Consider the following 57,671-nt stretch of genomic DNA (forward strand, 5'->3'; position numbering starts at 1 on the left):
AGATAGTGGTTCGGGTTCATCAGACCTGCCGGCGTGACGATGCCGTGACGGTCATAATCCGGATCGTTAGCGAACGCCAGATCGAACTTATCGCGCAGCGCCAGCAGGCCTGCCATCGCGCACTCCGAAGAGCAGTCCATGCGAATGGCGCCGTCTTTATCGAGATGCATAAAGCGGAAAGTTTGATCGACGTGATCGTTGACGATAGTCAGATCGAGTTTGTAGTATTCGGCGATGCGTTTCCAGTATTCGATACCGGAACCCCCTAACGGATCGACCCCGAGCCTGAGGCCGGCTTTCTGAATCGCCGCCATGTCGACGATATCCGCCAGCCCTTCGATAAACGGCTGCACCAGATCCTGCTCTTTGACATGACCGGATGCCAGTGCCGCATCGAGGGAGAGGCGCCTGACGCCCTGCAGACCCGAGGCCAGCAGTTCGTTAGCGCGATTCTCGACCACTTTGGTGACGTTGGTATCCGCCGGGCCGCCGTTCGGCGGGTTGTACTTGATACCGCCATCTTCCGGCGGGTTATGCGACGGCGTAATCACGATGCCGTCCGCCAGCGGACCGCCTTTTTTGTTGTGCACCAGGATGGCATTGGAAATGGCCGGCGTCGGGGTGAAACCGTTGTTTTCCTGCACGATAACATCAACGCCGTTGGCTGCCAGCACTTCAAGAACCGAAATAAAGGCCGGTTCGGAGAGCGCGTGGGTATCTTTACCTACGTAGCAGGGACCGGTAATCCCGTTCTTCGCGCGGTCTTCCGCAATCGCCTGAGCGATCGCCAGAATATGCTGCTCATTGAAGTTATGGCGCCCTGCGCTGCCACGATGGCCAGAGGTGCCAAACTTCACCGCATGCTCCGCGTTGCCCGCTTCCGGCTTCAGTACGTAGTACTGCGCGGTCAGCTGAGCGACGTTAATCAAATCACTCTGTTGCGCAGGCTCCCCTGCGCGTTTACTGTCCGTCATTTTTCTCTCCTGTCATATCCGTCAGGCTTATTAATGTGTTCCTGCTGGGTCGCTCACCGATGGTGCCCCCCTTTCCCCCGGCGCTCCCGGGGGCGTGAATGTGGCCTAGAGCTGCGTTTTGTCGATATACCAGATCTTTTGCGCATACTCCCGCACCGTACGGTCCGATGAGAAATAGCCCATGTTGGTAATGTTGTGCATTGTTTTGGCGGTCCACTCTTCCGGGGTTCGGTAGAGCGCATCCACCCTGTCCTGACAGTCAACATAGCTGCGGTAATCGGCCAGAACCTGATAGTGGTCGCCAAAGTTAATCAGCGAATCCAGCAGACCGCGATAGCGGTCCGGCTCCTGTGGGCTGAACACCCCGGTCCCCATCTGGGTCAGCGCCTGGCGCAACTCTTCATCATGGTCGTAGTAATCATGCGGCTGGTAGCCGTTGCTGCGCAGCGCCTCAACCTGTTCGGCGGTATTACCGAAGATAAAGATATTCTCCTCCCCCACGTGCTCCAGCATTTCAACGTTGGCGCCGTCCAGCGTGCCAATGGTCAGCGCGCCGTTGAGGGCGAATTTCATGTTACTGGTCCCGGAGGCTTCGGTCCCTGCCAGCGAAATCTGCTCAGAAAGATCCGCGGCCGGAATGATGGTCTGCGCCAGACTGACGCTGTAGTTGGGAATGAACACCACTTTTAACTTGTCGCCGATCTGCGGATCGCTGTTGATGACTTTGGCTACATCGTTAATCAGATGGATTATCTGTTTTGCCGTGTGGTAAGCGGATGCGGCTTTGCCGGCGAAAATCACCACTCGCGGCACCCAGTCGGCCTGCGGGTCAGCCTTGATACGGTTATAGCGGGTGATCACGTGCAGCACATTCATCAGCTGGCGTTTGTATTCGTGAATGCGCTTAATTTGCACATCAAACAGCGCCTTCGGATTAACCACCACCCCCAGCTGGCGGGCAATATAATCGGCCAGCCGCTGTTTATTCGCCAGTTTGGCTTCGCTGACGGCCTGGTTAACCAGCGGATAATCCTGATATTCCCCCAGTTCACTCAGCTGGCTTAAATCTGTGCGCCAGGTCTGGCCAATATAACGGTCCAGAACCCCGGAAAGGGACGGATTAGCGGCCGCCAGCCAGCGGCGGGGCGTGACACCGTTGGTGACGTTGGTGAAGCGTCGCGGAAAGATTTTGGCGAAATCGGCAAATAGCGACTCCACCATCAGCCGGGAGTGCAGTTCCGACACGCCGTTAACCTTGTGACTGACCACTACCGCCAGCCAGGCCATCCGCACGCGGCGACCGTTGGACTCATCGATAATCGAGGTCCGGCTCAGCAACGCCATATCATCGGGATAGTGCTCCTGCATCGTTTTCAGAAAATAGTCATTAATCTCGAAGATAATCTGCAAATGGCGCGGCAGGATTTTCCCCAGCATATCGACAGGCCAGGTCTCCAGCGCTTCGCTCATCAGGGTATGGTTGGTGTAGGAGAAGACCCGACAGGTCACCTCAAACGCGTCATCCCAACTGAAGCGGTGTTCGTCAATCAGCAGACGCATCAGCTCCGGGATCGACAGCACCGGATGGGTGTCGTTGAGGTGGATAGCAATTTTATCCGCCAGGTTGTCATAGGTTTGATACAGCTGGTAATGACGGGTGAGGATGTCCTGTACCGTCGCCGAAACAAGGAAATACTCCTGACGCAGGCGCAATTCACGCCCGGAATAGGTCGAGTCGTCCGGGTAAAGCACGCGGGAAACGTTCTCAGAGTGGTTCTTATCCTCCACGGCGGCGAAATAGTCCCCCTGGTTAAATTTACCGAGATTAATTTCACTGCTGGCCTGGGCACTCCACAAACGCAGGGTGTTGGTGGCATCGGTGTCATAACCCGGGATAATCTGATCGTAGGCCACGGCAATAATTTCTTCGGTTTCCAGCCAGCGTGAGTTTTTGCCCTCATGTTGAACACGTCCGCCAAAGCGCACGGTATAGCGGGTTTTATGGCGCTCGAATTCCCACGGGTTACCGTACTCCAGCCAGTAGTCCGGTGACTCCATCTGCCGGCCGTCGATGATGTTTTGCTTGAACATACCGTAGTCGTAGCGGATACCATAGCCGCGGCCTGGCAGCCCCAGTGTGGCCAGGGAATCGAGAAAACAGGCCGCCAGACGACCGAGACCGCCGTTGCCCAGCCCCGGATCGTTCTCCTCATCAATCAGCTCTTCCAGATCCAGCCCCATCCCTGCCAGAGCCGTTTTCACATCCTCATAGATGCCCAGCGACAGTAAGGCATTAGAGAGGGTACGGCCGATGAGAAACTCCATCGACAGATAATAAACCTGCCTGGCCTGCTGCGAGATCCGCGCCCGATGCGCCCGCAGCCAACGTTCTACCAGCCGATCGCGCACGGCGAACAGCGTGGCGTTGAGCCATTCATGCTTATTGGCAAGTGAGGGATCTTTACCAAGAATAAACATGAGCTTATAAGCGATAGCATGCTGTAGCGCTTCTTCATTCAGACTGGGTGAAATATAACTTAAGCGTGGTTCCATTTTTCTTATCCGTAGCAATTAAATAATACGCTGATACAACTGGTGGAAAGACTTAGCGGCAATTTGCCAGCTAAAATCCATGCTCATTGCCTGACGTTGCACGTACCGCCACAACGATGGACGGGACCACAGGACAAAGGCCCGGTGGATGGCATGTAATAGTGATTCAGTCTCGCTGTCGGTAAACACAAATCCGCTCGCGATCCCGTCAGCAAGGTTTTCGAGCGAACAGTCGGCGACGGTATCCGCCAGTCCGCCGGTGCGACGAACCAGCGGCAATGTGCCGTAGCGAAGGCCATAGAGCTGGGTCAGACCGCAGGGTTCAAAACGGCTGGGCACCAGGATGACGTCGGCGCCGCCAATCATCTGATGCGACAGCGCCTCGTCGTAACCGATCCGGATACTCACCTGCCCGGAGTATTGCGCCGCAGCGGCAAGAAAACGGGCCTGCAAATCCGGGTCGCCGGATCCCAGTAGCGCCAGCTGCCCTCCCTGCGCAATGATTCCCGGCAGTGCGCCAAGGAGCAGATCCAGCCCCTTCTGGCTGGTGAGCCGGCTCACGACGGTGAACAACAGCGCCCGGCCGTCCTCCTTCAGCCCCAGCGTCGTCTGCAGCTGCTGCTTGTTCTTCGCTTTCTCAGCCAGCGAGTTCCGGTCGTAAGGCGCAGCCAGCAGCGGATCGCGGCGCGGATCCCAGATGCTTTCGTCGACGCCGTTAAGGATCCCCGACAGTCGCCCTTCCCGCTGACGTTGCCGCAGCAACTCTTCCAGACCGAACGCGTACTGCGGTTCGGTAATTTCACGGGCATACGTCGGGCTGACGGTGGTGATATGGTCAGCGAAATAGAGGCCCGCCTTAAGGAAGGAGATCTGTCCTTTAAACTCCACCCCATGCATCTGGAAGAATGACCACGGTAAAGCGATCTCCGCCATATGCCGGGCGAGGAACAAGCCCTGATAGGCAATGTTGTGCACCGTAAACACTGACCTGGCGGGGTTGCCGCGGGCGGCCAGATAAGCCGGCGTGAGGCCCGCATGCCAGTCATGGGCGTGGACGATTTCAGGCCGCCAGAACGGATCCAGACCGCCAGCAAGCTCGGCCGCGACCCAACTCAACAACGCGAAACGCAGGACGTTATCGGGATAATCCTGCATCTGCGGGTCATGATAAGGATTACCCGGTCGGTCATAGAGATGCGGGGCATCAATCAGATAGATGCCCACGCCGTTAAAGTCGCCAAACAACAGCGTCATCGGCCCGGCGAAGGTCTCCCTGCTGGCCACCACCTGCGGTTCCCCGACTCCGTCGCGGATCGCGGGAAACCCCGGCAGCAGCACGCGGGTATCCACGCCCTCGGCTATTTGCGCCGCCGGGAGAGCACCGGTCACATCAGCCAGCCCCCCCGTTTTCAACAGAGGGAACATCTCCGCTCCTACATGTAAAACTCGCATGGATGCTCCTTAATTATTCAGGCATGAAGGCGACGCGATGCCAATGACGGCAATCACAGCTGCGGCAGCTTTTATTTCCGCCAACGGCTTCATAGTTCAAGTCGGTTCAGCATTTCCTGGGTAACGAGGATGATCCCCTCTTCCGAACGATAAAAACGCTGCGCATCCTCAACGGCATTTTCGCCAATCACCATTCCCTCCGGAATAACACATCCCCTGTCGATCACGCAGCGTCTTATCCGGCAGGAGCGACCGACCCAGACGCCCGGTAATAAAACCGACGAATCAATATTACAAAACGAGTTAATGCGAACTTTGGAGAATAAAACCGACTGCACCACCACCGAGCCAGAAATAATACAGCCGCCGGATACCAGAGAATTCATGGTCATGCCATGACTGCCGGAACGGTCCTGAACAAATTTAGCGCTGGGTAGCGACTCGACATAAGTCCGGATAGGCCAGTTACGATCATAAACATCCAGTTCAGGTACCACAGAGGCTAAATCCAGATTCGCTTTCCAGTACGCCTCCAGTGTCCCGACATCGCGCCAGTATGGCTCGGCATTATTATCGGACTGTACGCAGGAGCGCGGGAACGGATGCGCATAAGCTTCACCTGCCGCCGTTATTTTGGGAATAATATCTTTGCCAAAATCATGGCTGGAGCCTTCATCCCGATCGTCTTCTGCCAGCAGCTGGTAGAGATATTCCGCATCAAACACATAAATGCCCATACTGGCAAGCGAGCGGGTTTCATCGCCAGGCATGGTGGGGGGGTTAGCCGGTTTTTCAACAAATTCAATGATTTTGTCATTCTCATCCACGCCCATGACGCCAAAAGCGCTTGCCTCTTCAACCGGGACCGGCATGCAGGCCACGGTGCAGCGCGCCCCTTTTTCAACGTGATCAAGCAGCATCCGCGAATAATCTTGTTTATAGATATGGTCCCCGGCCAGAATAACGACATATTCCGCATCATAGCGGCGGATAATATCCAGGTTCTGGGTCACAGCATCCGCCGTCCCCCGATACCAGTTCTCCCCATGCACCCGCTGCTGTGCCGGTAATAAATCCACGAACTCATTCATTTCTTCGTTAAAGAATGCCCAACCGCGTTGAATATGCTGCACCAGTGAATGCGACTGATATTGTGTAATAACCCCAATACGTCTTATTCCTGAGTTAATACAATTTGATAAGGCAAAATCAATAATTCTGAATTTACCGCCAAAATGCACCGCAGGTTTTGCGCGAATAGTGGTCAGGTCTTTTAATCGGGTTCCGCGCCCGCCGGCGAGGATCAGGGCCACGGATTTAAGCGGTAACTGGCGCGACAGCATTACGTTGTCAGTATATTCAATTTTACTCATAATTATGTCCTGCTATTTAATAAAAGCCATAAAAGAAAATAATGAAGAAAAAGCCTCACTCTTCTGCAAATAAATTCAGAAGTGATCACCTCCGGTAATAAGTAAACTGCAATAGATCGACTGCGTGTTTTATTGACCAGCAGACTCCCGCACCAGCCAGATTGTCGCCAGCGGCGGCAGCGTCACCGACAGCGAATGCTCCCGACCGTGGCTGGCGATCGCCTCGCTTGCCACGCCGCCGCCGTTGCCGGTATTGCTCCCGTGGTAGTGCATCGAGTCGGTGTTCAGCTCTTCACGCCAGCGCCCCGGCTGATTAACCCCGAAGCGATAGCCGTGACGCGGCACCGGCGTGAAGTTGCTGGCAACGATTATCTCGTTCCCGGCTTTATCGCGACGGACAAAGATAAATACCGACCGTTCGTGATCATCGACAACCAGCCACTCAAAGCCGTACGGGTCAAAATCCAGTTCGTGCAGCGCCTTATGATGACGATAGGTATGGTTCAGATCGCGCACCAGACGCTGCACCCCGTGATGCCAGTTGTCGTCCCCTTCCAGCAGATGCCAGTCGAGGCTAGCGTCGTGGTTCCACTCCCGTCCCTGGGCGAATTCATTGCCCATAAACAGCAGTTTTTTCCCCGGGAAGGCGAACATCCAGCCGTAGTAGGCGCGCAGGTTGGCGAACTTCTGCCAGGCATCGCCGGGCATGCGGTCAAGAAGCGATTTTTTACCGTGGACCACTTCATCATGCGACAGCGGCAGGACGAAGTTTTCGGTGTAGTTGTAGAGTATCCCGAAGGTCATCTTGTCGTGATGATGCCGACGATGGACCGGGTCGAGTTGCATATAGTCGAGGGTGTCATGCATCCAGCCAAGGTTCCATTTGAACCAGAAGCCGAGGCCGCCCGTCGACGCAGGGCGCGAAACACCGGCAAAATCGGTGGACTCCTCCGCCATCGTCACTGCCCCCGGCGTCTGCTCGCCCAGCACCCGGTTGGTATTGCGCAGGAACTCGATCGCTTCGAGATTTTCCCGGCCGCCGTACTCGTTGGGCACCCACTCACCCTGCTTGCGGCTGTAGTCGCGGTAGATCATCGACGCCACCGCATCCACCCGCAGCGCATCGATGCCGAAGCGCTCGATCCAGTACAGCGCGTTCCCTACCAGGAAGTTGCTGACTTCACGGCGGCCGTAGTTATAGATCAGCGTGTTCCAGTCCTGGTGATAGCCTTCGCGCGGGTCGCTGTGTTCATACAGCGCGGTGCCGTCAAACAACGCCAGGGCGAAGTCATCGGCCGGGAAGTGGCCCGGCACCCAGTCGAGGATCACGTTCAGGCCCGCGGCGTGCGCGGCATGGAGGAAGTAGCGGAAATCTTCCCGGGTACCAAAGCGGCGGGTCGGCGCGTACAGCCCGGTGGGCTGATAGCCCCAGCTGCCGTCGAACGGATGTTCGTTAATCGGCAGCAGCTCGAGATGGGTGAAGCCCATCCACTTCGCGTAGGGCACCAGCCGATCGGCCAGTTCGCGGTAGCTCAGCCAGAAATGGTTATCGGTATGACGACGCCAGGAGCCGAGGTGGACTTCATAAATCGAAATCGGTGCATCAAACTGGTTGGCCTGCTTACGGGCCAGCGGTTGCTCCACTTTCTCCGGCAGGCCGCAGATCAGCGAGGCGGTTTCCGGGCGCATCTGCGCTTCAAAAGCATAAGGGTCGGATTTCACCCGCAGGTGCCCGTGGGCGTCAATCAGCTCGAACTTATACAGCTGGCCGTTGTGCGCGCCGGGAACAAACAGCTCCCAGATGCCAGACTCTTTGCGCAGGCGCATCGGGTGGCGACGGCCATCCCAGTAGTTGAACTGACCGACCACCGACACCCGACGGGCGTTCGGCGCCCAGACGGAAAAGCGCGTCCCGGTCACCCCGTCCATGGTGTCGGCATGGGCGCCCAGGGTTTCGTAGGGCCGTAGATGGGTTCCTTCGGCGAGCAGCCAGGCATCAAGCTCCTGCAGCAGCGGGCCAAAGCGATAAGGGTCGTCAATCAGGTTTTGCTGGCCGTGCCAGGTGACCGCCAGCTGGTAACGAAAAGCATTTTTTCGCCGCGGCAGAACGCCGCTAAAGAATCCGCGTGAATCGAGGCATTCGAGCTTGCCAGCTTTACGCCCGGTTTTCGGCTCAATCACCCATACCTCGGTGGCATCGGGTAATAATGCGCGCACTTCCAGACCAGCAGCGGTTGAGTGCATGCCAAGCACAGAGAATGGATCGGAACAATGACCTGCGAGCAGTGCTGAAATCGCACTTTTTTCATTATAATCAGACATGTCAGTCACCCTACTATCATCCTGCGGAAAGAATTAAAACGCCTCTTTCTGCTTTATTGATCCGGTAATATTCCGCTGCAATGCTGCGCATCGAAATATCAACACGTTATTCCAGAGCCTTAAGACATGTCGGTCGTCCACAAATATAGAGTGATTAACCTCCTGAAAAGTGAATTAAATGGGCCGTACGCTTTTTGTATTATCTGACTCCAGAATAATTACTCCTGATTTTCTTTCTGTGAGTAAGTACTCATTTCTTTATGAATTGAAAAACTTATTTTTAAGTTATTATCAGAGGGGCAGCACCCTTAATGGCAACACCACTCGAATCTCATACAAAAAAATGAAAACAGGCCGCCTGAGTAGAATAAAAAACCTTTTAACCGCGCACTCAATAGCATTTATAACTGGTTGATGGGGCGTGCGGATACTCTGGAAACGGCAAGAACTCTATGCTAGAATTTTTTCGGATTTTTTTGACGGCCTCTCAGTATACTCAGTACTCAGGCAGTTCGCGGAAAGCCCCTTCCTTTTAAGCACGGGATGCAAAGCGGAGCCTCCGACAGGACGCCAGTGAAGGCGATTTGGCTCTTCAATTTATTATTTGCTCATCACTTCCAACGCAGTAAGGCGGTGGCCAGAGCGCGTCTGATTTCCACACGGGTTTATGCCATTCGGGTCGTGTCATTTGATCTTGCGACGGCTAACCCCCTTTCAAGCTGTTAGCTTGCTGATAGCCGCTTTTGGGGAGGAGTTAATCAGCAGATGCGCGTGATCTCGCTCGCCATCCATTTCAACCAGCTCAACATCAAAATCAGCGCCCACACTGGCAAAGTATTTGCGTAGCTTTTCGATGGCATCCAGATTAAATATATTCCGTCGATATTGGGTAACAAACCGCGCGGTTGGGAATGTAAAGAATCAGGGAGCAGTATGGCGTTTTTTTTGCACTGGGATTATGCGCTTTGTTTTTTTATGCATTTGGCCTGTTGGTTTTATTAATAGCTGAAACCGTCAACCGAAAGAAAGTAAAAAAGGAGCGGACATGAATATAGTCCGCGAATTGATCGCAATTTAAATCTTTATATTGAATGTCGCAGTGGTGATTTTAGTAAAAACGACGACATGTGAGTCAGGACTGCTGTGGTGGTGCAAATTTTGCAGCAATCATTTGAGATGTGGGTTGCATTCCCCCCAGACTCCACTGCTCAGGCTCATGCTCATCAATCCGGATCCATACCGAACGCCGAAACTCCGGATCACCTTTCCCCTCAATTTCAACAATGAGGTCAGTCATACGACGTAACAGCTCATTTTTTTGTTCCGAACTCATAATTCCTTTAATGGTTTGCACATTTACGAAAGGCATATTATTCTCCTTAAATATCTGGGTCTAAAAATCATACTTATGGTAGAAGGCAAAAGAACACATGTCAAAAGATAATTCATTACCCTACTTGTCACCTGAGCTTTGCGGGCTAGCAGCGGCGGCGGAACTACTTGGAGATCAATGGGTGTTGTTGATCCTAAGGGAGGTTTTTTACGGGGTTACTCGCTTTGAAGCGATGCGTTCTCATACAAAAATGACGAAGCAGACATTGGCAAACCGATTAAAAAAAATGACTGAGCTCGATTTACTTTGCAAAATCCCCTATCAAGAAGAAGGCTCACGTGAGCGCTATGAGTATGTACTCACGCCAAAAAGCCGCAGTTTGGCGCCGATCCTTTTTTCCATAATGGAATGGGGGCATAAAAACCTATTGCACGATGAGCCGCATATTTCTTTAGTTGATAAGGAGAAAGGTGAATTAGTATACAGCGCTTTTATCTCAGCAACGGGGGCAGTTGTTGATGCTAAAAATATCCAGATAGTTCCTTTTAGACGTTAATTGCCACTAAGAACCTTTTTTAATGAGTTCTATCGCCAACACGCTAAACCCTCCTGATGTCCGCTCCTGGCACGGAGCGAACTTTCCCCTTTGCAGACGTTAAACGGTATTCAGCAGCTACCTACCCTACTGAGACGCTTCAGCCAGTAATGCGGCCTGTACAGCAGGACGGGCGTTAATTATATCCCGATATGCCGATAGCGCTGGCCAGCGTTCCAGTTGGATTGAGAACAATTTACACCAGCCCAGCACAGTGAAAAGGTAGGCGTCAGCCACGCTAAAGGATGGACCAGTCAGATAGGTTTTTTCATTAAGGGTTGTCTGCAGGAAATCGAACCGTCGGAATAGCTTGTCACGAAAAATCGCTCTGATCTCTTCGGGCAGCGCAGGGTTGAACAACGGTGCCGAGCCGGCGTGTATTTCACTGGTGATAAAGTTAAGCCATTCCTGCAGCCGCAACCGCTCCCAGCTGCCCGCACGCGGCGCCAGGCCATGTTGTGGTTTAAGATCGGCGAGATACTGCACAATCGCCGGCCCCTCAGTGAGTATCTGCCCATCATCCAGCTCAAGTGCAGCAACATAACCTTTAGGGTTAATAGTGCGGAAGTCGCGACCATCAGCGGTGATCTTGCTGCTGTTGTTGACTTTAACCAGTTCAAACTCAAGTTCCAGTTCGCGCAGCACGATGTGCGGCGATAAGGAACAGGTATCCGGGGCGTAATAGAGTTTCATTTTGTCTCCGTTAATGTATAGAGGCGTCGGGCAACGTCCTGACAATCATCAACTCACTGTATTTGACGCGGATAACGCTGTAAAATTAATAGTACAGAAACAAACTATTAGCTGAGCTACTGATAATCATGATGAATCTTTTACACTGGCGCCTGGTGGTGGCCGTGGCCGATGCGGGCAACATCTCGCGCGCCGCAGAGGAGATAGGAATGACCCAGTCCGGTGCCAGCCAGGCCATCGCCCAGCTAGAGGCTTCCCTAGGATTTCCGGTATTTACCCGTGAGCGACGATATATTGGTATGACCGCGCTGGGTGCTCAGGTTGTTGAACATGCGAGAAACATGCTTTCGCAGCTGAGTGCCATCCGCGAACTGGCTGATAAGGGCCGCAATATAAATCGCGGGCACATTCGCCTCGCCAGTTTTCCATCCGTGACGTCTACATTGTTGCCCGGCCTGCTGCGCGACGTTAAGCGCCTGCATCCGGGTATTGAGGTCATCCTCCTGGAAGGTTCGGACGAGGAAGTCGAGGAGTGGCTTGCCGCAGACACCGTTGAACTTGGGGTGGTCATGAATCCCGGCCCCGGGCGTGCAGAGCTTGTAATAGGACAGGATGCATGGGTCGCGGTCATACCCGCCAGTCATCGGCTGGCACAGCATGCCAGGACTGATGGCATAACGCTGGCGGCGCTGGCAGACCAGCCCTTTATTCTGGCGACAGGCGGATGTGTCGTTAATGGAAAAAGCCTGATGGAAAAGACAGGGTTCCCCCTCTCTGATATACGGGTGACAGTACGCGACTGGATTAGCGCCTGTAAGCTGGTCGGGGAAGAGATGGGCGTCGCCCTTGTACCTGAATCTGCCCTGCCGGAAACGTTGCGCAACCTCTGCGTAGTGCCTGTGACACCCGCTATACACCGTGAATTTGGGCTGGTTTGTTCGTCATCCGGAACCTCTTCTGATGCAACGCAGGCGCTACTTAATGCACTACGTAAACGAGGATGAACCATCAAGAGTTAATCATTTCGCCTTGCTAAACGACCGCTCCTGGCACTCAGGTATCTACACAACAGCGACCAGCGAGGCTCAGCCAGTCAGCCTGGTCAGTCATATATTTCCGTGCAGTCGTACCTGCCTGTGGCCTCTATCTCAGTACAAACTGCATCAAATGAACAAAGATATACACTGTCGCAGCCACCTGGATTGTCAGGAAACCCCATCTGAGATAGCGCCATTCATAGCGTTCTCTGGCATCAGCGGCTTCAATAGCGGGGTCAGAACGTTTTCTTTTCCTGCTCCTGAATTCATTGATTACCCATAGAATGAGAATAAAGATAATGATGGTTTTCTGAAGAATGGGATTATCCACAAAGAGAGACTCCGGCCCGCTCGCTGATACAGGCAGAATAGATGAGCCACCTTCACGCTGCCACCACTAAATGTAAGGATAAAATTAATTTTCGTCCTGATGTGACCTGCTCCCCGTTGATTAATACATCGTGATATCAGCAATGTCCGCTCCTGGCACGGAGCCGACCATCAGATTCGGCCCCGTTCAGTTCATCAACTTTATCAGTCAGTCTGCCTGGCTCCCGGGCAGCATGGTCCTTCCTGAGCCGTCATTTTATAACACGCCCAGTTGTTTCATCAGAGTCAGGTTATCTTCAAGATGCCAGTTGGCGATGATTTTATTATTTCTGACCTGATAGATATCCGTTGCGATAAAATCAACCTGCTGGCCCTTACCTTTCAGTTTGCCAAAGGTTCCCGTGAAATGTCCGCGGAAATGCAGATGTGATACGACTCGATCGCCTGCAACAATCATCTGCTCAACCTCGCAACTCAGATCCGGGACAGCGGTACGGAAGGCGCGAGAGGCCAGAAGTGCGCCTTCCGGTCCCTGTTTGCGGCCCTCAGGCGGCGTCTTATCGACAAAATTATCGGCCAACGCCTCACGGGCCAGGGCTTCATCACCCGTATTCCAGAATGTCGCGTAACGTCTCGCGACGGTTTCAAGCGCAGCCTCGCGGGCTGATAACAGGTTGTTTTCCGCAATCAATTCATGGGGTTTCACCAGCTCAAGCGGTGCAGAAAACGCAGCGCTGGCCACGGATAGCAGCATAAGCGCCGCCAGCCGGGAAAGATAAATCGTCAACTTTTTCATAAAAAGTCCTGTGTGTTGCCTCAAAGAAACAGGTGACCCGGGCACATTCAACCGCTTGCGGGTAAAACGTGAGGATTAGTGAATCAGCGCGCCGCCTTCGATATCCAGCAGGGTTCCGGTGACAAAGGGATTGTCCATCACGAACAGATAGCCTTTTGCGATGTCCTCTGCCCGCCCGAAGGCTTTTGCCGGCAAATTTTCAGCGGCAGACGCAAGCAATTTTTCGCGGGCAGCAGGATCCATGCCTGCGTAAGCCTCGGTATCCGTCAGCCCCGGACTCACCGCGTTGACCCGCAGCGGAGAAAGCTCCTTCGCCAGCACCTTAACGGCTGACTCCAGGGCCGCGTTCATGGTGGTCTTGACGATAGCGCCCGCGACAGTGCGGCGGGAAACAAAGCCGCTGGTCAGCGTCAGGGTACCCCGGGCCTTAATATTTTTACTCAGATGCCTCGCGACATGGATACTGCCCCAGAATTTGGTATCGAAAGCCAGTCGGGCCTCGTTAAGATTCAGTGAAGCGAGCGCCCCGCCGGGTGCCTGCGATCCCGCCGTCACAATAATGTTATCTACCTCTCCGAGCGTCTGGCTAAGCTGGATCACCTCCTCCTCTTTGCTGATATCAAGGACGACAGTATCCACAGATGCGCTTTTCTGGCTCAGTAACTGTCTGGCCCGCGCCAGCTTTTCACTGTCCCGTCCGGCAAGGATCAGGCTTTCTCCCTGTTCAGCCAGAGCACTAGCCACAGCAAAGCCAATGCCGGAAGTCCCGCCAATAATTAATGTTTTTTTCACCATCACTTTATGCCTCGTCGGTTTTGTAGCACGGATAATCGGTATAGCCTGCGCTGCTTCCGCCAAAAAGCGTGGCGGGATTGCTTACCGTCGTTAATGGAAGGTTATTCCTGAGCCGGTACGGCAGGTCAGGGTTGGCGATGAACGGGCGGCCAAAGGCAAACAGGTCGGCCAGCCCCGCCTTCAGTAGTTTGTCCACTTTGTCCTGGGTATAATTTCCGGCGACAATGAGAGTGCCGCTAAAGGTGGCGCGTAATGCTTCACGAAAATCAGCAGGAACCTGAGGCGCATCGTCCCAGTCAGCCTCTGCCAGATGGATATAAGCGATACCTTTCTTTTCGCACCATGCAGCCAGCGCGAGGATCGCGTCAATCACCTGCGGGTCGTTCATTCCGCGCTGGGTGATGAACGGGGAAAGGCGTATGCCCGTGCGCGTCGCGCCGATGGCGTCGCTGATGGCTTCCAGCACCTCCTGCGCAAAACGGATCCGGTTAGCCAGGCTGCCGCCATACTCATCGGTACGTTGGTTCGATGTCCGGCGAAGAAACTGATCGATCAGATAACCGTTACCGCCGTGCACCTCAATACCATCAAAACCGGCGCTAATGGCGTTTAACGCGGCCTGCCGGTAATCAGCAATTATCTGCTGAATATCGGCATGCTCAAGTGCCCGCGGCTCCGGACAGTCGACCATATGTCCTTCCCCCTGCTCATCAACAACCCATACCTGAGCATCCGGCGCGAGCGCTGAGGGCGCGACAGGTTTGCCATCTGCATGGAAACCCGCATATGACATGCGCCCAACATGCCAGAGCTGGGAAAAGATAATGCCTCCTGCGTGGTGAACGGCTTCTGTGCTTAGCCGCCATCCTGCAACCTGTTCAGCGGAGTGCAGACCGGGTGTCCAGGAGTACCCCTGCCCCTGAGGTGAAATCTGCGTAGCTTCCGTAATGATCAAACCCGCGCTGGCGCGCTGCTGGTAGTACGCCGCCATAAGTGCTGAAGGCACGTTTCCCGGCTGTAACGCCCGCGCCCGGGTCATTGGCGCCATCACGATCCGGTTTTTCAGGCTGAGAGTCTTCAGCTGGTAGCTATCAAAAAGTGTACGATTTTCCATTTTCTATCCCCCGTAATGAATTGTTGAAAATACTTTACGTGGTGAGAGATATTTTGATAATGGCATTAAAATATGATTGTCTTTTCAGGATTACTGAATAATGGGAAAGCTTGAAGATATGGCTCTGCTGGTTGCAGTGGTGGAGGCAGGCGGGCTTTCAGCCGCTGGTCGCCATATGGGACTCTCGCCGGCCACCATGACCGCCAGGCTGAAGGCGATTGAAGAGCGTTATCAGACCCGTCTATTCCACCGCTCCACTCGCGCCATTACCATGACTCGTGCCGGTGAGGAGTTCTATCACGCTGCACTGCGCGTACTGGATGAAATGAACCATGCTGAGTCGCTACTTACGCAAAAAGAAGGGGTGCTCAGCGGTAATATCCGCATTTCGGCCCCCTCCGATTTTGGCCGACAGTATCTCAGCCCGGCCCTGCTCGATTTTTCCCGGCTGCATCCGGCAGTGAAAAGCTCGGTATACCTGGGCGAAAGCGTCAAAGATCTGGTAGCCAATCGTCTGGACATGAGCATTCGTTTCGGAAACCTGCCCGACAGCAGCCTGGTCGTCAGAAATATCCGCCCGAATCATAGGGTTCTGGTCGCCTCAGCCCACTATCTCCGGGCGGCAGGCACACCAGGTTCCATTGAGGATTTACACAACCACCGATGCCTGGCGCTGGAACTGCGCGGAAGGGTCATGAACGAATGGCGTTTTGAGCACGACGGTAAACAGAGCACATTGCGCTTTACCCCAGCCATGGTATGCGACGATGGCGCGCTACTCCGCCAGTGGGTGCTGGCGGATGCGGGTATTGCCAGTAAGTCATGGTGGGATGTAAAGCGTGATGTGGAGCAAGGCAGACTGCAACTGTTGTTTGCTGAAAGTTTTATTGGGTTTAGCCGCCTTGATAAAAAAAATGTCGGGCTGCAATTTGTCTACCCGCAGCGACGGCTGCAGCCGCTGCCGGTTACCGCCTTCACCCAGTTCTTTATCGACTGGCTGGAAAATGAGTAGAAATCGACGGCCTGCTCCCCGTATTTTAATTCACCGTTACGTTACCTGGCTCGAAGCGCAGAGAAAGCAAGGCCATAAGATCCGCTATGAGCGAGGAGCGGAAGCTGAAGTTCACGTGCTAACTGAAGGACAACTTCCGAAGTCGCGGCTGTTCATTTAGGATTTTACGAACAGACTCATTATCCCCACTCCCAGGGCGCTATAGAAAAGCAACTGATACAGATTAGTCGGCACTTCTATCCATTTTCGAACGATGCCCAGCGCAACCACGACCAGCGCAGCAGGATAAATGGCGCACAGCACGGGAACCGCCATTTCGGTGAGAGAGTTCAGTCCCAGCACGGCAAGTGCTGCTGACACCATCAGGGATAGCGTCACCAGCAGCCCATAAGACGCGCCGGTCGTCTGGTTGAAATAGCGCGCCGTTCCGGTCGTCAGACCAATAGCCGTGACCAGACAGGCCAGGGTAATGATCGCCGCCAACAGCACCTGACCATAAACGCCAAAAACAGTTTCGACATAGGCGCTCATCACCTGCATACCGTTCATTGCGCCCTGCACCGGACTATGGGACCCCATCGACAGATAGCAGATATAAATCACAGCCAGACCTGCGGCAGCGATAAAGGCTGCGGCGGTGGAATGAGTGAAGATACCCCGCGGATGGTTGACCCCCCGCTCCTTGAGCGTATGAGTGATAATGGCACCGAAGCATAGCGCACTGATCACATCCAGGGTTTGATAACCGTTGACGAATCCTGTACCGAACGCGCGAGTTTCATACGCGGCTGTTGCTGTTGTGAGTTCGCCAATAGGGTGTAACCAGGCACACACGCCGATAAAAATCAGGGCACTTATTTTAATCGGCGAAAGGAAGAAACCGACAATTTCCAGTAGTTTTCCCGGTTTTGCCAGCGTCGCGCCAGCAAGGCCAAAGAAAGCGGCGGAAAATATCATCTTCTGCATCAGGGAGCTACCCGTGCCGTCGGTGATGACTTCGTAGCTAATCGTCGCGGTGCGCGGCGTGCCAAAGAACACCCCCAGTGTTAAAAAGCAAATGCCAATAAAAATCAAGCCCGGCCATTTGCCTAAGGGTTTCGTTAATTCCGCAATATCACCGCCATTAATGGCAAGGGAAATAATCGCCAGCGCCGGGAATAAAACCGCTGTGATAATAAAGCCAAAGCCTGCATTAAAGGCGTTTGCGCCCGCCTGCATGCCGACCAGCGGCGGGAAAATAATATTGCCTGCGCCCAAAAAAAGCGCAAGTGTCATCCCGCCAAGAGCCATTGTCTCTGGCAATGAAAGTCTGGTGTTTGCTGTCATTATTAACTCTTATTATATAAATATCATACTCTGGAAGGCGTGGTCATTATCTGCCCGGTCACCGTTCCGGTCATACATCGTCATTACAACTGGAATATCCCTTCGATGGTCATGCGTGCGAAACCGTGCAGTTCCACGCGCCCGTCATCGCGAACCACACAGCGCAACGCCCCTTTACGCTTCCCGCCTTGTTGAGCGGTCAGAACATTTTTCCCCGTACGCGCCGCCCAGAACGGAGCGAGGAAGGTGTGTGCCGATCCCGTGACCGGATCTTCGTTCACGCCGACCTGCGGGCCGAACCAACGGGACACAAAATCAAACTGGTTATCAGCGGCGGTCACGATCACGCCGCGGGTGTCGAATACAGCCAGCTTGTTGAAGTCAGGATTAAGCCCGTCGATGATGGTTTTGTCATCGACCAGTACAATCAGATCGTCCGATTTCCACACCCCTGTAACGCCGCCGGTAATGCCAAGGGCTTCCAGAAGTCCGTCAGGCGTATCAATCTTCGTGACCGATTTAGCCGGGAAGTCCATGCACAGCTCATCCCCGTTCTTACTCACCGTCAACAGGCCGCTACGGGTGTGGAAGCCGATAGTCTCTTGTTGGTAGCCAAGCTTGTTGAACAGCACCCAGGATGCTGCGAGAGTGGCATGACCGCACAAATCCACTTCAACCGCAGGCGTACACCAGCGCAGTTGATACCCCTCCTCGACCGGCACAAAAAAAGCGGTTTCAGAAAGATTATTCTCCGTGGCGATGGCTTGCAGAACATCATCAGGCAGCCACTCAGTTAACGGGCAAACGCCCGCCGGGTTGCCGCCAAAAGGTTGAGTGGTGAAAGCATCAACCTGATAAAAAGGAATTACTGCGGTGTCAGGCTTTGTCATTTAATTTATCCAGATAGTTGTAAACGGTGTACCGGGTGACACCCAGCGCTTTAGCGACGTGATTAACGCTGCCTTTAATCTTGAAAAAGCCCTGAGCATGTATTTCAGAAATAACCCGCTTTCTGAAATCGATTTTACTTTCTGAACCCGTAGGTCTGAATTTCGAAATAACCTCATCCAGGGATTTATCCTGAATATCACCCAGCGGATTTTCTGGTGTTTCAGCCGCGGCGGCCGGATGGAGTAAATAGTCCAGATCGCGTTTGAGTTTTAACACCACGTCCATATCGACGTTAATGCAGAAAGCGACTAACGGCACGCCGTCATCGCTGTAATAAATCGTCGATGCGCTATTCAACGTGGTGCCAGAGAGTGTGGTGGTGGTATATCCACTGAATACCTGACTGGGAACACGCTTCGAGGCATCCAGTAAGCCTAAGAATCCCGTGTCATTTTCCGGGCCGGACAACAGCGCATCACCGGCTTTCCTGCCGCTGACGTGTCCATTAATGATGTTTATCACGGACGCTTCGGGACGGGTAAGGTCATGCAGCACCGCTTCTGTGTTTAAGGGAAGCGTGGTTCTCAATGCTTCAAGCGAAGCCGTCAGAATAGTGATTAAACGTTCACGTTCGTCTTTCATTTTGCTCTCCCCATCAGACTACGGCCTGGACTTCTATTTCGACGTCTAAATCAAAAGCAAGGCGGCTGGTGACAACGCTCCTTGCGGGGAAACCTTCCGGGAAGAACGCGCTGTAAGCGGCATTGAATTCGCTAAAGTGCTCCATGCTGCTTAGCCAAACCTGGACTTTCACAATGTTGTTCAGCGTGGTATGCGCTCGCGCCAGAGTTTCCCGGATGGCATGCATGATATGCCGGGTCTGCTGGGCGACAGAGCCATACAACGGCTCACCTTCGGGGCTCATGGCGACGTGCCCGGAAAGAAAAACAAACCCGTTCACCCTCACGGCGTCTGAAAAGGGAAACGGTTTGGTCGTGGGGTAGCGTACGATAGACATGTGTCAGATTTGCCCTAAAGAAAGTTGAGTAGCACGGTAGCATGACTTCATTTGCAATTAAACAAAATTATCATTTTAAACATTTGTTGATTTTATCACGGTCATTTATCTCTCCTCGCTGAGCATCGACAGATATTTTGTTGACGGGACTGGACATGCCCTGAACCCTGTTTGAGTACTCTAAGTCCGGGCATGCCCGCCTCTGGCACGAAGCGGACGAGTTAACTGAGTGGAAGGTGCGCTCTGAGCGAGGGGCAGATCAGACGTTGCCGCAACGGGAGATTTCGCTCCCGGATGTTAAGTCGCTGGAGTGGGACTGCAGCTTTTGCCGTCAAAATCCTTTATGCTGTGCCAAACTCCTGTACAGGGTATGACCATGATAATAGTAGAGAAAGCAGACCCGTTAGATGCAGAATCTCATCGGTTAATCGAAATGCTGTCATCAGAACTTGCCGCTATTACCGGTGATAATGGCAAAAGCCATTTTGCCATTGACGCAATAAATGGCGACAATTCATTATGGGTCCTGGCAAGGAATACTCGTGGCAATGCGATAGGATGTGGCGCTATCAGGCCAGTAACACAACATATAGCTGAGCTTAAGAGGATGTTTTCAGACCGAAGCGAGCCTGGTGTTGGCCATGCTTTACTCCGTTTTCTGGAAACATCGGCAAGGGAGATGGGATACAGCGAACTCTGGCTAGAAACCCGGCTCATCAATCATAAGGCTGTCCGTTTTTACGAAAAAAATGGATATGTCCGTATTGAAAATTATGGTCCCTACATAGGCAGGAAAGAGGCCGTTTGTTTCTCAAAGGCATTGCATTAATGGCGTCCTATGTCCGCTTATGGTTGAAGGAGACAGATTGCCTTCATGGGTGCAAATATTCCTCGTGAATTTTTATGATGGTACTGTGGTTATGTTTTCTGTTCCCTTCCCTGTTATTACTTTGTTTGCACTATTGTTTTTAATAGTCGTTGCGCTATTTCCTGAAAAAAATCGCCACAGCGGTACCCTGCGTTTTCTTATCGCCTGCACAGTCCTTCTTTCTGTAAGCACGCTGCGCTGGGAATACGAGTCAGCCATGCTCAGGAATATTCAATCAGTCCTGGCAATACTTCTGCCCCCTCTCGCATGGCATAGTTTCATCTCAATGACTGAAGCCAGTAAGCAACGTCGCTGGCTAGTGCTGCTTTTACCCCCGACCATTGCATTTTTGATCAGGATAGTTTGGCCGGTTGCGACTGATTTCATCCTGTTTATCCTGTTTATGGGATACGGATATGGTCTCTTTCGTATTGCATGGCAGGGGGAGCATCACTTCACGCTGAACCGACTGGCGGAGTCAGCACATACGGTAAAGATGGCTTTTTTCGCCGGCAGCTTTCTGTGTCTATCTGCGCTGACAGATCTTGCGATTATATTTGACTTCAACATCACCGGTGGAAAACAGGCCCCGGGTATGATTGTCATTTTCCAGATGGCGCTGCTTCCTCTCATCGCCGCGGCGATTGTCAGCGCGGGAAGGACAACGGTATCAGGAAATGATAACCGGGAAGAAACGCCCCCCGAAAGTGTTGTGAGATCCTCAGGAGAGTTTGAGGCGATTTATCGCAGACTCGAGAAACAAGTCCGTGAAACACAGATTTATCTTAATCCCGACCTGACGCTGAGTATTCTGGCCAGAAAAACAGGCATACCCGCGCGACATCTTTCAAGCGCAGTTAATTCTGTGAGTCAGTGCAATATATCGCAGTGGATCAATGGCTTCAGGATTGAACGGGCAAAGGAGCTGCTGTTAAACCCCCTGCTGCCCGTGACGGATATAATGTTGGAGTCGGGATTCACCACTAAATCAAATTTTAATCGTGAATTTCTGCGCGTTTGTGGTGTGTCACCTACTTTGTTCCGGCAGAAGATGCAGTGTAATCAAGCGAAGAATTCAGGAACTCACTGATCTTACGAACCAGATTTTGATGAATACTCGATCTCTTTGCATGGGGGCCATCCTGGCAAACAACTTCATCGCCAGGTGATTCTTCGTTCAGGAGATTTTCAGCACCGGGTTTACAAAGCTGCATGAAACTGAAATGTGTTGCGCCTTCAACGATCTCATATTGCCTCCAGCCTGGGTTCATTTTGGCAGCCAGATACCCAGACTCCTGTCCTGCAGGTAATTCTGCCAATCTGTCCGCCTGTGCGGCTAAAATCAGGACTGGAATGTTAATAGCATTCAGACTCTGAGGGGTAAACCCCGGCGCTAATCCTGAGTCAAGAGAGACGACAGCCCGGATCCTTGCATCCCTGTTATTTGCGGATATTTTTTCCACGGAAAGCGCGTCATTAATGCCCAGCTTTTCTGTTAACCGGCAGTCGCCGCGTTTGGGATGGTTTTGACAATCGTTGATAAACAAGGAAGGGTTAAATCGCGCACCCGCTAGCGACATGACTGTCCATCCGCCCAGAGAATGCCCTAAAGCCGCAATACGCTCCTTGTCCGTTGCCCCGAAAAGTGCCGGGGAGTCGATGACGAAATCAATAACCCGGGAAATATCGTGCGGACGTCGCCACAGCTTTTTAGCCTCTGGAGGATTCTGATCAAATGTAGTCGTGCCTGGATGATCCGGGGCGGCAACAATATATCCCTCTGCGGCCATCGCCGCAGCAATCCAGGACAGATTCCGCCAGTTGCCATTGTATCCGTGCGAAATAACCAGGAGAGGATGTGCTCCAGGTAATGGTGGCGCATCGGGGTTCACCATAACGCCAACAAAAGCGGGATTACTTCCTGTATTCACTGCTCTTCCCTCAGAAGAGGCTGGATACCACACCGTCACATTTAGAGTTTCCGACTTTGGGTCTGATAACTTTATCTGACGAAAGCCTGGAGATGCCTGTACTTGTATGCCGTAAAAGTAAAAGAAGACAGACAATAAACAAAAAACGCGTATGCACATCATAATATTCCTGTGGAGATGAATTTGTGCAACTTGTATATATCAGGTTCGGTATCCGGGCGTCCTGGAACACGATTGAGGTCGTGAATTTGGTTTTTTTCAGCATTTTACATGTACATCTCTTACATCAGAGTGTCTGAGTGTCACTCCCAATGCATTAAGCGTTGTTGCTATGTAGTCGCTAAATTGAGATATCCGTCTTGGGGATGCGGACGTTTTCCTGGACGGGTTATGTTGTCAGCAACAGGTGCTAACGTCTGGTGGGGCGAATCATGACCACTATTCTGTGATCTTTTCCCGGTTTCCCTTTTTCATAGCGCCATTCATTTTTCATGATACTGATGACTTTATGTTCAAACTCCGGAGTAGTTGTCGATTCAAGGATTTGTGTATTCTGAACTCTTCCGTTTGCATCAACATCAAACTGTACCCGCAGGGCACCCGGCAGTAGCTTTCCGTTCTTATCGTGAGTGGTGATAGCTGTAGTTGCAGAGGAAGTGCTGCCAGAGGGTGTGCTGTCGCTGGCCTGTGTACCAAAGCAGACAGCCAGAAGAAATGGCAGCATGAGAGTGAGGAGTCTGATAGATTTCATAAAGCGTCCATGTCTTAAAATTAACCATATGATAGATATCCTTAATGGTTAAGTACACAGCCAAACAACCCAATGAAGATGGCACAAAGAGGCAGCGAGATAGTCAGCGCCTGCATAGCTGTATCGACGCAATTCGCCTTGCTTTTAAGGGCGGCCTGCAGGATTTGCTGCTGACTCATCAGTCATAGTGTTCTTCACCCCATACCGCTATCCGTTTCGCTGCTAACATCAGGCTTAAAAAAATTGCGAAGAACTCTTTGCATGACTGATACCGCAGCAAATGAGATAGCGCCACACTTACCCTTACTCTTTGAAAATGAAGCCAATGGGATTCTTCAGGATCCGATCGGTGCGGGGATCGTGCTGTATGTTTGTCACATGGGTCTGGCTCTCACCGGCACTGGCTTTTACTCCTTTGCTGGCGCGCTTATCTTCTTTGGTCCAGGCTGGAACTTCCTGTACCTGCCCTTGTTACAACAACATTCAGTTCTGCTGAAAAAGGTCTGGCTCAGGCTGCGAAACCGATCTGCCAGCGATATCGGCTCTGGCAGATCGGTTTGGTCTGCTTCCAGGTCAAGCTGAATGCGAAAGCGGTGATGGTGGGTTCAATCAGCGGTAAATCACCCACTGTAACGAGTATGACCGGGAGCAACACAACGCGCGTCAGTCCGCCTTCTCGCTCAGCTTCTCACGCATAAACTCAATAAAAACCTGCGTTTTCGCAGGGAGCAGTCGCGTTTCAGTCAGAGCATAAACCGTGACCGCTTCAGCCTTCCAGTCAGGCAATACCCGGGTCAGTTTATTATCCGCAACGTCTTCCCCGACAATTTTGTCAGGCTAAATCGCAATACCTGCTCCCATTGAGGCAAAACGACGCATCATACCAATGCTGTTCATCTGAAAGCGCCCGGAAGTTCTGATGCTAATCCGGCTTTCTTCGCGATATAAGTGCCAGTGACCGGGCTTATCCTGCCGCATACCAATACATTCATGATCCGTCAGCTCATCAGGGTTACCGGGATTGCCATTCTGAACTAAATAGTCGGGGGATGCGTAAAGGCTGCGTGAAAGCGACCCGAGCTTGCGTGCAATGAGGCCGGAATCGGGCAGACTCCCCATGCGAACTGCCAGATCATAGGGCTCCGACACCAAATCAACATTTCTCGGCGTTAAATCAAAATCGAAGCTGATACCCGGATAGCAGTCCGAGAACGCTTTAATCAGCGGCGCGAGAATCACCACCGCAAAATCGGCCGGCAAAGAGACTCGCAGCATACCCTGCGGCTGAGCCAGGAGAGAACCCAGCTGCTCATGCGCCAGACGTGCTTCATCAATGATGCGCCGGCTTCGTTCGTAATAAATCTGACCGGCTTCGGTCAGTTCAATCTTGCGCGTCGTCCGGTGTAACAGCCTGAGGCCGATAAACTTTTCAAGCTCATTTATTTTACGCGACAGCGTGGAATTTGGCATGCCCAGAGCCTGAGCTGCGCCACGAAAACTGCGCGCTTTGACAACTTCGACAAAGTAGGACATGTGGTTAAGAAGTTCCATGTTTATTGTGCCATGAATGGAATATTCAATTCTGATTTTAGCTATTTATCCCAAAAATTAACAGGATATACTTTAAATATTCGCAGGGAAAAACCTGCATAACCCCTGACAAATACTATATACGTCAGTCAGTTAACCAAAACCCACAGGATTAATTTTATGAGCTTTGAAAAATTCACCTCTGACAATGCCGCCATGCTGTTGATTGACCATCAGGTCGGCACCATGGGCTGGGCTAAATCCATGGCGTTTGACGAACTTAAACGCAATGCGCTGATGCTGGCTAAATCTGCCGCCATTCTGGATATGCCGGTGGTTCTTACCTCAAGCATGGAAGAATATGCGCAGGGGCCGCTGCTTGCAGAACTGAAAACTATTCTGCCAGAAGAATTTGAAGCACGAATCAAACGCATGGGCATTGTTAATGCCATGGACGATGAGAACTTTGCCGCCGCGGTTAACGCTACCGGCAGAAAGAAACTGATTATTGCAGGCGTAACTAACGATGTCTGTACGGTCTACCCGGCGCTGTCGCTGGTTGCTGCCGGGTTTGACGTACAGGTTGTTGCGGACGCCGGTGCCTCACCAACCAAAATGGCTGATGACATTGCGCTACGCCGTATGGACAAAAATGGCATTACCCTGACGACAACTAACCAGCTAATTGCTGAGCTGGCAGGAAGCTGGGCAACACCTCAGGGGGAGAAATTAGTCCAGGTATTAATGGAATCCTTTCAGTAATGAATAAGCCAGCAGCCTCGTGCGGCAGCGCTTTACGCCTTCCGTGCGGGTCTGCCTTCCCGGATAAAAGAATCACAACAATGCTTAAAATTGAAAACAGCAGAAAACAATCGCATGGCTCTGGCGGATTCGGTATCGATATCCTCTGGCCGGGAATGGTACAGAATTCAGATGACAGTGGTATTGGGGCAATTGGCCGTATTGACCAGGCAAACGTAAAAGCGGGAACGGTCATTCCCATGCATCCGCATAAAGATGATGAAATTCTCACTTACATGCGTAAAGGCAGAATGCTGCATCTGGACACGGTCGGTAATGAGGAAGAGATTACTGATACCCGACTGATGCTCATGAACGCCGGACATACCTTCCAGCATGAGGAACGCATTCTGGGTGAAAAAGGTGAATCAATGCAGTGTCTGCAGATTTTCATTCGCCCCTCAGAAACCAACCTGACACCTCAGGTTCAGTTTCATGATTTCGGCACGCCTTACAGTGACAATAACTGGCGGCTGATTGCCGGCCCTGAAAACGCACCGTTAACTTTTCGTTCTCAGACGTGGGTACAGGACGCGCGGCTTGCTGAAGGTAGCGAGCTGACGCTGCCGGCGGTTCCGGTCAGTAGCGCGGTGCGCCTGTTATATGTCTTTGAGGGCGCAGCCCGGGTTGGTGAAATCGCCCTAAATACTGGTGAGAGCATGATTATCGAAGACGGCGACGTTCACACCGTCATCGCGTTGGATACCACTGATCTGGTGCTCTTCACCACTGATCCCGCGGCAAAAGTATTCCGTGGCGGTATGTTCAGTGGCAATATGCGCCCGCACCGGTAAAGGTATTTATAAAATTTCACAGCAGCTCAGTCATTCTTTTCAATTGACAAGCAGAATACAGCACTTTGAATTTTTCACTCACCGACGTTGAGTGATGTTTATCACCCGGAATCCGGATATTACTTTTTAATTTTAATTCAATATTAAAAACATCATGTATTACTGAAATTTTTATGTATCCAGTCAGCATACTGAACACCTGCATTAATTTTTTGTTCTTTATTAATACCGCGCTGTTTTACCGACCTGACTTTTTATCAGGCTACAGGAAAAGAAAAATGGATAAAATATTTACCCCGTTCAAACTCGGGCAGTTAACGCTGAATAACCGTCTGGTGATGGCCCCCATGACCCGTAGCCGTGCTGAATATGACGGTACGCCGGCTGACATTGCGGTTGAATACTACGCACAGCGCGCCGGGGTGGGCCTTATCGTTGCAGAAGGGACGCAGCCCAGCGATGACGGACAGGGTTACTTAATGACGCCCGGTATTTACACCGACGCACACGTGGCGGGCTGGAAACAAATCACGTCAGCCGTTCACAATAAGGGCGGTCATCTGTTCATCCAGCTTATGCATACCGGCCTCATGAACCATCCTGACAATACGCCGCACCATCGTCAGGGCGTGGCGCCTTCCGCTATTGCCCCTGGCGTACAGATGTTTACTGCAACCGGCATGCAGGATATTCCGGTGCCACGCGAACTGACAACGGAAGAAATCCGCAGCACGGTTGCTGATTTCCGTTATGCGGCACGGCGTGCTGTTGAGGCTGGTGCCGACGGCGTGGAAATCCACGGCGCTAATGCCTATCTGATACACCAGTTTTTAGCACCAAGCGCCAACCAGCGCATCGATGAATATGGCGGCTCCATTGAGAACCGTGCCCGTTTTGCGCTGGAGGTGGCGGCAGCCATTGCAGAAGAGATTGGCGCAGACAAAACCGCGATCCGTCTTTCCCCGGGCAGCCAGATTTGGGGTATTAATGAAGGTGAGGAAGGCCCGGCGCTTTATCGTTACCTGGTTGCTGAATTGAATAAGCTCGGACTGAGCTACCTGCACATTATGCACATGGGCAATGAGGAACTGCTGGGTGAACTGCGGGCGTTATGGACGCAACCGCTGATCCTGAATCGCCCCGGGAAAAGCAGAGAAAACATCGGTGATGATATCCAGTCCGGTCTTGCCGAACTGGAATCTTACGGCCAGATGATTCTGGCTAACCCGGACTTTCCAGAGCGGGTGAAAACAGAGGCGCCGTTGAACAGCGCAGATCCGACGACCTACTATGGCGGTGGTGTCAAAGGATATACTGATTATGCCAAAATGTAGTCAATTTATTATGCCCTGAAAGGGCGTAGCAAGCCCCTTAAAAAGAAGTCTCTGCCAGTCGTGGGAGATTGAAAGCCAAACACAATAAGACAGAACCAAAACCAGATGATGACCACGCCCACAGGGCGTGGTTTTCAGTTGGCAATAAAAAAGGATATGTCTTTAGGCATATTTTTTACTATCACCGTCCAACGATATCGCGCTTGTCGTGCGGGGTGATGGTATTACTGACTCTTCATTAGCCCCACTACGTAAACTGTTTCCAGTTACCCACACTTATACTCACTCAATGAGTCACTCGAATATTGACGAGTCCGGCCGTTGAACTCACGGCACAAAGCGGACAGCTGTAGGACTTACTGTCTGCTTTGTGCGAGGGGCCGACCTTAATGTTGCACATCCATGGCTAGTTTGTAATCATTTGAATTACTTTAACAGAAGCCGTATTCCCAGAAAGGCCATGACTCCCCCGCTTAATTTATCGATGAACTTACGGTATTTAATGTAAGTCTGACGCGGCCCGTCCGTTGATAATACGCATGCTACGACTGCATACCAGAGTACATCAATAGCGAAAGCCATTAAGGGCAGGATAATATACATGGCAGGCTGAATGTTTTTACTAAGCGCGGCGGAAAAAATACTGGCAAATACCAGAGCGGTATGCGGATTACTAATTTGCGTGAATACGCCAGTGAGAAAAGCTTTTGAGGCGCTGACTTCCTCTGTCACGGCAGAATCGATAAACTTGTTTGCAGGACGCCGAAAGATTTTTAACGCAAGCCATAACAGATATAAACCACCGGCAATCTTCAGGCCTGTGTAAAGCGATGGAACCAGTGTCAGCAGGGTGTGAAGGCCCGCCAACGCGATGGCGGCAAAAATAAGCGCACCAAAACCCATTCCGGCCGCCACAGATAATGCCGTCCGTCTTGAACTGGACATGGCCGTGCGGGCAACAAGAAGAAAGCTGACTCCCGGGCTCATAGCGCCAAAAAGGATAGCAACGCCAATCGCAGAAAGCGCAATCAAATCATTTGTCATTCATCTTCTCCCTCATACTAAACGTCAGCCAGTGTCGAACCACACATCTCATGAATCGCTCCCAATTGTCACCATAGCACAACGTCAGCAACTTCCGCCTCTGGCAAAGAGCGGACTGGACATGGCGTTTAGTTCTGGCGTGTAGTCAATGTGGGTTTTCGTTTCATGGCAACGTCCCCTCTTCTTGAACAATAGCGTGGCATCGAGCCGTTGAGCTCACAGCGAAATACAGGCGCTGGAAATTCATTTTACCAACGGGACCCACTGTCGCGACTCAATGCCGCCTTATGTTGCTAAGGAGATATTGCTCAATTTCTGATGCATGAAGTCAATGAGCGCTCTTGTTTTAGCGGGCAAGTAACGCCGATCGGAATAAAGGGCGAACAATTGCAATGGGGCTGGCGATTGTTCAAACTCAATCTCGATTAACCGTCCATCGCTAATGTAGGGTTGGCAGGCTTGTTTCGATAGGATTGCAAAACCCACGCCTGCTACCGCAGCGCGTCCTGCCATCTCTCCGCTGTTTACCCGATAATGCCCTTTAACCTTAATTGTCTCGAATCCCCCCTTCATATTGACAAACTGCCAGGGGGCACCTTTCAGCGCACTTACCGTTGTAATGCAGGGTAATTCTTCAAATTGCCGAATATGAGAAGGGGTGCCATAGCGCTGAATGACGGAAGGGGCTGCAACAATGGTGCAAGGGATAGTCACCAGATGCCGGGCTATGTAGTCACTGTCATCCATCTGACCACGAGTAATAATGATAGCTAAATCCAGATCATCTCTCAGGGATTCGAGGCCTGACAAATTTGTAACACAGCTGATCTCCAGGTCCGGGTACTGACAGGCGAAATCGGCAATAACAGAACCCAGCAATGCGGGACCTATTTCATTGGGAATACAGATGCGTAGTGGCCCCTTGAGCTGCATTTGCCGCAACGTTAGCTCGGTCTCAGTTTGCTCAAGCGCCTCCAGTAATGGCTTCGCGCGGATATAGAGCAGGTGCCCCGCCTGGGTGAGTTTCATATGTCGGGTGCTACGCTCAATAAGCTGAAGATTCAGTTTTTCTTCTAACTGAGAAATACAGCGACTCACGTTTGATGTCGGCATTGCAAGGACTCTTGCGGCCCCAACGAAACTTTCTCTTTCAACCACCGCGATAAACACTTTCAGTGTATTAAAATCAAGCGCTGAACGCATCAACTATCCCATATTTGATAATAATAAGTGCCATTTTTACCATCTAATGAACATCATTGATAGTGGTTAAACTCGGATATCTTTCAGCCACAGGTTGCTTACTATGCCACTGGTCACACAGACGTTTAATCATAAAACCCTCATGCGGATAGCCATTGTAATGGCTTTTGTCCAGTTCACTAATGCATTGGAATATATGGCGTTAACGCCCGTTTTTGCTTTTATGGCCGAGGGGTTTTCGGTTCCTGTATCATTTTCTGGCTATGTCTCTGGTATGTATACGCTGGGTGCGGTGCTTTCTGGGATCGTTGCTTTTTATTGCATCGATCTGTTTAATAAAAAACAATTCTTGTTCACGAATATGGTGCTATTGGGAGCACTGACATTTTTGTCCACCCTCACTACTCATTTTGACATTCTTCTGGCACTGCGATTTTGCGCAGGAGCGGTTGGTGGTACGACAATGGGTGTGGGTATGAGTATTTTAATAAATTATGCCCCGGCAAACTTACGTGGAAAAATGCTGGCAACGGTAATTGCGTCATTTTCGCTGGTCAGTATCGTCGGCATGCCAGCGATATTATTTTTATGCACGCACTATGGTTGGCATACTGCGCCAGGGTTAATCAGTTCGCTTTGTCTGTTATCTTTACCGTTGATAATATTTATTATCCCCAGGGATACGGCCCCATCAGGCGTGAAGAGGAATCTATCTATTGATGCTCAAACCTTACTTTTTGCCTCTTGTACTGCCCTTGTACAATTCAGTCCAATGCTGATCATTCCCATTTTGGCGCCCTTAATGACGCAGTATATGGGCGCACAACAAAACCTATTACCTTTATTGTTCTTAAGTGGCGGGATAGCCGGTTATCTGTCTACAAAAATAACAGGCATGCTGACATCACGTTTATCTGCTCTGATGCTGGCAACAATTTCAACTCTGTTCCTGGTAGCAAGTTTGCTGATTCCGGCGATGGGTTATCATAATGTATTTCTATTTATAACCTTATTTCTTGGCGCTTCATACAGTCGGCTGGTTTGCGCGTCGTCGGTTGCTGTCCAGTATCCTGAGGATGAACAACGAGCCAGCTTTACTTCACTACAGACAGCCATGATGTACCTGATAACAACTCTCGCATTCTTTCTGTCTTCCTTATTACTACCGGACCAGGGAATAACAACGCAAAATCTGAACAGACTGCTGGTTGTCAGTGCATTAGCCGCCTCTGTATTTCCCGTAATGGTCATAATACTTCAAAAGAAACTGGCTAAACGCACTATCCCGGCTGACCACTTCATCATTGATTAGCATAACGTCCGCTCCTGCCGCGGAGCGGACCGTCAGACTCTGCTCCGTTCGGTTTCAGGCTGTCTGCCCCCCTTCCCCATAGACGACATCCCGGCTTCCCCTGCCTTTTATGACACGAGTCATTAACTAACACGCTAATAAATAATAAAAATACGACAGAATGAAGGGACCAGGCACAATGCGATTGTTTATTGGCATAACGTATGGCGCTCCGGCAATCAACCCCCTTAGCGCCCGCTCAATTCGCTTCCGTCACGCTCTTACCCACCCCGGCCCCTGCACCACCGTTTTGCGCTAAGCCGTGTCACCCCATATTGGTCTATCGCCTGTGTACCTTAACGCCTGCGCCATGAATCTGCTGAGAGATCGTTTTTTAAGTAACTTGCATTTTGATAGTTACTATGTCAATTTGCTCCCGAAAGCCACCTATCTATCCGGGCCAGTCCATGAAAAATGAACCGCTTTGCCACGCTCCCTGCCCCATCGCCCGTAGCCTTGGCCGCATCGGTGACAGCTGGAGCATAATGATCCTGCGCGACGCCTTCGCCGGCTTTACCCGCTTTGACGAGTTCCAGAAAAGCAGCAACGTCGCGCCGAATATTCTTTCACGCCGCCTGAAGGCGCTGGTAGACGACGGCCTGCTGGAGAAGGTTTGCTACAGCAGCACTCCGCCGCGCTACGAATACCACCTCACGCAAAGCGGCCGCGACTTTCGCATGGTACTGCTGGCGCTGGCGGAATGGGGTAACCGCCACTTCTCACCCGAAGGCCGTCAGATGCAATTGGTGGAAAGTGAAACCCAGCGGCGCGTGGAACCGATCCTGGTCGATAAAGCGACCGGCGAAGAGATTATTCCGGGTAAATACACCATGGTGCCGGGACCCGCCGCTTCGCCGATGATGAAATACCGTCACGACTATCTGTTGCGCAAACGCGAAGGCGATAGCGGGCAAAAATTCCAACCCGAACCCTACCGGGATGCCAGCAATGAACCCGGCCAGTAAGAAAAGCGCCTTCGTCCTGGCGGCACTCGCCGTCGCCGCACTGGCGGCAGCGAGTTACGGCGCTTACTGGTGGCATACCGGGCGCTTTATCCAGACCACCGATGATGCCTATGTTGGCGGTGACATTAGCGCCATCTCCAGCAAAATCTCTGGCTATATCCAGCAGCTGGCGGTGCAGGACAATATGGCGGTGAAAAAAGGCGATCTGCTGATTCGCATCGACGACCGCGATTACCGCGCCGCACGGGCAAAAGCCGTCGGAGAAGTGGCGGCGCAGCAGGCCGCGCTGGCCGATATCATTGCCACCCGCCAGCTACAGCAGGCGACGATTGCCGGTTCTGCGGCCTCGTTACAGGCCGCCGCCGCGGCGGCCGAAAAATTGGCTAACGACAACCGGCGCTATAACGCCCTGGCCGCGTCGAGCGCGATTTCCGCACAAATCCGCGATAACGCCTCCGCCGATTACCGCCGGGCGCGCGCCGAGCAGGATAAAGCAAAAGCGGATAAAACCGCCGCCGAACGCCAGCTGGCGGTGCTGGATGCCCGCCAGCAACAAACCCTGGCCGCCCTGACCCAGGCCCAGGCTAACCTCGAGATGGCCACGCTGAACCTCAGCTATACCGAAATTCGCGCGCCGTTCGATGGCGTGATTGGCAACCGCCGCGCGTGGTCCGGTTCGTTCGTCAGCAGCGGCACGCAGCTGCTGTCGCTGGTTCCCGCGCACGGCCTGTGGATTGACGCCAACTTCAAGGAAAACCAGTTGGCGCATATGCGTGCCGGCCAACCGGTAACCATCGTGGCCGATGTGCTGCCGAACCGCACCTTTAAGGGCCATGTCACCAGCCTGGCACCGGCGACCGGCTCACGCTTCAGCATTCTTCCTGCGGAGAACGCGACGGGGAATTTTACTAAAATCGTTCAGCGCGTACCGGTTCGCATTGCGCTGGAAGGAGAAGGGGCAAAACTTGACGTACTGCGCCCAGGGCTATCGGTAGTCGTCACCGTGAACGAAAAGAGCCGCCGATGAGCACCGCTCAGGCGCTGTCCGTCCCGCAGGGTCTGTCGATGCCGATGACGCAGAAGATCTTCGCTTTCGCCAGCATGTGCGTGGGCATGTTTATCGCGCTGATCGATATCCAGATCGTGTCCGCCTCGCTGCGGGATATCGGCGGCGGCCTCTCGGCGGGCGACGATGAAACCGTCTGGGTACAAACCAGCTACCTGATCGCCGAGATCATTATTATCCCGCTTTCCGGCTGGCTGGCGCGGGTCATGTCGACGCGCTGGCTGTTTGCCGCTTCCGCGGCGGGCTTCACGCTGATGAGTCTGCTGTGCGGCTGGGCGTGGAACATTCAGAGTATGATCGCCTTCCGCGCTCTGCAGGGGCTGGCGGGCGGATCGATGATCCCGCTGGTTTTCACCACCGCCTTCGCCTTTTTCCAGGGTAAACAGCGGGTCATCGCCGCCGCGACGATCGGCGGCCTGGCCTCCCTGGCCCCCACGCTTGGCCCGACGGTGGGCGGCTGGATCACCGAAAACTTCAACTGGCACTGGCTGTTCTTTATCAACGTTATTCCGGGGATTTACATCGCGGTTGCCGTACCGCTGCTGGTGAAAGTCGATAGCGCTGACCCCTCGCTGCTGCGCGGTGCCGACTACCTCAGTATTCTGCTGCTGGCGTTATCGCTCGGCTGCCTGGAATATACCCTCGAAGAAGGCCCGCGCTGGGGCTGGTTTGACGACGCCACCCTGACGACGACCGCCTGGGTCGCCCTGCTGTGCGGCGTGGCGTTTATTATCCGCACCCTGCGCCATCCGCAGCCGGTCATGGATCTCCGGGCCCTGCAGGACCGAACCTTCAGCCTCGGCTGTTATTTCTCGTTTATGGCCGGCGTCGGCATCTTCGCCACCATCTATTTAACCCCCCTGTACCTCGGTAGCGTGCGCGGTTTCAGCGCCCTGGAAATTGGCCTGGCGGTATTTTCCACCGGCCTGTTCCAGGTGATGTCGATCCCGTTTTATTCGTGGCTCGCCAACCGCGTCGACCTGCGCTGGCTGCTGATGGCCGGGCTGATCGGCTTTGCGGTGTCGATGTACAGCTTTGTGCCGATAACCCACGACTGGGGTGCCGACCAGCTGCTGCTGCCACAGGCTTTTCGCGGACTGGCGCAGCAGTTTGCCGTCGCGCCTACCGTAACCCTGACGCTGGGCAGCTTGCCTCCCGCGCGCCTTAAGCTGGCCTCCGGGCTGTTTAATTTAATGCGCAATCTCGGCGGCGCCATCGGCATCGCCCTGTGCGGAACGGTGCTTAACGACATGACCAATTTGCATTACAGCCGCCTGGCGGATCATCTGAATAACGCCAACCTGGCAATGAGCGATTTTGTTCAGCGCAGCGCGGCAAACCTTGTCGCTCAGGGGATCTCCCCGGATGCCGCTCATACGGCGGCGCTGAAAAATCTTTCCGCACTGACGCTGCGGGAGGCACGAACACAGGCATTTTCCGATGCTTTTTACCTCATCATGATCGGTTTTTTGATTGCCGCGCTGCTGGTTCCCTTAATGAAAAAGCCGCCGGCACACTGATATTACAGGAGAGTTGATTATGGGCGTTTCAGCTAAACGCATTGTCGTGACCGGGATGGGGATTGTCAGCCCTCTGGGCTGCGGCGTACAGCACGTCTGGCAGTCGCTGCTGGCAGGTAAGTCAGGTATTACCAGGCTTAGCGAGCAGATGGTCGAAGACATTCCCTGCAAAGTGGCCGGGCAGGTTCCGTCCATCGAACGCGATCCGCTGCACGGCTTCGATCCGCAGGCGACCATCCCGGCCAAGGAACGCAAAAAGATGGATCGCTTTATCGAATTTGCGCTGGTTGCCGCGCGTGAGGCGCTGACGCAGGCCGGGTGGTCGCCGGCATCAGCGGCAGAACAAGATCGCACCGCAACGGTAATCGCCACCGGGATCGGCGGGTTCAGCGAGATCGCCCATGCGGTACATACAACGGACCAACGCGGGCCGCGTCGCCTGTCTCCGTTCACCATCCCCTCTTTTCTTGCCAACCTGGCCGCCGGACATGTGTCTATCGCCCACGGTTTCCGTGGCCCCATCGGCGCGCCGGTCACCGCCTGCGCGGCAGGCGCGCAGGCCATTGGCGATGCTGCACGGATGATCCGCAGCGGCGAGGCGGATATCGCCCTCTGCGGCGGCGCAGAAGCGGCAATTCATCGCGTTAGCCTTGCCGGGTTTGCCGCAGCAAGAGCGCTCTCCAGCGCAGCCAATGATCAGCCGGAAGCGGCTTCCCGCCCCTTTGACCGCGACCGCGATGGTTTTGTGATGGGAGAAGGCGCCGGGCTTATCGTGATTGAATCGCTGGAACACGCGCTGGCGCGCGGCGCCACCCCGCTGGCAGAGCTGGTCGGCTACGGCACCAGCGCCGATGCTTATCACCTGACCGCTGGCCCGGAAGACGGTAACGGCGCGCGTCGGGCCATGGAAATGGCCATTCGTCAGGCGGGGGTGGCAGCAGAAGAGATTGACCATATCAACGCCCACGCCACCTCGACTCAGGTCGGAGACAAAGGCGAACTGGCGGCGATAAAAAGCCTGTTCGCCACGCATCCCGTCGCCATTACGTCAACGAAATCAGCAACCGGCCATCTGTTAGGCGCGGCCGGCGGGATTGAGGCCATCTTCACCATTCAGGCGCTGCGTGACCAGGTGGTACCGCCGACGCTGAACCTGCATCACCCCGATGAAGACGCGGAAGGCCTGAACCTGGTGGCGCGGGTGGCCCGCCCGCAGAAGATGCGTTATGCGCTGTCGAACGGTTTTGGCTTTGGCGGCGTCAACGCCAGCCTGCTGCTGAAACGCTGGGAATAATGGTTCCGCTCCCCTTCTGGCAATGGCCGGCGGGGGAGTTCTATCAAGGCAAAACGCGCATTGATACTCACGGTCTATTTCGGCTTGTTGATGCTTAAGTTTTCCCCGCGTCTTTCTCGAGGGCGTTACCGCCGCGTAGCATCGGCATCGACTGGCGGCGGGCCGTCGCCGGTTTTGGCGGGTAGCGGCGGGCGCCACCACACTTCATGCCCTGCTGCAGATGATGACCGTCGCCCCCGGATCCCCAGATGGGCCAGCGCGGTTTTAACCTTTAGTGTGAATCTCAACGCAGGGAACACAGTCCGTTTGCGCAGCCTGTTGGTAAATAATATCGTGGGTGCCGACGCAACCAATCGTTCATCTGCCTTGCTGCCGATTAAAGCATCCATCACTCAGTTGAGGAGCCAGACCATGCCTGATAATCATCCGGACTCACAGCATATACGCTGGCAACAGGAAATGGCGTCACGACGTGGTGAGATCAGGGAGAAAATCAGAGCCTATACCGGACGGCGTGAACAGATTCTTTGCCCCTTTCCCGGCGTGAGCGTTGTGGAATTACACCGCCCGATGCCCCCCTACGCTTGTCTCTACCAGCCCAGCGTATCGCTGATTCTTCAGGGGGAGAAGCGCGTCAGTCTGGGCGAAAAAACCTATGCCTATAATGAATCCCACTTTCTTCTGACCGCCGTCAATTTGCCGACCGTCGCCGAAGTGATGCAAGCCAGCGCTGAACAACCGTTTATCTCGCTGCTGCTCCAGCTGGACTTATCTCTCGCCCGGGAAGTGATGATCGACATGAAACAGTACGGCAATGACGCGGAATACAGAGATGAGGGAATGTCGCTCGGGCCGGCAGACGGCCCGCTGCTTGATGCGCTGCTACGCTATCTGAACGTCAACGAACATCCTCAGGATAAAGGCTACATGGGTAACCTCATTCAGCGCGAAATACTGTATCGCATTCTCACCAGCCCGGCGGGCAGGACCTTAAGAGAAACCGTATTGACCGGCTCCAGCGGGCAACGGATATCCGTGGCCATGGACTGGCTACGCGATAACTATGCGCAGCCGTTAAAGGTCGAAGCGCTGGCGCGGATTGCCGGTATGGGCGTCTCCACGCTGCACCACCATTTTCGCCGCATGACGAACATGAGCCCACTGCAGTACCAGAAGCAGCTACGGCTTCTTGCAGCCAGACGGTTGTTATTGTCGCAAGATGCGGATGCCTCGACGGCGGCGATAAGCGTAGGGTATGAAAGCGTCAGCCAGTTCCACCGTGAGTACAAGCGTCAGTTTGGTATCACGCCGATCGGCGATAAAGCCCTGTCGCTGGCGGCCTGGACAGGGCGCCCCTACTGAAGATCAGCGTACAGGCTGACACCGGTTCGCCGATGTCAGCCGTCCTTATCAGGCCGACAGCGAGGCCATATCAATCACGAAACGGTACTTCACCTCTCCCCGCTCCATGCGTTCAAATGCCTGGTTAATCTGCTGTATCGGGATGATCTCGCACTCCGGGTAAACCCCTTTCTGCGCGCAGAAATTCAGCATCTCCTGGGTTTGCGCAATGCCGCCGGAAGGTGAGCCGGTAATGCGGCGGCGCCCCAGGATTAGCGGTAAGGTGCTGAAACCCTCCATATTCCCCAGATTGCCAACAATCACCAGCGCCCCTTCGATATCCAGCAATGGCACGTACGCAGAGAGATCGTGCCGGGTGGGGATCGTGTCAATAATCACGTCGAACGAGGAGCCTGCCCGCTGCATATCCTCTGCTGATGTCGACAGTAAAACATGTTTCGCCCCCAGCTCATGCGCCTCCTGAGCTTTTGCCGCGCTACGGGTAATCACGGTGACCGTAGCGCCCAGCGCCTCTGCCAGACGTACGGCAAGATGTCCCAGGCCACCGATGCCAATCACCCCGACGCGTGAGCCCGGCCCCACATTCCAGGTGCGCAGCGGGGAGTAAACGGTAATACCGGCGCACAGGAGCGGCGCGGCGCGGGAAGGATCGAGCGCTTCCGGCAGATTTAAGACAAACTCTTCTCGTACCACGATATGTTTCGCATAGCCGCCATAGGTTATCTCACCTGAAATGCGATCGCGGCCGTTGTAGGTCACCGTCGGAAATTCTCGGCACATCTGCTCTTCGTGTCGACGGCACTGATCGCACTCCTGGCAGCTGTCGACTATCGTCCCGACGGCCACCATTTGCCCGACCTGATAGCGGCTCACTTCACTGCCAACCTCAGTCACCCGGCCAATAATTTCGTGCCCGGGAACGCAGGGGTAAACGGTCGCCCCCCACTCTTTCCAGTCATCCCGGGTTTGATGCAGATCGCTGTGGCACACCCCGGACCACAGGATCTCAATCGCCACATCATTCCTGCGCAAGGCGCGTCGTTCAAAGCTGAAGGGAACCAGCGGAGTGGTGGCATTAAGTGCGGCATAACCCATCGTTTTCATAGCTGCTCCTGTTGTGCATTAACCTTGCTGAACTGTAGCGGCCAGATGCACAACCCGGTGAGCCCGATCCTGCCTGATGACTGCCTATTACTCTTGAGCCGTGAATATCCGTTCGCGGGAAGATATCGCCGGGCTTATCTCCTGCGACGATATGCAGGGACCTGGCTGAATAGCGCCGTTGGCGGGCGCGTATGGCGCTTCACGCGCAATGTGGCCGGGAACATCGCAGGGAATAAGAGCGGGAGGAAAGGCGTTGGCCAAGTGGCTTTTTTTAACCCCACTCAATGGTAACGGGCGCTGTGAACTCATTTGATCCTCCGCCTGAAAGGCATATGAAGTGAATGATTCACTCGCTCGAGAACCAGCCTGTCACCTCAGGCTCATCGTTTTCATTCCCTGCTCCGGATCAGGTCTATGAATTCCATTCATAGCGCCTATTTAATCAGCGTAATTATCTTTAACCGCATCTTCGTTAATCTGGGGATATCGGCTGAAGACACAATATGAAATACAGCAGGAAAGTAGCTACCGCTGATGAGAGTACCCCAGCCTGCGCGGCTGGGGCGTCATCGGAGGCTAACTAAATATGCTTATCGAAGAAGACGTCTAATTTTTGCATTGCCTGGTCAACGTATTTAGGCACCCAATACGTTTCAATATGGGTAGCGCCATCGATCAGGAACAGTTCTTTATCCTTCGTACCGCTGGCTTTCGCAAACGCATCTTCAGTCATATAGAGCGTATCGGCTTTTGTACCGGCAATCATCAGCAGCGGTTTATTGATGAGATTGATATGGTCCGTTACGTCAAAGCTCATCAAATCCAGAAGGCTGCTGGTGGTGTATTTAAACGTGGAGTTCGGGTGTGCGTGGGTTTTCCAGTAGTACTCGTAGCCCTGGCGATACAAGGCAAAAGGTAATTTAGCAATCTGTTCATCAGTCAGGTTGGCATCGCCGGAGTAAAGCACTTCGCCTCCGGCTGCTTCCTGAGCGCGAGCGTCAGAAGCCTGCTGAAGCCGCTGCTGGATGGTCTCCAGCTGTGAATCCTGCATACCGTTGCGGCGCACAAGACCTGAATTAAACATGCTGATAGTTGCAATCGATTTGAACCGTTTGTCCGTCTCGGCGGCAACCAGTGAATACCCGCCGCCACCGCAAATGCCAAGCAGGCCAAGGCGGGAAGTATCAACCCCGGGATACTGGCTGATGTAATCCGCCATACCGTGGATATCCTCGATACGATTTGCCGGTTTATCCACGCTGCGAGGCATCCCACCGCTGGCGCCCTGATACGCGGCGTCGGCGGTAATCGTGATGTAGCCCTGCTCAGCGAGACGCTGGGCATACAACCCGGCGACCTGTTCTTTTACACCGCCATTAGGATGCGCGACTACCACGGCAGGGTATTTTTTGGCGGGATCGTAGTTAGCTGGCGTATAGACGTTGGCAGCAATCTGGATGCCGTGCAGATCGTATTTCACCGAATGAATATTGACCTTGCCTTTGACGTTCTCAGTAATGGCACCGTCATAGGCCAGTGTGAATGGATTTTTCTTGTAATCAGCCGCATTGACTGAGGTCACTCCGGCCATTGCCGTGAGTAGCATGGCACTGATAAGCGTGAATTTCATGGTCTCTCCCGATGAGTGTCGGCCTGGTTATACAGGCTCGCGAAATTAAATATGCAGCCTCAGGTTAGGGAGAACAGGCTGTCAGCTGCGTGACCGAGAAATAACATTTTTGTCAGGAAGCGGCCGGGATGGGGAAGTGTTCCTGACAGCGCTGTCAGGTAAGCGTCAGCTTTATGTTGGCTAGCAAGGAGCAGAATGATCTCGCTTAAAGGAGATTCATGTTCAATTTTCTGAGAAACGGAGCGATCAATGAAAAGCCAGAATGCCCCAACAATGCCAGAGCGGCGCAAGCTATTAGTCGCCGGGGCGGGTATTGCCGCCGCCTCGCTGATTCCCCACGTATCGGCGGCGAGCCAATCCTCTCAGGTCGATACATCCAGACAAACCAGCCAACGCAATGCTGCTCCGGGCAAGCGTAAGCTCGGGAAGCTGGAAGTTTCTGCCGTCGGTCTGGGCGTGCAGAACATGAGTCGCAAATACGACACGTCCGTTCCCTGGCGTCCCGAGATGGTCAATGTTATCCACCGGGCATTTGATGAAGGTGTGACGTTCTTCGATGCCGCCGAAGCCTACGGCCCGTTTGAAGTCGAAAAAATTCTCGGAGAAGGCGTCGCCCCGTTCAGGGACAAAATCGTTATCGCCACCAAGTTTGGCTGGAACATTGACCAGCAGACGGGTAAGCGTCTGCCGGGCCTTAACAGCAGGCCGGAGCATATCAGGCAGGTCGTCGACAATATGCTCAAACGCCTGCGTACCGATCGCATCGACTTACTGTATCAACACCGTGTTGATCCGCAGATCCCGATCGAAGATGTCGCCGGTGTGGTGAAAGATTTAATGGATCAAGGAAAAGTCCTGCACTGGGGTCTGTCTGAAATGGGTATCAACACGTTGAGACGCGCCCACGCAGCATTACCCGTGACCGCCGTACAAAGTGAATACTCCATGCTCTGGCGCGGCCCTGAGAAACAGGTGCTTCCGGTGTGTGAAGAGCTGGGCATTGGGTTCGTGCCATGGAGTCCACTCGGCGTGCAATTTTTAACCGGCTGGATTGATGAGAATACCCGGTTCGCTACCGGTGATTTCCGCGCGACAGAAACGCGCTTCTCGCCTGATAACCTGCCACACAACTTACAACTGGTTGAACTACTGAAATCCTGGGCAATAAGAAAAAATGCCGCGCCGGGACAGATTGCGCTGGCATGGCTCCTGGCCCGTAAACCCTGGATAGTTCCCATCCCTGGCACCACCAATAAAGACCATATGCGGCAAAACACAGCGGCTAGCGGCGTGTCGCTGACCGCCACGGAGATGACCGAGCTCACTCGCTCACTGGATACCATCACTATCCAGGGTCAACGTCTGCCGGATGCCGTGCAGGTTTATTCCGATGTTGAAGCACCGTTGCAAAGTTAAGAGGAAATCCCGTTATGCGCCTGTTGTTAGTCGAAGATGAAGAAAAAACGTCAACCTATCTCAACCGTGCGCTGGGTGAGTCCGGATTTACGGTCGATATCTCCGCCGATGGCGCGGAAGGCCTTCATTACGCGCTGGAGTTCGATTATGACGCCATCATTCTTGATGTGATGCTGCCGGGGATGGATGGCTACCGGGTACTCGAGGGGGTGCGAGCCGTCAAACAGACGCCGGTGCTGATGCTCTCGGCACGGGGATCGGTCGACGAACGGGTCAAAGGGCTTCGCCTTGGCGCTGATGATTATCTCCCGAAACCCTTTTCGCTTATTGAACTGGTGGCGCGTATTCAGGCCCTGGTGCGGCGCCGGGCTGTGGATGGCGCAGACATCACCCAGCTGCACATTCACGATCTGCATCTCGACTTACTGGCTCGCCGGGTATTTCGCGCCGGAACCCGACTGGAACTGACCGCGAAAGAGTTTTCCCTGTTGAGCCTCCTCTCCCGCCATCAGGGAGAAATTCTGTCAAAGATGATGATTGCTGAGCAGATATGGGACATGAATTTTGACAGCGATGCCAACGTGGTTGAAGTCGCCATTAAACGTCTGCGCGCCAAAGTGGATGCCCCGTTCGACATTAAGCTGCTTCATACCGTCCGTGGCATGGGGTACGTCCTTGAAGTCCGCGCTGAATAAATGAAGGGGATAAGCATGCTTAAGCGCTCCATCTCAGTCCACCTGGCGCTGATGTTTGCCCTGTCCGCGCTGCTGATTGTTTCCGTTATCGGTATCCTGCTAAGAAGCTCCCTGCATGACTCTCTGCAAAAGCAGATGCACAATGAGCTGTTGTTCCGGGAATCATTGATGAGTCCATGGATCACCGCCCGCACCTCGGCTGACGGCTGGTCGACGCTGGCCAGTAAATTTACTCTGTTAACCAATTCTGAAGGTGAGCGCGTTCGCTACTGGATAGTGAGCGATGACCCGCGCTTTAGTATAGGGGGAACGCCGCCGCTGGGAGTGCAGTGGCCCGTTTTACAAGAGGGGTTTAATCGCGTGCCCGGCGCATCGGAAGGCGCATGTTCACTGTTCCTGTTAGTCAAAACCATCCCCGCCAACGGTGAAAGGCCGGAGCTGCGCTACGTGGTTGCCATCGACTCCACGCCGTATATGGGCACTCTGAATGCCTTCACGCGTACGCTGCTGATTATTGCCGCCCTGGGCGTAGCGATCGTCGCCCTGCTGGGATATGTCGTTTCAAGGATTGGTCTGCGCCCGGTGGGGATGCTCAGTAAACAGGCACAACATCTCGCGCCGGTGGACCATGGCCAACGCCTGAATACCCGCGCATTGCCCGAAGAGCTACAGCAGTTAGCCTCATCTTTTAACGGCGTATTAGCGCGTCAGGAAGTCGCCTGGCGACAGCTTGAAAGCTTTAACGCCGATGTCGCCCATGAACTCCGCACACCGCTGACGAACCTGATTGGTCAGACGCAACTGGGGCTCTCACGCCGACGCTCGCCTGATGAGCTGGAAGAGTTACTGGGTTCAAATCTCGAGGAGCTGGAGCGAATGACGTCTATCGTGAACGACATGCTGTTCCTGTCCCATGCCCATGCGGGTGAACATGCTTCCCAGCTTACGCAGGTGTCCCTGCGGGAAGAAACCCTGAAAACCGCGGAGTATGTTGAGCCCTCTTTTGCAGAAAAACAGCTTTCTCTGGATGTTGAGGGCGATGTCACCGCGCACATCGACCGGCGGCTGTTCCACCGCTCGCTGGCCAATTTACTGGAAAACAGCGCAAGACACTCACCCCCCACTAGCACGGTTACGGTGCGCCTAAGCGAAAAAAACAATCAAGCCTGTGTGGCAGTTTCTAACCCTGGCGATGCGATAGCACCAGAGCACTTACATCGGCTTTTTGAACGGTTTTATCGTGTCGACACCTCCCGGGCCAGGAGTGATACCCATCATGGGCTGGGCCTGTCGATCGTGCGTGCCGTTGCCATTATGCACCGGGGAGATGTCTTTGCCCGCAGTGAAGGTGGCATCAATACCTTTGGGCTGACGTTTGCTAAACAGCCTGACGCTATCCGAACAGAGGGACTGATTTCAGAGACAAAATCGGGACGCCAACGCGCTAAACCTGCTGACGAAATTGTCAGAGAGCCGTCAGTCTGATGTCAGGCTACTTGCGCCAGAATCACCGCTCAGACTCACCACTGCTGATTGAAGGAAGGAAACAGTGAGAATAAACAAGTTATTTAGCGGGTTTCTGGCGATAATTGTCACGGGGCTTCTGGGACAGCCCGCGTTCGCAGCAGAGAATTCATCCGCTCAGTCCCGCACGCTGATTATCTACTTTTCACAACCCGAGGAAATGAAACCTGATGCGGCGGATGGTTTTTCCGGGGCCAGCGTATTACAAAAAAATACCCCAGAGACCGGCAGCACGCAGTTTATTGCGCAGTTGGTTCAGAAACAGACTCACGGCGACCTGTTTCGCCTTGAAACAACCAGCGCCTACCCTCGCCAACATGATGCGCTTTTACGCGTTGCCGAAAAGGAGCAGCAAACTCAAGCCAGGCCCGCGCTAAAAACGCCGCTCCCCGCTCTCAGCGATTACGACACCATTTACGTCGGCTATCCCATCTGGTGGTATACCATGCCAATGGTGATATATAGCCTTTTTGAGCAAAATGATTTTGCCGGTAAAACGGTCATCCCCTTTACCACCCATGGTGGCAGCCGGTTAGCCGACTCCCTACGAGAAATTGCCCGCATGCAGCCGCAGGCCAAATTAGTCACTCGCGCGCTCTCGATCTCGCGCAACGATATTTCAGATCCTGACGTACCCGCGCAAGTTGAGCAATGGGTAAAACAAGTCCAGCCGCAGCGTTAAGCCATCGACATGAAGAAAATTTATATTTTTCAGGTGATGCAGGATACGCTAATGACGTTACTTCTGCTGGTGCTGATGGGGTTTCATCTTCAGGATGAAATCGTGCATGAATGGGCGGGGATTATTTTTTCACTGCTCATCATGTTGCATTTATATCTTAACAGACATCGCTTGTGGTCATTGTCGGCGAAAATGCCTTTAACCATGCGGATAATTAACAGAGTCATTAATGCTGTGACATTCGCTGTTATCCTGACCGCTATTGTCTCTGGCATGATGCTGTCCCGACATATCCTTCTGGACCTGCCGTTCCACAACCCGGCAAGCTGGGTCAGAAAAGTACACATGACGTCGGTCCACTGGGGAATGCTCATTCTGGCGCTGCATATCGGGTTGCACTGGAAAATGCTGGCAACCTTTTTCTGTCGGATCCTGAACATCGCCGACGACTCACGCTTTGCAAATGTCATTATGCCGGGGATTTTTTCGCTCATCGCACTACTGGGTTTATACTGGCTTCTGAATCTGAACTATCTCGACTATTTGTTGATGAAGGTTGATTTCTCCTTTTTCGATTACGACGAATCCCCCCTTCTGTTTTATTTACGCTATCTGGCTATTATTATTTTATTTTCATTAATGACACGCTTTTTGCTTTGGTGCCTTATTTTTAGACAGTACAAAGCGCTGTCACCATAATTGGGGTTAACTGACAGAATTGTCAGGGGGTCGTCAGCCTGACGACATGTCACCCTTATTACAATCATTGCAGGCCATCCCCCTCATTGTAGATAAGGACGCTTTGCATGATCGGACATTTACGTTACCTCGGGCTGTTACTGCCCCTCTTCACCTTTTCATCCTCGGCAGCGGAGCAAAAGCCCGCTGTCCAAATCGCCCCCGCCGGAAGCCAGAATGCGGTGTATGGGCCAGCGGAGAATTTTACCGGTCGCGTCAGGGTTGATCCTCTTTTCAAACCTGATAACGAAATTAGCGTTTCCGGGGCTTATGTCACCTTTGAACCGGGAGCCCGCTCCGCCTGGCATACGCATCCGGCAGGTCAGCGGCTGATCGTGACCTCGGGTGTTGGGCTCACCCAACAAGCAGGTCAGCCGGTGCAGGTCATCCGCACGGGTGACGTTGTCTCTTGCCCGGCGGGCGTTAAACACTGGCACGGGGCTGCCCCTGGCAGTGCAATGACGCATCTGGCGATTACCGGGATTGTGGATGGCAAAAGCGTTAACTGGATGGAGAAAGTGACAGATGAACAATACCACGCCCATTAAGACATTAACGGCAGCGCTACTGCTGACCTTTGGTTTTGGTCTCACGGCACATGCTGCGCCCGTCAATAAAGGAGCCTCAGAAATGAACCAGCCATCAACCGTTTCAGATACGCTGTCAGCTCGCCAGCAGGCCATCCCGTTGATCGCGGCATCGATGGCCAGCAGTCAGATGGACAAGCTGAATGCGGCACTGAATCAGGGGCTTGACGCCGGGCTCACAATAAACGAAGCCAAAGAGATTCTCGTCCAGCTCTATGCCTACACCGGCTTCCCTCGTAGCCTGAATGCACTTAGCGAACTGATGAAGGTCGTCGAAGCACGCAAACAACGTGGCATCGAAGACGTTGAGGGTAAAGAGCCTGTCGCCCCCGTCCCCACCGGGGAGGAACTTCGCCGGGTCGGGACCGCGAACCAGACCAAAATCTCAGGCGCGCCCGTCCAGGGGCCGCTGTTTGATTTTGCGCCGGTCATTAATCAGTTTCTGCAAACGCATCTGTTCGGCGACATTTTCGCCCGCGATAACCTCGACTGGCAGAGCCGCGAGCTGGCAACAGTTGGCGCATTAGCGGCCACGCCGGGCGTTGAAGCCCAGCTGCTATCGCATACGCGAGCCAGCATGCGGGTCGGCCTGACCGCCGCGCAGCTGCGCCAGCTGGCACAGGTTCTGCGTGAGCATGGCGAAAGTGATGCGGCTACGCGAGCGGAAAAGGCGCTGCAACAGGCGCTCGCAAACCATTAGGAGTTGGCTATGGAGCATGATCCCCACCGCAGAATGTTAATCACCGCACTTGCCGGGCTGACGCTGGCGAACGTCTCCCTGGCATCGGCAGCCACCGGAAACGCGAACGTGCAGGGTAAAAGCCGTGTTCTGGTGGCGTACTTTTCCCGCAGCGGAAATACACGGGTGATTGCCGGCGTCATTCACCGCAACCTGAATACCGATCTGTTTGAAATTGAACCGGCTACGCCTTATCCGGAAGACTATTTCCAGACCGTGGAACAGGCGAAAAATGAGCGTGAGCGAGGCGTAAAACCCGCCTTAAAAAATCGCGTCGCAGATATCTCACGCTACGAGACCGTGTATTTAGGTTTTCCCATCTGGGGGACCAGCGTGCCGCCTGTAGTGCAGGCATTTCTCAGCAGCCATAACCTTGCGGGCAAATTACTGATCCCCTTCATTACTCACGGCGGCTACGGTAAAGGAGACAGCGACGACATCCTTACCAGCCTGGCCCCAACAGCCCGTCGGGAAAAACCGCTGGTCATTGAATGCGACCAGGAGCGAAGAACCACAGAAACGGTCAACAGCTGGTTAGAAACCCTACGCGGCTAATCGTCCGCATTTATGAGTCGGACAAATAGGGGCAATCAAGGCTGCTAAATAATTCACTCCGGCCATTCAGATATGATTGAACGGCAAACATAACAGAGGATGTCATTTTGAAGACAATAGTAAAAACGCTGGCCATCTGCGTGATGGCGAGTGGCCTGGTGGCTCAGTCGGTATACGCCGGGCCGCTGGTCATTCAGGAACAGGGAAGCTTTTCTGCTGGTGGCACTATCATCACCGCTCCAGGAACATTTGACGCGAAAAAGCCGCTGGATTCAGCTGGCCAAACCTATCATGGCGATCATGCCTCCGTGTTCTACCAAATTCCGGAGAATCCGCATAAATACCCTATTGTCATGCTGCACGGCGCAGGTCAGTTCTCCCGCACCTGGGAAAGCACCCCGGATGGTCGTGAAGGGTTCCAGAGCATATTCCTGCGTCGTGGATTCTCAACTTATCTTGTCGATCAGCCGCGTCGGGGCAGCGCCGGGCGCACGACTGTAGAAGGTACGGTTACGCCAAAACCGGATGAACAGATGTGGTTTAATCAGTTCCGCGTTGGCGTGTGGCCAGAGTATTTTAAAGGCGTTCAGTTCTCTCACGACAAAGAAGCCCTGAATCAGTATTTCCGTCAGATGACCCCGAATACCGGGCCGTTTGATATCAACGTTGTCTCTGATGCAATGTCCGCCGTCGTGGATAAATCCGGCCCGGCTATCCTCTTCACCCACTCTCAGGGTGGCGGGCCGGGCTGGTACACGGCGATGAAAAACGACAAGGTCAAAGCTATTGTCGCCTTCGAGCCTGGCAGCAGCTTTGTCTTCCCGGAAAAAGAACTCCCTGTCCCTATGCCAAGTGCGTTCGACACGCTGAAGGGTGAGCCTGTGCCGATGCAACAGTTTATGGCGCTGACTAAAATCCCGATTCTGATTATTTACGGCGATAACATCCCGGATAAACCTGTCGCCATGCCCGCGCAGGACAGCTGGCGCGTACGCCTGGCGATGGCTCGTGAGTGGCGTGACGTGGTGAACAAGCATGGCGGGGATGTCACTGTGACGCATCTGCCTGAGACAGGTATCAAAGGTAATACCCACTTCCCGTTCTCTGACCTCAACAATGTGCAGATTGCTGATTTAGTGAGTCAGTTCCTGAAGGAAAAAGATCTGCAATAACAAGAGGGGGTATTGAGCCTTTATTATTGAGGACTCAATACACACATCAGAATTAAAAAATGGACAACTTTTGGTGGAAAGGTGTTGAACGTGACGGCCGACCTTGCGCAAAGAGCGGGCTTTCAGATTGTCATTGAACAGCAAATGAGAAGTGGGATGGTGACTCAGCTGCCCGGCGTTGCCAGCATCTCATACGCTCAGTTCAGCAATAGCCAACTCAGCAATTTCAACCTGGACTGATATACGATCATTGCATTCGAGCGACCATGCCGCTGAGAGCCCGCACCATGCAATTATCCACTGCAGAAGTCGCTCTCTATTGATTCCCGACATCTCAGTGACGATCTCAAGTCGCTGTTTAAAAATACCCGGTACTCTTGCAACATAATGCTCAGGATTACCAAGATCCGGATTGGTGAAAATATTAGCAAAGTCGAATCCTCGTTCGCCTTGTAGCCCTTTGGGATCAATGGCCAGCCAACCAGATGATGCGAAATCAAGCACGTTGTCGTGATGCAAGTCACCATGTAATACAACGACGTCTTGCGCAGAGGAGAGCAGTTCCTGGGAGATCTCTGCGCACTGCGCCAGAATACCTCCATGCGCAAGGGCTGCGGGTTTTAGCGAAGAAAACCAGCGATGGAGAGGTGTAAGGTTTGGCAAGGGTTTATCTGACTTGCGGTGAAGCCTGTTCGCAGTTGCACACAAAATATGACAGGCTTCATTGTCTTGACCATTTCTGGACATCGTTGACAGTGCTGCCGTTCCCGTAGCGCGAGCGAGTAGAATAGCTTCTTTTTCATAAGCAAGAACCTGCGCTGCACCGTTACCTTCCCACCATGCCATCAGTGAGTTCCCGGTTTGCTCATCCGCATCATCAGTTACTTTCAGCATAGCCTTAATACCCTGCGTTGCTGTTTTTACCGGGAGCAAGGTTGATGTATGCGTTATAAATTTCTCGCCATCCGGAATGAGTAACCAACGATTTAACCAAAAACTTAACGTGTCTGTATCCATCGATATTCCTTTAAAATCCTTATTGCCGCCGGGCGTACTGAGGCATACATCCGAACTATATTAACCTATGGATCCCGATATTCCCTGAAGTTGTACTGTGGATTGAGAACGTCCATTTCTGGCACAAAGCAAGGACCTGGCAAGCTGCTGTATCAGAGCGGTTGCTCACGCTCTATTTATCGCGGCTGGAGTCACGCAAACCGCTCTTCCGCAATGCCCGCCGTCAGGACGGTTAAAAACTTTTAAGGCATAATGGAAACGCTGGCGGATAATCCTGCCACCAGTTCAATTCCCTCCGGTATCTTATCTAACTGGATACGTACAGGTACTCGCTGCGCGAGTCGCACCCAGCTGAAGGTGGGATTGACATCCGGCAGCCCAAGCCCGCCCGTCTCGTCATTGCTATCATCGATTCCCCGGCCGATACTCTCCACATGCCCCGTGATGGGCGGCTCGAACCCCATCAGCGAAATTTGTGCGGCGTTCCCGATACGAATATGACGCAGTTTGGTCTCTTCAAAATAACCTACCACCCAGAAACTGTGCGCATCGACAACGGCGACCTTTGTCTCTCCCACCGTGGCGTAGTCGCCTGGGCGAAGTCGAAGATGCGTGACGTAGCCGGCAACCGGTGCGCGCACGGTAGCATGAGATAAATTAAGCTGCGCCAGTTCCAGCGCAGCCAGCGCCCCCTGATAATTGGCCGCCGCGACGCGTGCTGCACTGCCTGTTTGCTGGATGTCCTCGCCGGAGATGACCCCTTTAATGAGCGCTCGTCGCCTGGCCGCATCCTGGCGCATCAGCATCTCATGACGTTTTGCTTCAACGTCGGCCTGCGCGCTGAGCACGGCCAGCGTCAGCCAGCGCGGGTCGATAGCATAAAGCACGTCGCCCTGGTTAACCCACTGATTATCCCGGACAGCCACGCGGCTCACCGGCCCGGAAACATCCGGCGCAATCTGCACCACATCTGCCCTAACCCGTCCATCGCGAGTCCAGGGCGTCTGCGCATACTGTTTCCAGAAAATAAACGCCACGCAAGTCGCCACCGCCACTGCGATTAACGTCAGCGCGTAACGACCGAGCAAAGAGAGTAAAGGTTTCATGCGAATAACCCCAGTGTGGTCAGGCCCTGCAAAAGCAGGAAAAAGGTCACGATATAGGTTGAGACATCAAGCAACGGGCGTAAGGGCAAACGCCGGTAAAGTCTGCTGAACGAAAAAAGCGGCACGAGTAACAGCGTACAGACCAGAGCGATAAGCGCGGTCAGCAGCAGCCCGGGGATAAAAACACCGCCGATATTGATGTCATTTATCATGAGTAGGTTCCTTGTTCTGTGTCCGTAGCGCGCAGTGCAGATCAACCAGCCGGTCGACAAACTGGCATGACTGTTCATTTGTCGCGGGCAAGCAGAGAGCTGCCATTACGGCAAGACGCTCGCGCAAGACGGCGGTTTCCGTAGTACCGGTCAGATGATAAAGCACCTCGTTGATCTCGCTGCCTGCGGGCGTATCGCAACGGCGCAAGCGCATCACACAGAGACCAATGCGCAGAAAGTGTACCAGGCTCTCAAGCGCCCGTGCGGATGACGGCCCGCTGCGCGGCAAGCGTGGCAGCAACAGCGCGGCCCGGTCGATCATCAGATTGGTCCAGTGCGTTTCATCGCCTTTAAACACGCCGTTCACGCTGCGGCGAATATCGCGTTGGCAAAGTTTTAGCAGACGGTTTATCGCCGCGTCCGCCTGCACGGTTTGCAGCAGACTCATGCCGATAACCGCAAAGCCGGTCGCGAAAAACAGAGCGATAGCGGTGTTGGCCGCGTCGGCGAAGTCGCCGCTGTAGCGTGCGCCCAGCTCGCATAGCACAGGCAGCGTCAGGGTAATCCCCATCGCCATAAAAGTCGTGGGCGGCCGCGCCTGCAGTGACCCGGCAAGCAGATAGACCGGGGCAAGCGCCGCCACCAGCACCGGGAAATCGCTGAGCGGGGGAAGCAGCGCGAAGCTGTAGATAAGGCTTATCAATACGCCCCAGACGGAGCCGATAATGTATTTGACAATATGCGGGGCCGGCGTATCGAAACTGCCAAACAGCGTGCAGCAAACCCCAAGAATCGAGACCGCCGTGCCGCCGTCGGGCCAGGCGGAGTAAATCCATAGCAGACAGCCGCCCAGAATGATGACAAAAGCGCCCAGCGCCGTTCGGGCGGCACTGAGGGCATCGCGATGGAAAACATACCCTTTCGCCGCATGATCTTCTGCCTGAATGGGGGCGGATTTGGCGTGATGGATGGCATCCGAAAGACGCTCACACTGTTGCAGGAGGGTCATCAACTCAACGATATAGCGTAAGAAATTCACCCGCAGCGCCTCCTCAAACGTCAGCGCCTGCGCAGCGTGCCGCTGTGCTAACTGCGCGCTGCGTTGTTGAAGCGCATCCGCTGTTCTTTTGCGCTTCCCGGTATCGTCACAGGTCAACCAGGCCTGAACATCATCCAGCAGCGTCTGCATATCGGCGGGCATCTCCGCGATCGCCTGTAAACGATCGCATAATTCGCCGTTGACAATAACTAACCGCGCCAGCCTGTCATGGAGCGCTTTCCTGGCCTGGCGGACCGGAACCGAAAGCGCAAAATCATACGGGATGTGGTGGCTGACGCCCTGCAGGAACTGTAGCGCCAGCGCCAGATGCAGCGGTTCTGACTGCGCGTTGGACTTGCCCGCCAGAGTGTCGGCAATCCGCTGACGCGTGGCCTGCAGCGTCTGCGCTAATTTGCTGTTAAACAGCCCTGATATCCGGGTAGGCAAAATATACCGGTGAATCAGCGCGGCGCAGACGATGCCGATGGTGATCTCCTGTAGCCGAATGATGGCGATGTTAAACACCGTGCCGGGGTCAGAGACGGCAGGAAAACCAATCAGGCTTGCGGTATAACCGGCCAGTACAAAGGCATAGGCGCGGGGCGTGCGTTCAAGCAGGGATAAATAGAGGCAGAAGCTGATCCAGCCTGCCAGAATCACGCTGCATAAAATCGGCGTATTCACAAACGTGGGCACAATCAACACCGTGGCCCCCGCGCCGGCCACGGTCCCTGCCAGGCGATATAGACTCCTGCTCAAAGACGCGCCCACCGAGGTTTGCGAAACGATATAGACGGTGATGATGGCCCATGAGGGCCGTTCAAGGCCAATCGCCAGGGCAATGTAATACGCGAGCATCGCGGCGACAAAACTCCTGACGGAATAGAGCAGCGCATGGGCGTCGCTCAGTAGCGCGGGTGAGGCTATGCGGCCTGACCAACGGCTTATCGCGTGCAAAGCACGACTATGATGGGGAGTGAATTTTCTCATGCCGGGAATTATTCCCGCTTTGCGCTTGTCCTCAAATACTCTATTCTGTCAAAAAATACCTAAATGTTGCCAATGAGATGCCATCCAGACTTGCCCATACCCTGTTTGATCCCGATAGCACGCCGAGCCCGGCCGTCGCGCGGCATATTGATTTCGTTGATTATGCAGCAGAAGTGCCGGTTCATACGCACCGCAAGGGGCAACTGATTGTTGCCCTGTATGGGGCAGTGATTTGTCGCGCGGAAAACGATATCTGGATAGTGCCGCCGGATTGCGCGGTGTGGATCCCCGGCGGGATCCCCCATAGCGCCAAAGCGACCTGGAATGCGCATCTCAACTATTTGTTTATTGAACCCGGCGCCGCCGCGCTGCCGGAAAAATGTTGCACGCTGGCAATTTCTCCGCTGATTAAACAGTTAGTTGACCGCTTAACGAATGAGGGGGTTGATTACGTAGCGGAGAGCCATGCTGGCAGGCTGATCAGAGTGACGCTCGATGAACTGGCCACCATGCCGCAGCAGCAATTGAGTCTGCCGGTTTCGGCACACCCTAAGATCCGCGCCATGGCTGATGCGCTGGTCAGCCACCCGGAGGATCGCAGCACGTTTAAAGCCTGGGCGAAACGGCTGGCGCTCAGCGAGCGTTCATTAGCACGCCTGATGCTGCGCGAAACCGGGCTGACCTTCGGGCGCTGGCGTCAGCAACTGCATTTGATTATTGCCCTTCGGGAGCTGGCAAGTGGGGTATCGGTGCAAAACGTCGCGGCTAATCTGGGGTATGAGTCGGTAAATGCGTTTATCACCATGTTCAGAAAAACGATGGGTAGCACGCCCGCGCACTATTTTGCCGGTCGAAGAACGGCAGCTCCCTGAGTGACGCGCAGGCTGGATACGGCGGTGCCATGTCCGCGTCTGGCACGGAGCGGACGAGCTGGCTGGGCTGGAGGTCCGCTATGAGCGGTGAGTTCAACGGGTCGATGCAACGCCATCCTTAATCGAAGGGGGACGTTGCCATGAAACGAAAGAAGATGCATCAGGACTGGTCGCCGGAACAAATCGCCGGTTGGCTGAAACGCTGTTATCCGGATAATCAGGAAATGCATGTGTCACACGAAACGATATATAAAACGCTTTTTATACAAACCCGAGGGCATTAAAAAAGAACTGCAGCAATGCCTCAGAAGCGAAAGAGTCGTGCGTAGATCCAGAACATTATCGCTAAAAGGGAAAGGATTAGGGGCAATCCCGGATACAATCTCTATCAGCGAAAGGCCACCTGAAGCCGCTGACAGAGCCATACCAGGTCACTGGGAAGGTGATGACCCAAGGCTCTAGATCGATAAAGACCCCGGCACGCAGAACCCACTCGATGATAAAGGCCAGTGAATTTTGAATAAAAATTAACGGCTAAATCGACGCCCCATGACTTTTATAATCAGGGTGTTTTTATCTTCGGAACCTATTAACTCCAGCCTTGTTTACTACGACGGAGATAAGGTAATACGGATAATAAAGCCAGAGCCGCTAATACCATTCCAATCCATAACGCTGAACGCAAACCGAATCCAGATGAAATTGCCATTCCACCCAAATAAGAACCGCCACCTAATCCAATATTAATAATGGAAGTATGAACAGCATTAACCATGGGTCCTGGATGTGCCACACTGACAATTCTTGCCATCATTGCCGGATTCATTGGCACGCCTGACAAACCGATGAGTATGACAGCCAGAATAGCAATAACCTGATATTGAACAAATAGTGCCATGCCGAGCAAAGAAATACTCAGTATTGTTAAGCCGACAACCATAACAGCTAAACTATGGCGATATGCAAGACGTCCCGTTACCATATTACCGATGATATTGGCTAGTCCATAAAGCATCAGAATGAAGGGAACCGTCTGCATTGTAAATTCACTGACATCAGTCAACACGGGAACAAAATAACTGAATGCCGCAAAACTTGCACCCAAAATCAAACAGCTGGTTGCACAGGCTTTCCAATAGGCTTTATTTTTAAATGCCTTAATCTCTTCCGCCATCTTGATAGCACCGCCGCCGCTCATATGTGGCAATAAGCGTACTAATGCTAACTGGCATATGAAAACCAGGACCGCGACCAGCCCAAAACTCATTTTCCAGCCCCAGTGCTGGTCAATGATTGTCGCGATAGGTACACCAAAGACATTGGATACCATAAAACCTGCTATCACTATTGATGCGGCACGAGGGCGATTTTCTACAGAGACAAGAGCCATACTTGTCGCGAGTGAAAGACTTAAACACCCTGCACACAAAATACCTGTCACGATTCGAATAGCAACTAACACATTGTAATCAGAAACAAAGACGCTTAATCCTTGTACGATAACATATAACCCTAACAGCCATAATAACGTTGAACGATAGGGTGCTTTAAACTTAAGAAAGGCGTAGGTTAATACCGGGCCACCTAGCATTACACCGAATGCATAATATGAAATCAAATGCCCGACTTCGCCGACTGTAACACCAAATGCTTCAGATAGCGTGGTCATCATACCCGCCACCATTAACTCTGCTGTACCTAATGAAAAAATGGCTAACCCTAAAATATATACGACTAATGGCATAGTTTTTTATTCTCTCCTTGTATTGGAACGATCGTTACAAAAATAAGTGCAAGTAAACAATGAACTTTTACGCTTAAATTTATAAATTGATTAACAGACCAGCGACGACATCTTCGAGGATTTTTCTATCTGAAATGTTTTTATTCAGTACACGTAAACCGTAATAGCCTGCCATAAAGCCTCTCGCCATTTCGACGGCTGATGCTTTATTGTTTAGTTCACCGCTTCGTTGACCTTCGATGAATACCGCCACCAGCGTTTGTTCTAAATGCTGACGATATTCATTATTCAGGTTCGCAACGGCTTCATCTTTACTGCCCATCTCCAGGGCTGAAAATAAGACCATCGCATCATGCTGCTCTGGCTGAGAAAGATCTTCGGCAATACCCCAGAGCAGAAGGGTATGCAATCGCTCTTTTACCGGACCTGGTTGTGTGAGTATTGTTAACTGTGCTGACATAGTTTGTTCGTGGCTGCGCAACAAAGCTTGCTCGTACAGGGCTTGCTTGCTTCCAAAGGCATTGTATAGGCTTCCCCGCCCTAATCCCGTACCATTGCATAAATCTTGCGCAGAGGTGCCTGCATAACCATTGGCGCTGAAAACAGCGACGGCAGCATCAATGACATCCTGATCTTCGAACTTTCGTGGACGACCTGGAAAGGTTGGCTTTTCAGCACTCATAGGGATGTGGGACTTGAAATGAGTTGAGGCGGCATAGTATTGATTATGGAACGATCAGTCAAATAATTTTCATAAAAAAATCAGCGGTGATGCGCCGACAGCTTTTTTTATGAATTGCCATGCGTTTCTGTAGAGGAACGTGTGGATTTTATCCTTTCCAGGATAGTACGTTGATAAAACGGCAACTATGCGTAATGGTTAATTTTCACACCTGAATCTGCCGTATTCTAGTGAACATACAACTTCCGCTCCTGGCTCGAAGCAGACTGACTTTAGGTGCATGGTGGCCGCTTCGAGCAAGAAACGGACCTTTGTCATTCTGGCGTAAAATTCGCCACGTGGTCAGATGATAGCAATACCTCTTTCTGAGGGTTGTCATGAAAAGTTTTGCACGTTCGGTTTTCTACAGGCCCGGCAGACTGCCGGTCCAATAGAGGGATTATTTCAGTTCCAGTGCTCTTATCACCCCGGCAATATCCGCAATATCCCCCGCCGACAGTGGCTGAAGAGGTCGAGGCAAACAATCCGTGTCAGTCAGCCCAAGCACGCCTGCGGCGGCGGCAATAACCCGGATACTTCCTCTATGTTTACGGAAAAGCGCCCACAAAGGCTCAAGGCGGGTAGTCAGGGCCGTGACGCGCTCATGCTCGTTCGCCGCCGCGGCTTCAGTGATTTGTTTCGCCGTCTCCGGGAACAAACCGCCGCTCACGGAGTACCAGACTTCGCAGCCGGCGTTTAATCCCAGCCCGGCATAAGCATCTCCACTGATACCGATGGTTACGCCAGGGCGCAAATGTTGACGCAACGCCCCTACCCGCTCAGCCGCTGCAGCCGGGCTATCAGGGACGCCCGGGATCTTAAGCGAACGCACACCCTCCAGTGATGAGAGAAGGCCATGCAGTTCATCCGTAAAGGTAAAATGCGTGGTGCCCGGATTATCATAGATGCATACCGGTACAGACACATGCCGGGTAACGGTCTCAAAGAGTGCGAAGACTTCTTCGTCACGGAGCGACTGGTAGCTAACCGCCGGGAGCAGCAAGGCATCTGCGCCTGCCGCTTGCGCATCGTCTGACAGATGCAGGATGGCATCCGTGCTGACAGCCCCCACACAGACCATGACAGGGATGTCCCCGGCATGCTGTTTTGCCAGAGTCGCTACGCGCTGGCGTTGCTCTCGGGTCAGATACGCATAGCTACCGGTTGACCCCAGGATCCCCATAGAATCAACCCGAGCTTCTGTAAGGCGGGAAAGAATATGACTGAAGCCCTTTTCGTCCACGCCGCTGGCGGTGATTGGGGTTAACGGGAACGCAGACAAGCCGGTAAACATAGTGTTTCTCCTGAATGATATTACTGGCGTTGCTCTTCGATGAGAGCAACAGCAAACCACAGACCTGGCATCATTTTTTCAAGACCGTCAGTCAGCATTTTCCCGGCGTCGTAAAGCTTCTCCAGCGGCATCTGCGGCAGATTTTCCAGAATAAACCACATGTGTTGAGCCTCCACGCTTAAGCGGGTTCTTACCCCCTGTCGCCAGTTCCAGCGGCGGCAGGTTACGCCTGAATCATCGCGCCAGATAACTTCATGTTGTGAAGGATATTCAACGGCGGCGTCCCCCTCTTTTACCGTATCAAAAGGCTCAGTGCCTTCTGCCACAACCAGACGTGGCGACCCCTGATAGGCAGCAATGTTTTCGCCACCAACCGGAATGGCGTAGCGGAGACTAACGGCGTTAT

At 53.2% G+C, this 57,671-nt stretch carries 55 protein-coding genes and 2 pseudogenes (1 of these 57 running past the window's edge); 26 read left to right on the top strand and 31 right to left on the bottom strand.

Going from position 1 to position 57,671, the window contains the following annotated elements:
* The 7 genes and pseudogenes from BV390_RS25265 to BV390_RS25295 all read right to left on the bottom strand — a co-directional run.
* On the bottom strand, positions 1–974 hold a 974-nt coding region (locus BV390_RS25265), incomplete at its 3' end, for a phosphohexomutase domain-containing protein (RefSeq protein ID WP_085397448.1).
* A 105-nt stretch (positions 975–1,079) separates the two neighbouring features.
* Positions 1,080–3,527 carry a glycogen phosphorylase gene (gene glgP, locus BV390_RS25270; protein ID WP_032690516.1) on the bottom strand — a complete coding sequence of 816 codons (2,448 nt, stop codon included), beginning with the start codon at positions 3,525–3,527 and terminating at the stop codon, positions 1,080–1,082.
* An 18-nt stretch (positions 3,528–3,545) separates the two neighbouring features.
* Complete coding sequence (gene glgA / locus BV390_RS25275; protein ID WP_004197677.1) at positions 3,546–4,979, bottom strand: glycogen synthase GlgA; 1,434 nt, start codon at positions 4,977–4,979, stop codon at positions 3,546–3,548.
* 89 nt (positions 4,980–5,068) lie between these two features.
* Entirely contained in the window at positions 5,069–6,352 is a 1,284-nt protein-coding gene (glgC, locus tag BV390_RS25280) for a glucose-1-phosphate adenylyltransferase (protein ID WP_046852645.1), read from the bottom strand.
* A 129-nt stretch (positions 6,353–6,481) separates the two neighbouring features.
* Positions 6,482–8,674, bottom strand: coding sequence for a 1,4-alpha-glucan branching enzyme (gene glgB, locus BV390_RS25285; protein WP_046852646.1), 2,193 nt, complete (start codon positions 8,672–8,674; stop codon positions 6,482–6,484).
* Positions 8,675–9,266: 592 nt separating this feature from the next.
* A pseudogene (tnpA, locus tag BV390_RS31995) lies at positions 9,267–9,571 on the bottom strand (IS200/IS605 family transposase); the annotation flags it as partial.
* Between the two features lie 235 nt (positions 9,572–9,806).
* A complete protein-coding gene (locus BV390_RS25295) occupies positions 9,807–10,043 on the bottom strand; it encodes a tautomerase family protein (protein ID WP_032695943.1) in 237 nt (78 codons plus the stop codon).
* A 61-nt stretch (positions 10,044–10,104) separates the two neighbouring features.
* Here BV390_RS25295 and BV390_RS25300 point away from each other — a divergent pair, with 61 nt between their 5' ends.
* Positions 10,105–10,563, top strand: a complete 459-nt coding sequence (locus BV390_RS25300) for a winged helix-turn-helix transcriptional regulator (RefSeq protein WP_032695942.1) — start codon at positions 10,105–10,107, stop codon at positions 10,561–10,563.
* Between the two features lie 126 nt (positions 10,564–10,689).
* On the opposite strand, the gene gstA is transcribed toward BV390_RS25300, so the two are convergent.
* Positions 10,690–11,295: a glutathione transferase GstA gene (gene gstA, locus BV390_RS25305; protein WP_085397449.1), complete on the bottom strand. Its 606-nt coding sequence runs from the start codon at positions 11,293–11,295 to the stop codon at positions 10,690–10,692.
* A 128-nt stretch (positions 11,296–11,423) separates the two neighbouring features.
* Between gstA and BV390_RS25310 the strand changes: the two genes are divergently transcribed.
* Entirely contained in the window at positions 11,424–12,299 is an 876-nt protein-coding gene (locus BV390_RS25310; protein WP_085397450.1) for a LysR family transcriptional regulator, read from the top strand.
* 139 nt (positions 12,300–12,438) lie between these two features.
* On the opposite strand, the gene BV390_RS31635 is transcribed toward BV390_RS25310, so the two are convergent.
* The 4 genes from BV390_RS31635 to BV390_RS25330 all read right to left on the bottom strand — a co-directional run bounded on the left by BV390_RS31635 (position 12,439) and on the right by BV390_RS25330 (position 15,367).
* Positions 12,439–12,663, bottom strand: a complete 225-nt coding sequence (locus BV390_RS31635; protein ID WP_032700096.1) for a hypothetical protein — start codon at positions 12,661–12,663, stop codon at positions 12,439–12,441.
* Between the two features lie 255 nt (positions 12,664–12,918).
* On the bottom strand, positions 12,919–13,458 hold the full coding sequence (locus BV390_RS25320) for an ester cyclase (protein WP_032695941.1): 540 nt from the start codon (positions 13,456–13,458) through the stop codon (positions 12,919–12,921).
* 75 nt (positions 13,459–13,533) lie between these two features.
* Positions 13,534–14,253 carry an SDR family oxidoreductase gene (locus tag BV390_RS25325; RefSeq protein ID WP_047664799.1) on the bottom strand — a complete coding sequence of 240 codons (720 nt, stop codon included), beginning with the start codon at positions 14,251–14,253 and terminating at the stop codon, positions 13,534–13,536.
* Between the two features lie 4 nt (positions 14,254–14,257).
* On the bottom strand, positions 14,258–15,367 hold the full coding sequence (locus BV390_RS25330) for an alkene reductase (RefSeq protein ID WP_032700099.1): 1,110 nt from the start codon (positions 15,365–15,367) through the stop codon (positions 14,258–14,260).
* A 100-nt stretch (positions 15,368–15,467) separates the two neighbouring features.
* Here BV390_RS25330 and BV390_RS25335 point away from each other — a divergent pair, with 100 nt between their 5' ends.
* Positions 15,468–16,379, top strand: a complete 912-nt coding sequence (locus BV390_RS25335) for a LysR family transcriptional regulator (protein WP_032695938.1) — start codon at positions 15,468–15,470, stop codon at positions 16,377–16,379.
* Positions 16,380–16,535: 156 nt separating this feature from the next.
* Here BV390_RS25335 and brnQ read toward each other — a convergent pair whose 3' ends face one another.
* From brnQ to BV390_RS25355, 4 genes are all read right to left on the bottom strand, one after another.
* Positions 16,536–17,705, bottom strand: coding sequence for a branched-chain amino acid transport system II carrier protein (brnQ, locus tag BV390_RS25340; protein WP_032695937.1), 1,170 nt, complete (start codon positions 17,703–17,705; stop codon positions 16,536–16,538).
* Between the two features lie 83 nt (positions 17,706–17,788).
* Positions 17,789–18,595 carry a PhzF family phenazine biosynthesis protein gene (locus BV390_RS25345; RefSeq protein ID WP_047664797.1) on the bottom strand — a complete coding sequence of 269 codons (807 nt, stop codon included), beginning with the start codon at positions 18,593–18,595 and terminating at the stop codon, positions 17,789–17,791.
* Complete coding sequence (locus BV390_RS25350) at positions 18,582–19,238, bottom strand: helix-turn-helix transcriptional regulator (protein WP_032695935.1); 657 nt, start codon at positions 19,236–19,238, stop codon at positions 18,582–18,584. Before BV390_RS25350 ends, BV390_RS25345 begins: the two co-directional genes overlap by 14 nt.
* Positions 19,239–19,251: 13 nt before the next feature.
* Positions 19,252–19,614: a RidA family protein gene (locus tag BV390_RS25355; protein WP_032700102.1), complete on the bottom strand. Its 363-nt coding sequence runs from the start codon at positions 19,612–19,614 to the stop codon at positions 19,252–19,254.
* A gap of 376 nt (positions 19,615–19,990) precedes the next feature.
* Here BV390_RS25355 and BV390_RS25360 point away from each other — a divergent pair, with 376 nt between their 5' ends.
* Together BV390_RS25360 and BV390_RS25365 are read left to right on the top strand one after the other, a co-directional pair.
* Positions 19,991–20,443 carry a GNAT family N-acetyltransferase gene (locus BV390_RS25360; protein ID WP_102047545.1) on the top strand — a complete coding sequence of 151 codons (453 nt, stop codon included), beginning with the start codon at positions 19,991–19,993 and terminating at the stop codon, positions 20,441–20,443.
* A 37-nt stretch (positions 20,444–20,480) separates the two neighbouring features.
* Positions 20,481–21,572, top strand: coding sequence for a helix-turn-helix domain-containing protein (locus BV390_RS25365; protein ID WP_227502921.1), 1,092 nt, complete (start codon positions 20,481–20,483; stop codon positions 21,570–21,572).
* Here the strand turns inward: BV390_RS25365 and BV390_RS25370 are convergent.
* On the bottom strand, positions 21,514–22,575 hold the full coding sequence (locus BV390_RS25370) for an alpha/beta hydrolase family protein (protein WP_077267085.1): 1,062 nt from the start codon (positions 22,573–22,575) through the stop codon (positions 21,514–21,516). The two genes, BV390_RS25365 and BV390_RS25370, sit on opposite strands and share 59 nt — an antisense overlap.
* 247 nt (positions 22,576–22,822) lie before the next feature.
* Positions 22,823–23,164 carry a TonB family protein gene (locus BV390_RS25375; RefSeq protein ID WP_064385401.1) on the bottom strand — a complete coding sequence of 114 codons (342 nt, stop codon included), beginning with the start codon at positions 23,162–23,164 and terminating at the stop codon, positions 22,823–22,825.
* A gap of 261 nt (positions 23,165–23,425) precedes the next feature.
* Here BV390_RS25375 and BV390_RS31640 point away from each other — a divergent pair, with 261 nt between their 5' ends.
* Positions 23,426–23,746 carry a hypothetical protein gene (locus BV390_RS31640; RefSeq protein ID WP_064385402.1) on the top strand — a complete coding sequence of 107 codons (321 nt, stop codon included), beginning with the start codon at positions 23,426–23,428 and terminating at the stop codon, positions 23,744–23,746.
* Positions 23,747–24,001: 255 nt separating this feature from the next.
* Here the strand turns inward: BV390_RS31640 and BV390_RS25385 are convergent, their stop codons facing one another.
* Positions 24,002–24,715, bottom strand: a complete 714-nt coding sequence (locus BV390_RS25385) for a LysR family transcriptional regulator (protein ID WP_227517250.1) — start codon at positions 24,713–24,715, stop codon at positions 24,002–24,004.
* A gap of 159 nt (positions 24,716–24,874) precedes the next feature.
* On the opposite strand from BV390_RS25385, the gene BV390_RS25390 reads away from it, so the two are divergent.
* The 3 genes from BV390_RS25390 to BV390_RS25400 all read left to right on the top strand — a co-directional run bounded on the left by BV390_RS25390 (position 24,875) and on the right by BV390_RS25400 (position 27,623).
* Complete coding sequence (locus BV390_RS25390; protein ID WP_032700107.1) at positions 24,875–25,456, top strand: isochorismatase family protein; 582 nt, start codon at positions 24,875–24,877, stop codon at positions 25,454–25,456.
* An 80-nt stretch (positions 25,457–25,536) separates the two neighbouring features.
* On the top strand, positions 25,537–26,289 hold the full coding sequence (locus BV390_RS25395) for a pirin family protein (RefSeq protein WP_046852655.1): 753 nt from the start codon (positions 25,537–25,539) through the stop codon (positions 26,287–26,289).
* Positions 26,290–26,567: 278 nt separating this feature from the next.
* Positions 26,568–27,623: an alkene reductase gene (locus tag BV390_RS25400; RefSeq protein WP_085397465.1), complete on the top strand. Its 1,056-nt coding sequence runs from the start codon at positions 26,568–26,570 to the stop codon at positions 27,621–27,623.
* 426 nt (positions 27,624–28,049) lie between these two features.
* On the opposite strand, the gene BV390_RS25405 is transcribed toward BV390_RS25400, so the two are convergent.
* Positions 28,050–28,667 (bottom strand): LysE family translocator, encoded by a 618-nt coding sequence (locus tag BV390_RS25405; RefSeq protein ID WP_032695925.1) that lies wholly within the window; start codon positions 28,665–28,667, stop codon positions 28,050–28,052.
* Between the two features lie 285 nt (positions 28,668–28,952).
* Entirely contained in the window at positions 28,953–29,870 is a 918-nt protein-coding gene (locus tag BV390_RS25410; protein WP_032695924.1) for a LysR family transcriptional regulator, read from the bottom strand.
* A 103-nt stretch (positions 29,871–29,973) separates the two neighbouring features.
* Between BV390_RS25410 and BV390_RS25415 the strand changes: the two genes are divergently transcribed.
* The 6 genes from BV390_RS25415 to BV390_RS25440 all read left to right on the top strand — a co-directional run bounded on the left by BV390_RS25415 (position 29,974) and on the right by BV390_RS25440 (position 37,428).
* A complete protein-coding gene (locus tag BV390_RS25415; RefSeq protein WP_085397451.1) occupies positions 29,974–31,182 on the top strand; it encodes an MFS transporter in 1,209 nt (402 codons plus the stop codon).
* Positions 31,183–31,628: 446 nt separating this feature from the next.
* Positions 31,629–32,186: a winged helix-turn-helix transcriptional regulator gene (locus BV390_RS25420; RefSeq protein WP_032700116.1), complete on the top strand. Its 558-nt coding sequence runs from the start codon at positions 31,629–31,631 to the stop codon at positions 32,184–32,186.
* Positions 32,170–33,213, top strand: coding sequence for an HlyD family secretion protein (locus BV390_RS25425; RefSeq protein WP_046852660.1), 1,044 nt, complete (start codon positions 32,170–32,172; stop codon positions 33,211–33,213). Before BV390_RS25420 ends, BV390_RS25425 begins: the two co-directional genes overlap by 17 nt.
* Positions 33,210–34,772: a DHA2 family efflux MFS transporter permease subunit gene (locus BV390_RS25430; RefSeq protein WP_085397452.1), complete on the top strand. Its 1,563-nt coding sequence runs from the start codon at positions 33,210–33,212 to the stop codon at positions 34,770–34,772. Before BV390_RS25425 ends, BV390_RS25430 begins: the two co-directional genes overlap by 4 nt.
* 19 nt (positions 34,773–34,791) lie before the next feature.
* Positions 34,792–36,066, top strand: a complete 1,275-nt coding sequence (gene fabF / locus BV390_RS25435; protein WP_064793953.1) for a beta-ketoacyl-ACP synthase II — start codon at positions 34,792–34,794, stop codon at positions 36,064–36,066.
* Positions 36,067–36,477: 411 nt separating this feature from the next.
* Positions 36,478–37,428: an AraC family transcriptional regulator gene (locus BV390_RS25440; RefSeq protein WP_032695918.1), complete on the top strand. Its 951-nt coding sequence runs from the start codon at positions 36,478–36,480 to the stop codon at positions 37,426–37,428.
* 48 nt (positions 37,429–37,476) lie between these two features.
* Here the strand turns inward: BV390_RS25440 and BV390_RS25445 are convergent, their stop codons facing one another.
* Complete coding sequence (locus BV390_RS25445) at positions 37,477–38,532, bottom strand: NAD(P)-dependent alcohol dehydrogenase (protein WP_046852663.1); 1,056 nt, start codon at positions 38,530–38,532, stop codon at positions 37,477–37,479.
* 580 nt (positions 38,533–39,112) lie between these two features.
* Positions 39,113–40,138, bottom strand: coding sequence for an alpha/beta hydrolase (locus BV390_RS25450; RefSeq protein WP_227517251.1), 1,026 nt, complete (start codon positions 40,136–40,138; stop codon positions 39,113–39,115).
* Positions 40,139–40,411: 273 nt separating this feature from the next.
* Here BV390_RS25450 and BV390_RS25455 point away from each other — a divergent pair, with 273 nt between their 5' ends.
* From BV390_RS25455 to BV390_RS25495, 9 genes are all read left to right on the top strand, one after another.
* Positions 40,412–41,578 (top strand): aldo/keto reductase, encoded by a 1,167-nt coding sequence (locus BV390_RS25455; RefSeq protein ID WP_185954684.1) that lies wholly within the window; start codon positions 40,412–40,414, stop codon positions 41,576–41,578.
* A 14-nt stretch (positions 41,579–41,592) separates the two neighbouring features.
* Positions 41,593–42,273 (top strand): heavy metal response regulator transcription factor, encoded by a 681-nt coding sequence (locus BV390_RS25460; RefSeq protein ID WP_032695915.1) that lies wholly within the window; start codon positions 41,593–41,595, stop codon positions 42,271–42,273.
* 15 nt (positions 42,274–42,288) lie between these two features.
* A complete protein-coding gene (locus BV390_RS25465; protein ID WP_085397454.1) occupies positions 42,289–43,758 on the top strand; it encodes a heavy metal sensor histidine kinase in 1,470 nt (489 codons plus the stop codon).
* 64 nt (positions 43,759–43,822) lie between these two features.
* On the top strand, positions 43,823–44,479 hold the full coding sequence (locus tag BV390_RS25470) for a flavodoxin (protein ID WP_077267086.1): 657 nt from the start codon (positions 43,823–43,825) through the stop codon (positions 44,477–44,479).
* A gap of 51 nt (positions 44,480–44,530) precedes the next feature.
* Entirely contained in the window at positions 44,531–45,178 is a 648-nt protein-coding gene (locus tag BV390_RS25475; protein ID WP_048619537.1) for a DUF4405 domain-containing protein, read from the top strand.
* Positions 45,179–45,285: 107 nt separating this feature from the next.
* Complete coding sequence (locus tag BV390_RS25480; protein WP_049266359.1) at positions 45,286–45,765, top strand: (R)-mandelonitrile lyase; 480 nt, start codon at positions 45,286–45,288, stop codon at positions 45,763–45,765.
* Positions 45,743–46,504 carry a carboxymuconolactone decarboxylase family protein gene (locus tag BV390_RS25485; protein ID WP_046852665.1) on the top strand — a complete coding sequence of 254 codons (762 nt, stop codon included), beginning with the start codon at positions 45,743–45,745 and terminating at the stop codon, positions 46,502–46,504. The genes BV390_RS25480 and BV390_RS25485 overlap by 23 nt, the downstream gene beginning before the upstream one ends.
* Positions 46,505–46,513: 9 nt before the next feature.
* The gene (locus BV390_RS25490; RefSeq protein ID WP_047664778.1) at positions 46,514–47,098 is read left to right on the top strand and encodes a flavodoxin; all 585 of its coding nucleotides are present in this window, start codon (positions 46,514–46,516) and stop codon (positions 47,096–47,098) included.
* A 107-nt stretch (positions 47,099–47,205) separates the two neighbouring features.
* Positions 47,206–48,270, top strand: a complete 1,065-nt coding sequence (locus BV390_RS25495; protein WP_085397455.1) for an alpha/beta hydrolase — start codon at positions 47,206–47,208, stop codon at positions 48,268–48,270.
* A gap of 189 nt (positions 48,271–48,459) precedes the next feature.
* Here BV390_RS25495 and BV390_RS25500 read toward each other — a convergent pair whose 3' ends face one another.
* From BV390_RS25500 to BV390_RS25515, 4 genes are all read right to left on the bottom strand, one after another.
* On the bottom strand, positions 48,460–49,287 hold the full coding sequence (locus BV390_RS25500; RefSeq protein WP_032700131.1) for an aminoglycoside phosphotransferase family protein: 828 nt from the start codon (positions 49,285–49,287) through the stop codon (positions 48,460–48,462).
* A 242-nt stretch (positions 49,288–49,529) separates the two neighbouring features.
* The gene (locus tag BV390_RS25505; protein ID WP_085397456.1) at positions 49,530–50,393 is read right to left on the bottom strand and encodes an efflux RND transporter periplasmic adaptor subunit; all 864 of its coding nucleotides are present in this window, start codon (positions 50,391–50,393) and stop codon (positions 49,530–49,532) included.
* A complete protein-coding gene (locus BV390_RS25510; RefSeq protein ID WP_004850424.1) occupies positions 50,390–50,605 on the bottom strand; it encodes a DUF1656 domain-containing protein in 216 nt (71 codons plus the stop codon). The genes BV390_RS25505 and BV390_RS25510 overlap by 4 nt, the downstream gene beginning before the upstream one ends.
* Positions 50,595–52,634, bottom strand: coding sequence for an FUSC family protein (locus BV390_RS25515; RefSeq protein WP_085397457.1), 2,040 nt, complete (start codon positions 52,632–52,634; stop codon positions 50,595–50,597). Before BV390_RS25515 ends, BV390_RS25510 begins: the two co-directional genes overlap by 11 nt.
* Before the next feature lie 77 nt (positions 52,635–52,711).
* On the opposite strand from BV390_RS25515, the gene BV390_RS25520 reads away from it, so the two are divergent.
* Together BV390_RS25520 and BV390_RS25525 are read left to right on the top strand one after the other, a co-directional pair.
* Positions 52,712–53,506 carry an AraC family transcriptional regulator gene (locus tag BV390_RS25520; RefSeq protein WP_032688040.1) on the top strand — a complete coding sequence of 265 codons (795 nt, stop codon included), beginning with the start codon at positions 52,712–52,714 and terminating at the stop codon, positions 53,504–53,506.
* Between the two features lie 149 nt (positions 53,507–53,655).
* Positions 53,656–53,953: pseudogene (locus tag BV390_RS25525) on the top strand (transposase); the annotation flags it as partial.
* A gap of 142 nt (positions 53,954–54,095) precedes the next feature.
* On the opposite strand, the gene BV390_RS25530 reads toward BV390_RS25525, so the two are convergent.
* From BV390_RS25530 to BV390_RS25545, 4 genes are all read right to left on the bottom strand, one after another.
* Positions 54,096–55,250, bottom strand: a complete 1,155-nt coding sequence (locus BV390_RS25530; RefSeq protein ID WP_085397458.1) for an MFS transporter — start codon at positions 55,248–55,250, stop codon at positions 54,096–54,098.
* Positions 55,251–55,329: 79 nt separating this feature from the next.
* Positions 55,330–55,932 (bottom strand): TetR/AcrR family transcriptional regulator, encoded by a 603-nt coding sequence (locus BV390_RS25535; protein ID WP_032688042.1) that lies wholly within the window; start codon positions 55,930–55,932, stop codon positions 55,330–55,332.
* A 439-nt stretch (positions 55,933–56,371) separates the two neighbouring features.
* Positions 56,372–57,265 carry a dihydrodipicolinate synthase family protein gene (locus BV390_RS25540; protein WP_032700148.1) on the bottom strand — a complete coding sequence of 298 codons (894 nt, stop codon included), beginning with the start codon at positions 57,263–57,265 and terminating at the stop codon, positions 56,372–56,374.
* Positions 57,266–57,285: 20 nt separating this feature from the next.
* On the bottom strand, positions 57,286–57,671 hold the 3' portion of the coding sequence (locus BV390_RS25545) for a B3/B4 domain-containing protein (RefSeq protein WP_085397459.1). It continues 310 nt past the right edge of the window; the window shows 386 of its 696 coding nt (coding positions 311–696); its start codon lies beyond the right edge, outside the window; its stop codon occupies positions 57,286–57,288.

Origin of the sequence: Klebsiella sp. YJ (assembly GCF_002108615.1) — a bacterium.
Classification (GTDB): domain Bacteria; phylum Pseudomonadota; class Gammaproteobacteria; order Enterobacterales; family Enterobacteriaceae; genus Klebsiella; species Klebsiella planticola.

Bases quoted from the DNA above. Each gene is read 5' to 3' on its own strand.
- glgP (WP_032690516.1), bottom strand. From the start codon at position 3,527: ATGGAACCACGCTTAAGTTATATTTCACCCAGTCTGAATGAAGAAGCG.
- glgA (WP_004197677.1), bottom strand. From the start codon at position 4,979: ATGCGAGTTTTACATGTAGGAGCGGAGATGTTCCCTCTGTTGAAAACG.
- glgC (WP_046852645.1), bottom strand. From the start codon at position 6,352: ATGAGTAAAATTGAATATACTGACAACGTAATGCTGTCGCGCCAGTTA.
- glgB (WP_046852646.1), bottom strand. From the start codon at position 8,674: ATGTCTGATTATAATGAAAAAAGTGCGATTTCAGCACTGCTCGCAGGT.
- BV390_RS25295 (WP_032695943.1), bottom strand. From the start codon at position 10,043: ATGCCTTTCGTAAATGTGCAAACCATTAAAGGAATTATGAGTTCGGAA.
- BV390_RS25300 (WP_032695942.1), top strand. From the start codon at position 10,105: ATGTCAAAAGATAATTCATTACCCTACTTGTCACCTGAGCTTTGCGGG.
- gstA (WP_085397449.1), bottom strand. From the start codon at position 11,295: ATGAAACTCTATTACGCCCCGGATACCTGTTCCTTATCGCCGCACATC.
- BV390_RS25310 (WP_085397450.1), top strand. From the start codon at position 11,424: ATGATGAATCTTTTACACTGGCGCCTGGTGGTGGCCGTGGCCGATGCG.
- BV390_RS25320 (WP_032695941.1), bottom strand. From the start codon at position 13,458: ATGAAAAAGTTGACGATTTATCTTTCCCGGCTGGCGGCGCTTATGCTG.
- BV390_RS25325 (WP_047664799.1), bottom strand. From the start codon at position 14,253: ATGGTGAAAAAAACATTAATTATTGGCGGGACTTCCGGCATTGGCTTT.
- BV390_RS25330 (WP_032700099.1), bottom strand. From the start codon at position 15,367: ATGGAAAATCGTACACTTTTTGATAGCTACCAGCTGAAGACTCTCAGC.
- BV390_RS25335 (WP_032695938.1), top strand. From the start codon at position 15,468: ATGGGAAAGCTTGAAGATATGGCTCTGCTGGTTGCAGTGGTGGAGGCA.
- brnQ (WP_032695937.1), bottom strand. From the start codon at position 17,705: ATGACAGCAAACACCAGACTTTCATTGCCAGAGACAATGGCTCTTGGC.
- BV390_RS25345 (WP_047664797.1), bottom strand. From the start codon at position 18,595: ATGACAAAGCCTGACACCGCAGTAATTCCTTTTTATCAGGTTGATGCT.
- BV390_RS25350 (WP_032695935.1), bottom strand. From the start codon at position 19,238: ATGAAAGACGAACGTGAACGTTTAATCACTATTCTGACGGCTTCGCTT.
- BV390_RS25355 (WP_032700102.1), bottom strand. From the start codon at position 19,614: ATGTCTATCGTACGCTACCCCACGACCAAACCGTTTCCCTTTTCAGAC.
- BV390_RS25360 (WP_102047545.1), top strand. From the start codon at position 19,991: ATGATAATAGTAGAGAAAGCAGACCCGTTAGATGCAGAATCTCATCGG.
- BV390_RS25370 (WP_077267085.1), bottom strand. From the start codon at position 22,575: ATGATGTGCATACGCGTTTTTTGTTTATTGTCTGTCTTCTTTTACTTT.
- BV390_RS25375 (WP_064385401.1), bottom strand. From the start codon at position 23,164: ATGAAATCTATCAGACTCCTCACTCTCATGCTGCCATTTCTTCTGGCT.
- BV390_RS31640 (WP_064385402.1), top strand. From the start codon at position 23,426: ATGACTGATACCGCAGCAAATGAGATAGCGCCACACTTACCCTTACTC.
- BV390_RS25385 (WP_227517250.1), bottom strand. From the start codon at position 24,715: ATGGAACTTCTTAACCACATGTCCTACTTTGTCGAAGTTGTCAAAGCG.
- BV390_RS25390 (WP_032700107.1), top strand. From the start codon at position 24,875: ATGAGCTTTGAAAAATTCACCTCTGACAATGCCGCCATGCTGTTGATT.
- BV390_RS25395 (WP_046852655.1), top strand. From the start codon at position 25,537: ATGCTTAAAATTGAAAACAGCAGAAAACAATCGCATGGCTCTGGCGGA.
- BV390_RS25400 (WP_085397465.1), top strand. From the start codon at position 26,568: ATGGATAAAATATTTACCCCGTTCAAACTCGGGCAGTTAACGCTGAAT.
- BV390_RS25405 (WP_032695925.1), bottom strand. From the start codon at position 28,667: ATGACAAATGATTTGATTGCGCTTTCTGCGATTGGCGTTGCTATCCTT.
- BV390_RS25410 (WP_032695924.1), bottom strand. From the start codon at position 29,870: ATGCGTTCAGCGCTTGATTTTAATACACTGAAAGTGTTTATCGCGGTG.
- BV390_RS25415 (WP_085397451.1), top strand. From the start codon at position 29,974: ATGCCACTGGTCACACAGACGTTTAATCATAAAACCCTCATGCGGATA.
- BV390_RS25420 (WP_032700116.1), top strand. From the start codon at position 31,629: ATGAAAAATGAACCGCTTTGCCACGCTCCCTGCCCCATCGCCCGTAGC.
- BV390_RS25425 (WP_046852660.1), top strand. From the start codon at position 32,170: ATGAACCCGGCCAGTAAGAAAAGCGCCTTCGTCCTGGCGGCACTCGCC.
- BV390_RS25430 (WP_085397452.1), top strand. From the start codon at position 33,210: ATGAGCACCGCTCAGGCGCTGTCCGTCCCGCAGGGTCTGTCGATGCCG.
- fabF (WP_064793953.1), top strand. From the start codon at position 34,792: ATGGGCGTTTCAGCTAAACGCATTGTCGTGACCGGGATGGGGATTGTC.
- BV390_RS25440 (WP_032695918.1), top strand. From the start codon at position 36,478: ATGCCTGATAATCATCCGGACTCACAGCATATACGCTGGCAACAGGAA.
- BV390_RS25445 (WP_046852663.1), bottom strand. From the start codon at position 38,532: ATGAAAACGATGGGTTATGCCGCACTTAATGCCACCACTCCGCTGGTT.
- BV390_RS25450 (WP_227517251.1), bottom strand. From the start codon at position 40,138: ATGCTACTCACGGCAATGGCCGGAGTGACCTCAGTCAATGCGGCTGAT.
- BV390_RS25455 (WP_185954684.1), top strand. From the start codon at position 40,412: ATGAAAAGCCAGAATGCCCCAACAATGCCAGAGCGGCGCAAGCTATTA.
- BV390_RS25460 (WP_032695915.1), top strand. From the start codon at position 41,593: ATGCGCCTGTTGTTAGTCGAAGATGAAGAAAAAACGTCAACCTATCTC.
- BV390_RS25465 (WP_085397454.1), top strand. From the start codon at position 42,289: ATGCTTAAGCGCTCCATCTCAGTCCACCTGGCGCTGATGTTTGCCCTG.
- BV390_RS25475 (WP_048619537.1), top strand. From the start codon at position 44,531: ATGACGTTACTTCTGCTGGTGCTGATGGGGTTTCATCTTCAGGATGAA.
- BV390_RS25480 (WP_049266359.1), top strand. From the start codon at position 45,286: ATGATCGGACATTTACGTTACCTCGGGCTGTTACTGCCCCTCTTCACC.
- BV390_RS25485 (WP_046852665.1), top strand. From the start codon at position 45,743: ATGAACAATACCACGCCCATTAAGACATTAACGGCAGCGCTACTGCTG.
- BV390_RS25490 (WP_047664778.1), top strand. From the start codon at position 46,514: ATGGAGCATGATCCCCACCGCAGAATGTTAATCACCGCACTTGCCGGG.
- BV390_RS25500 (WP_032700131.1), bottom strand. From the start codon at position 49,287: ATGGATACAGACACGTTAAGTTTTTGGTTAAATCGTTGGTTACTCATT.
- BV390_RS25505 (WP_085397456.1), bottom strand. From the start codon at position 50,393: ATGAAACCTTTACTCTCTTTGCTCGGTCGTTACGCGCTGACGTTAATC.
- BV390_RS25510 (WP_004850424.1), bottom strand. From the start codon at position 50,605: ATGATAAATGACATCAATATCGGCGGTGTTTTTATCCCCGGGCTGCTG.
- BV390_RS25515 (WP_085397457.1), bottom strand. From the start codon at position 52,634: ATGAGAAAATTCACTCCCCATCATAGTCGTGCTTTGCACGCGATAAGC.
- BV390_RS25520 (WP_032688040.1), top strand. From the start codon at position 52,712: ATGCCATCCAGACTTGCCCATACCCTGTTTGATCCCGATAGCACGCCG.
- BV390_RS25530 (WP_085397458.1), bottom strand. From the start codon at position 55,250: ATGCCATTAGTCGTATATATTTTAGGGTTAGCCATTTTTTCATTAGGT.
- BV390_RS25535 (WP_032688042.1), bottom strand. From the start codon at position 55,932: ATGAGTGCTGAAAAGCCAACCTTTCCAGGTCGTCCACGAAAGTTCGAA.
- BV390_RS25540 (WP_032700148.1), bottom strand. From the start codon at position 57,265: ATGTTTACCGGCTTGTCTGCGTTCCCGTTAACCCCAATCACCGCCAGC.